Raw genomic sequence first — 57671 nt, forward strand, 5'->3', positions numbered from 1 at the left:
AGGCCACCCGCGACGTCTCCTCCGTCCGGGCGACGTACTTCACCTGCGCCGCGCGGGTGGACGACACCCTGTCCCTGCTCACCCCGGAACAGCAGCCCCTGACCGTCAAGCAGCTCAAGGAGGCGGTCGAGGAGACGGGTGCCGGGACGGTGTACCCGGGACCGGAGGAGTACCGCTCCGCCGTCCGTTCACTGCTCTATCCCCGCCTGGACCAGGCCCGGTACGACTCGCTGATCACCGCGCTGCTCCAACTGCGCACTCCGAAGCTGTCCGAACGCCTCGACCCCGGCCTGCTGTCGTCCCTGCTCTCCAGCGCCCTTCCGCCGTTGGGCCGCGGCGAGCTCGCCGACATCGCGGGCGGCTTCGAGCGGCTGGACCGCCATCGCGAGGAGCTGCGGAAGCTGGACGGGGAGGTCCGCGCGGCCAAGGCCCTCGCCGACCGCCAACGCGTCTACGCCGCCCGGGTAGTGCGCGGCGCGGCGGCGGGTCTCATCTCGGCGACCACCGACATGGACCGGTGCGCCCGTGAGGCGGGCGAGGCCGACCGCCGGGCCGAGCAGGCTCAGGAACAGCTCGCCCGGTCGGGGGCGCGGGAGGAGGAGCTGAACGAGACGTACGAGACCGTGTCCGCCGAGCTCCAAGGGCTCAAGGACAGCGCGGCCTACCAGGCGGGCGCGGGGATCGAACACCTCCGCGAGCGCGTCGACGCGGCCGGGGAGGAGGCCGTCGCGCGTGCGGCCGAGGCGACACGGCACGTGGAGGCGGCGGCCCGGCTGGCGGAGGAGACGCGATCCCTGTCGGAGGTCGCGGCGCGAGGGCGGCGGGCCGTGGGCACCGCGCGCGCGGACGCCGTACGGGCCGCCGAGCGGGCCGACACCGCGGGTCTGCTCCGGGAGGGAGCCGAGGCACTGGACGCGGAGGGTCCGGAGGCGGTGGGCCGGGTCCGCGACCTGTTGCGCGCCGCCGTCGAGCACCGGGGATTCCAGATCGACGAGGTGCTCGCGGCACTGAGTGTGTACCACGAGCGGCTCAGGCGCCGGGAGGAGCTGGAGACGGACCTGGGTGAGCTGGCCGAGGAACTCGTCGAGGCCGAACAGTTGGGCGAACGCGCCGCGCGCGCCCACCGGGACGCCCTGGAGGAGTTCGCCGAAGCCCTGACCGTCTGGGCGCGCGGGTGCGTGGAACTGCCCGTGGACGCTCCGGAGGAGCTGGTCGGCTCGATCGCCCCGGACAGCGGCGCCGGTCCGCGCACGTTGGTCGCCACGGCACGGCAGCGCGCCGGCGAGACCCTCGCGGCCCTCCGGGAGGCCGCGGTGCAGCGCGCCGAGCGAGCGGGGACGGTGCGCGCGGAGATCGCCGGACGGATCAGGGAGCTGGAGTCGGCGGACGAGGTCGCGCCCCCGGCTCCCCGAACCCGGGCGGCCGACCGGTCGGGACGCCCGGGCGCTCCGCTGTGGCGGCTCGTGGCCTTCGCCGACGGGGTTCCCGCGAACGCGCAGGCCGGTGTGGAGGCGGCGTTGGAGGCGTCCGGGCTGTTGGACGCCTGGGTGATGCCCGACGGAACCGTGCCCGCCGACGTGGTGGGCGACACCCTTCTCGGGGGAGCCGGGCTCAGGGGAGCCGGGCTCAGGGACACGGGGCTGAGGGGGGCCGTGCTCAGGGACACCGTGAGCGCCGCGATCGCCCGACCGGTGCCCGGCCCCAGTCTCCTGGACGTCCTCACCGTCGAGGAGGACGCCCCCGTGCCCGCCGACCGCGTCCGGTCGCTGCTGGCCGGGATCGCCTACACGGCCCCGGAGTCGTCGGAGGCCCGTGCCGGGAACTCGGGCTCGGCGGACACCCGCGCCGCGGCGGCGGGCCCGGCGAGCGCCCGTTCCACGACCGCGGGTTCGCTGGACGACCGTTCCCGGGGAGCGGGCTCGGCGCACTCCCCGGCGACCTCCGACCGCCATTCGGAACCGCCGGTCCGGGTCGGCGCGGACGGGCGCTGGCGGTTGGGTCCCCTGCACGGGCACTGGTCCAAGGCCGAGCCCGCGCACATCGGCTCCCTGGCCAGGGAGCGGGCCCGGGCACGCGCCATCGCGGAGCTCACCGAGCGGCGGGAGGCGCTCGACCGCGAGTGCGCCGAGGCCGAAGCGGAACGGGAGGTCCTGGACGGACGGCGTCGACGGCTCGACGCGGAGACGGCCGCGATGCCCGCCGACACCGGGACGCGCGCGTCGGCTCAGGATGTGCGTTCGGCGCAGGAGCGGATCGCGGACCGCCGCGGCGGCCTCGACCGGCGGCGGCGTCGGCTGGCCGACCACGAGCCCCGGTTGTCCGCCGCCGAACAGGACCTGAACGCAATCGCGGCCCGGCACCGGCTGCCCGCCGACCGGGATGCCCTGGACGGGTCCCGTGCCGCGCTGAGGTCGCTGGGCAAGGCCGTGGAGACCTGGCTCGACGGGCAGGCGTCCCAGTTCGGGACGGAGCACGAGCTGCGCCGCGTCCAGGAACTCTCCGGACGGACGCGGGAGGAGGCGGCACGTGCTGAGCGGGCGGCGGACGAGGCCGAGGCGACCAGGAGGGGTCTGACGTCCCGCCTGGCCGCGCTGGACGCCACGGTGGGCGTCGAGCACCGGCGGGTCCAGGAACGGGTCACCGCGTGCGAGCGGCGGTTGACCGACACGCGCCGGGAACTGACCGGCGTGCGTGCCCGGCAACTCGCCCTGCAACACGAGCACGGCGAGCTGCTGGGCGAGGTCCGCACCCTGCGGGACAGGAGCACGGAGGCCGTCGCCGCGCGCGACACCGCCGCCGACCGGTTCCGCGCGCTGTGGGGGACTCCGCTGCACGAGGACTCGGGGCTGGCGGTGAGCCTGCCCGACGAGCCGACGGTGCGCGGCACCCTGGAGGCGGCCCGTACGGTGGCGGCCACCTCGGACAAGGCCGACCACGCCCCCGAGCGGATCAGCGCCGCCCGTGCCAGGGTCGCCGAGGCCGTGCACGGAGCCCGCGACGTCCTCGCCAGGCGCACCTATCTGGAACTGCTGCCCGACGGCGAGGTCCAGCAGGTCAGTGCGCTCCTGGACGGAGTCCGGGTGGGTGCGCGCGGCCTGCACGCCAGGCTGGCCGAGGAACAGCGGGTGCGCTCGTCCGACCTCACGGAGGAGGAGCGGGCGCTGTTCGACCGGGTGCTGACCGGTGACACGCGGCGGCACCTGGCCGACCGGTTGCGCAGGGCCACCGGACTCGTGGCGTCGATGAACGAGCGGCTGGCCCGGGTGCGCACCGCCTCGCGGATCGCCGTCCGGCTGAGGTGGGAGGTGGCTCCGGACGCCCCGACCGGCACCCAGAACGCACGTGACCTGCTGGTTCGCGACCCTCGGCAGCTCAGCGACGCCGAACGCGATGTGCTCCACGTGTTCTTCCGGGAGCGGATCGACGACGCGCGGTCGGAGGACTCGGCGGCCAGCTGGGAGGAGCACCTGAGCCAGGTCCTGGACTACACGTCCTGGCACCGGTTCGTCGTCGAGCTGGACAAGGACGACGGTGCGGGCTGGAAGCCGCTGACGCGGCGCGCCCACGGGCAGCTGTCGGGCGGGGAGAAGGCGATCGCGCTGCATCTGCCGCTGTTCGCGGCGGTGGCCGCCCACTACGCGACCGATCCCGGTGCGCCCCGCTTCATCCTCCTGGACGAGGTGTTCGTCGGCGTGGACACCGCGAACCGGGGCCAGATCTTCGCCCTGCTGGTCGACCTGGGCCTGGACCTGGTCCTGACCAGCGACCACGAGTGGTGCACCTACGCCGAACTCGACGGCATCGCCATCCACCAGCTCATCCCCGCCGAGCCGGACGAGGAGGACGACGCGGTGACCACCGCGCGGTGGGTGTGGACGGGGACCGCGCTGGAGGAGTCCGAGACGGAGGGGACCGGGGCGGAGAGTTCCGAGGAAGAGGAGCTCGAGGGGGAGGCGGTCGGGTGAGCGGCACCGAGGTGCCCGCCCATCTGGGCGAGGAAGCTCTGCTCCCGTTGTGGCGGGAGGTGCACCACCGGTTGTCCTCGGGCACGGCGGTCCGTTCGGTCACCGTGCGGGATCTGGACGAGGCGGCCCGGGAGGCGCTCGCCGACCTCCTGGGGTTGGCGGCCTATCCCGGTTCACGCGCGACCGTGCGTCTGGACCGGCTGGACGCGGCCCTGGCGCCGATGGACCTGGACGCCCGCACGGTCGTGGAGGCGGTCGTCGGTCCGATCGACGACCGTGCCGGCGCTCGGGTGCTCGCCGCGGACGATCGCGAGCGGCTGTGGTCGTGGTTGGCGGGACACGCGGTGATCGCCGACCAGCCCGCACTGCTGCGCTGGGTCGACCAGCTGCGCGCGGACGGCGTGCCCCGGGCGGGAACGGCCGCGCTCCGGCGGCGGCTGGAGCACGCCCTGGACATCCTGGCGGCTCTACCGCTGGCGGACGGGCGCCCGCTCCCAGCGCTGGCCGCCGACACGACCGGGGACCCGCACGCGTTGGACGGAACGAAAGCGCTGCCGGGGTTGGTGCTGAGGGCGTTGGCGGTGCTGCGCGACGCCCCGGCGCCCGCCAACGCGCAGGACCGGCGGGCCCTGTGGGGTGCGTTCGGGGTCGACTGCGACGCCCATTCCACGTCCGTCCTGGTCCTGGGGCTGCGCCCGGAGGGGGACGGCCCTTTGGCGACCGCCCTGCGGGTGTGGGCGAACGCGGGTCGGGCCACCCCGGTGACCCTGGACCAGTTGTCCGCGGCGGAGGAGCTGGTCCAACCCGCTCCCGTGGTGCATGTGGTGGAGAACCCCTCGATCCTGGCTCTCGCTCAGCGGCGGCTCGGTGCGGCCTGTCCACCGCTGGTGTGCGTGTCCGGGTGGCCGGGCAGCGCGGCCGTCACGCTCCTGCGGCGGCTGGCCGAAGGAGGGCACGGTGACCGGGAGCCGTCCGCCGACGGCGGTGGAGGGCGAGGGGTGGGGACCGTCCTGCGCTACCACGGAGACTTCGATGGGGAGGGTCTGCGGATCGCCGCGCACGTCATGGCCCGGACCGGGGCGCTTCCCTGGCGGATGGGCACCGGCGACTACCTGGCGGCGCTCGACCGCGCCGACGGGGGTCCTCCCCCTGGCCGCGTCACCCCGGTCCCATGGGACGCGGAGCTGGCTGAGGCCATCGCCTCACGCGGTGTCGCCGTACACGAGGAGAGGGTGGCCGAGGTCCTTATGGCAGACCTGCGGGACGCGTCCGGGGTCTGAGGGCCCGTATGGCGGACAGCGGGTCTTCCGTGTCCGAGCCGGGGTCCCACCTTCGCGGTGGACGACCCCGCGGCGAACGGTGGACGACCCCGCGGCGGAACGTCACGCTCCCGGTTGTGGGCGTCCCCCTGTGGCTGGGCGAATGGGGAAGGGTTCCCCAACCCCCTGCGAGTGAGCCAGCGGGGAGGGTTTCCCCACCCCCCTGTGGCTCAGCGGGCCAGGCGTGTGCCCGCGAACCCCCTGCGGTGACCCGGGTGGTCGGGTGTCCCCAGCCCCCTGCGGTGACCGGTGTGTGGACCTGTGTGGGGCTTGGGGCCGGTGTTCCCTGAACCGTCCACCCCCCGCTCCTGGGGCCGGGGGTGTCATCACTTCGGAATCACGCCCCCAGGCGGTGACCGCCTTCTGCATATCTGTGGACCGTCCGGGGTGACCCTAGGTGAGGGACCTCGCCCTCCGGAACGAATTCGCTCCGCGAACACGCCCTCCGGACGAGCCACACCCCCACCGGTGACCGGAGCAGGAAAACACCACACCCAACCCCCAGTGGACCCGAGAACCAGTCGACGCAACCCCCCTTCGGTGACCCGGAGCGCGCATGGTTTCCGTCCAACCCCCCGCGGTGCACCTCACCGCGACGATCGGCGCTCAGCCGAACGGGAGCAGCCCCCACACGAGGGCGAGCAGATCGACCACGCCCACGCCCGAGCGCGCGCCCGCCTCCAGACCGACGACCAGCGCGACCACCAGCAGGAGGACCGGCACCCACGTGCGCCGACGTCTGGGCGGCTCGGCGGCGGGCTCGTCCCGGTCGGTGTCGAGCCAGGACCGGTCCAGGCGGGCGACGTCCCGGCGCAGGTCCTGTACCTCGGCGTGGTAGCGGTCGCGTTCCCCGCGGACCCTCTGGAGCTCGGCGCGTTCGGCCCGGACGGCGGCGCGCGCGTCGACGACGTCCACGCGGGCGGCCTCGGGACCGCGCCGGGTGTGCCAGCGTTCCAGGCGGGCCAGAGGGAGGTCGGCGTACTGGGTCGGCCAGTTGTCGCCGGGGTCCGCGTCGACGGCGACCTCGTCCGGGTCCAGCGCGGTCTCGGTGGCGTAGTCGGGGGCCAGGCCCAGGGGCGGGGCCTCCTCGGGGGCGGAGGTGGTCGCACGCGGTTCCCGGTCGGCCAGCGGCCAGAGCGGCGGGGACGCCGGTTCGGCCAGGTCGTCGATCTCCGGCGCCTCCACCTCGGGGAGGTCCGGCAGATCGAGGGGTTCCGGGAGGTCTGCGGGTTCCGCGGGGTCGAAGGGTTGTGCGGAGTCGGCGGGTTCGGGGATGTTGGCGGACTCCACGGGGTCGGCGGGTTCCCACCGGGCGCCGGACTCCGGGGGGTCCGCGAGACGGAGATCGGCCGGTGGTTCGTACTCGGGGGGCAGCCATTCGGGTTCGGGCACGTCGTCCAGGTCCGGGAGGTCGTCGTCGGTCCCGGTCGCCGCTGAGGGCCCTGCGAAGTCCCCCCGGACCAGCCCGTCCGTCGGTCCCGGACGATCCGCGTCGTCCGTCGGCCCCGGCTCCGCGGGCAGGGCTCGCGCCTTCGGGTCGAGCCAGTCGCACAGCAGGTCGCGGCGGTCGGCGAAGGTGGGCGCGTCCGGCACGCCGCGTTCGCGCAGGTGGTCGGCGAGCACGTCGCCGCCCTCGTCGCGCAGCATCGTCACGAGGGACTCGGCCACCGCGAGGTACTCGGGTGCGGGCGGGTGGAGGAAGGGCGACCCGGCGCCGCCGGTGGGCGGGCCGAACGCCACGTGCTGGCCGTCGCCCGTGCCCAGGACCGGGTCGTAGGTGGAGAAGGACCAGCTCCACCCGGCGGCGGGGATGGCCCTGGGCGGGGTGAGCACGTCGCGCAGGATGCGGTGCACACCCCACAGGAAGCGGAGTTGGACCGCCTGCCACAGGTCGGCGCGCCGGGGGTCCAGGGCGATGTGGACCGGCAGGTCGGGGCGGGCGAGCGCGGCGGCCACGGCGCCGATGAGGACCGGTTCGCCGGAGACGGCGGCCTCCGCGGCGTGGCGGTCGCGGGTGCGCACGGCCCCGGGTGCGGCGGTGCGATCCCAGGGCTCGGGGGTCGGCAGGGCGTCCATGGTCGTCCACCCGGGTCTGGGCGGGCGGGTGGCGGCGGGCCTGGTGTGCGGGTTCTCGTGCAGCGACAGCACCCGGGGGAACGTCAGTCCGTGTGCCGGACCGACGATCGCCCAGGCGTGCGCGTCGCGGACCTCGCCGGGCCACCGGTAGACGAGGGCGGCCCGCCCGTCGGGGTAGGCGCGGGCCCAGAGGGTCTCGGGGTGGTCGGCGGGGTCCATGTCCGGCAGCGCCGCGCGGAAGTCGGCGGTGAGCGCCGGGAGCAGCCGGTCGCGCCACGAACGCAACGCGGGCTGATCGTCCTCGGCGAAGGACGAGGCGGCCGGGCCCGGACCGATCCTGCCGAGGAGGGTCGGTTCGGCCCAGGCGAAGTGGATCTGGTGGTAGGTGTCGTCGGGCAACTCGCCCCTCCCACGGGTGCGCGGACCGAGGCGGCGCGGCCGCCCGCCGCCTCTACGGAAGGTATCCCGTCACCCGTCGGTGAAAACAGCCTGTTCGCCCTATTGCGCGGTGCCGTGCCGTTCTCCCTGGTCGGCGTTGGCGAGGCGCTCCCACTGGTCCCTGGTCAGGGTCAGGTCGGTGGCCTCGATCGCCTCGTCGAGCTGGGCCAGGGTGCTCACGCCGACCAGGGGCACGACCGCCGGATCGCTGTCCATGAGCCAGGCGAGGACGACCTGGTTGCGCGTGGCGCCGGTCTCCGCGGCCACCTCGCCGAGCACGGCCGTGCGGGCGGCCGTCCCAGGGTGGTCGTAGGCGCGTTCGAGCTCCCTGTCCGGGCGGGTGTAGGCGCCCCACAGCAGGGTCGTGTAGGCCACCAGCGTGTACGGTCGCCCCTCGGCCGCCTCGGCACGGACGAAGTCCAGCAGTTCCGGGGTGGCGTGGACGTGGCCGGCCGCGGTCAGCGGCACGTCCAGGCGGGGCTGGAGGTAGCTGTACCGGTACTGGAGCAGCCGGGGGCGGGGCCAGTCGCGGGACTCGGCGACGGCGCGGGCCCGCTCCAGACGCCAGGTGCGGTGGTTGCTCAGGCCGAGTTCGCCGACGGCGCCCCCGGCGACGAGGTCGGCGAAGGCGCCCATGGTCTCCTCCATGGGCACCGACCGGTCCTCGATGTGCGCGTACAGGGCGTCGAGCCGGTCCACGCCCAGGCGCTCGCGGCTGCGTTCGGCGGAGGCGGCGACGGCCTTGGCGGACAGGCCCTCCGCCGTCTCCAGGCCGGTGCCGGGGACGGTCGGCATGGCGCCGAGCTTGGTCGCGACGAACACCTCGTCGGTGACTCCGCGCTCACGGCGCCAGCGCCCGAGGAAGGTCTCGCTCTCGTGGCCCTCGAAGCCCTCGACCCAGAACTGGTAGTTGTTCGAGGTGTCCACGAAGGTCCCGCCGGCCTCGACGAACCGGTCGAGCAGGGCGGAGGCGGTGGCGTCGTCGGTCTGGCTGCCGAACTTCATCGCGCCCAGGCACAGGGCGCTCACGCGGCGGTCGCCGATGGTGGTGTGGCGCATCAGGAGGTCTCCTCGACCGGTCGGGGGGCGTGGTCGGCGAGGACGCCGACGTAGTAGTCGATCTTGTGCTGGATGGCGGCCTGGTTGGCGCGCAGCTCGGCGATGCGCTGGTCCAGCCGGTCCTGGTGGCGTTGGAGGACGTCCAGCCGGTCGTGGACGGTGTGGTCGCCCGCCTGGACGAGCTCGGCGAACTCGCGCAGCCGGGCGATGGGCATGTCGGTGTCGCGCAGGCAGCGGATCAGGCCGAGGAGTTCGACGTCGTCGGCACGGTAGCGCCGGTGACCGCTGGGGGCGCGGTCGACCCGCCGCAGCAGTCCCTCCCGTTCGTAGTAGCGGAGGGTGTCGAGTGTGAGGTCGAACCTTTCGGCGACCTCACCGGGTGTGAAGTAGTCCCTCATGGGAACGAGCATGGGGCCTGGAGTGCGCTCCAGGTCAAGTGGATTGCGCGAACGGGCTCAGGAACCGCCCCGGATCGCGCCGACGACGGCTCCGGTGAGGTCGTCGGTGATCTCCTCCTCGCTGACCTCGGGGTGCTCCAACCACCACTCGCCCGCGGCCTGGACCATGCCCACGACGGCGTGCGCGACGATCTGGGCGTGCGCGAGGCCGGTGAGGCGGCCCTCGCTGACCAGCTGCTCGGCGAGCTCCTCCCCCAGGCGGCGGACCATGAGGCCCAGGTCGCCGCGGGTCCGGGGGTCCTCGGCGGTGGCCCGGTCCATGAGGAAGCGGTAGAGGTTGAGGTTCTGCGAGATCATCGACAGGTAGGCGCCGACCGTGGCACGGGCGCGGACCTCGAGGTCGGTGTGCTCGTGCAGCTCGGCGCGGATGCGTTCGATGAGCGGGTCGACGTGGCGCTGGGCGAGGGCCCGGTAGAGGCCGCCCTTGTCCCCGAAGTGGCGGTAGAGGATCGGCTTGCTGATCCCGGCCTCGGCGGCGATGGCGAGCATGGGGGCGTCGGGGCCGTCGCGCTGGATCACGCGGTCGGCGGCGTCGAGGATGGCGCGGCGCCGTTCGGGGTCGCGTCCGCCCCGTCCCCGGCCGCCTCGGCCGCGTCCACGGGTGGGCGCCTCCGACTCGGGGGTGTCGGAGGCGTCGGTCGTGTTGGTCACGGCGGTGCGCCGCGTGAAGTCGATCGCCACAAGGGTTCACCGTAGCGCTTCGGCTGGTGAAGCGGAGATCAGGTACGGATCGCGATCCAGGTCGCGTGGGCTTGGGCGAGGAGTTCGCCGCCGGCGTCGTAGACGGCGCTGCCGGTGTGCGTCTTGCGGCCGTCGACGGATTCCAGGTACCCCATCACCACGTACGTGCGCCCCACGCGCGGCGCGCGGTCGACGCGGGCGGTGAAGCGGCCGAGGACGCTGGGGCGGCCGACGACGTCGCTGGACCACCCGCCGGGGCAGTCGAGGGCCGCCCAGGTCTGGGGCAGGGTGACGGCGCCGGAGTCGTCGCCGAGGTCGGCGGTCGGGGTCCAGGTGCAGGCGACGGTGTTGCCCTGGCCGTCGGGGCCGGTGGCCGGGCGCACGGATCCGGCGAAGAGACGGAGGCCGTCGCCCTCGGGGCGGGCGGTGCCGCAGCTGTAGCAGCGGGGGAAGGGGTGTTCGGCCAGGCCGGGGTAGCGGTTCTCGGCGTCCTGGGCTTCGGCGGGGGTCACCGGGCCGCCGGGGACGGCGGGGCGGTCGGGGAGTTCGGCGGTCTGGGCCTCGGCCACGAGATGCGCCTTGTCGGCGCGTTCGGGATCGGTGAGGCGCAGGCCGGTGGCGGGGTCGCCCTCCACGGTGAGCGGCCGGTCCAGGGGCGGCGGCGTGCGGAGGGTGACGGTGACCGCGGGCCCGCCCTCGGCGGTGAGGCGGGTGGCGAGCAGGCCCGAGGTGTAGCCGCCGTTGCCCGATCCGTCCGGTCCGTTGAACCGCGCGGGGACGGTGAGAGTGGGGGCGCCGTTGCCCGGAGTGTCGTTCATGTCCTCAGCGTAGGAGAGGTGCTCTCCCGGGTTCGTGCCGACCGGCCGGTCGGGCGCGTCTCGGGGCTCCGCGACACGAGGGCGCGCAGCAGACGCACGTACGGGCTCCAGCGGGCCGGGGCGCGGACGGTGCCGGTGAGTGCGCGCTCGGCCCGGTCGAGGCAGTCCTCCAGAAGGGCGTCGTGGAACCAGCGGAAGGCCAGGGGCCAGGCGAGGTGGGCGGGACCGTGGAGGCTCATGGTGAGGAGGTGGCTCAGCACCGCCCCTCCGGAACCGTCGGGTCGGACGGTGAACTCGTGGAACCCGTCGAACCCGCGCGGCGCCTCGAACCGGAAGCGCACCAGGCGCCCGGGGACGTACTCCTCCACCGTGTAGCGGACGGGCCCGTGACCGCCCCTCGCTCCGGGGGCCAGCGGGCCGTCCAGGCGCATCGCGGGCCAGTCGTCGCTCGGCCAGAGGGGGTCGTCCGGCGAGGACAGCGCGTCCATCAGGGCTCCCACGCGCTCGGGAGCGACCGGCAGACGCCGTTCGTGAAGGTTGCGGACAGCCATGCGCACTCCTTTTAGAGAGGTCTCTCTAAAAAAGGATAGGGCATAGGGTCCGACCATGGGAAGGCCCGCACGCTTCAGTACCGACGACCTGGTGACGGCCGCCGCCGCGCTGGCCGCCGAGGGCGGACCGGCCGCGGTGACGATGGCGGCGGTGGCGCGCGCCGCGGGAGCGCCCAGCGGATCGCTGTACCACCGCTTCCCCAACCGACCCGCCCTCCTGGCCGCCGTGTGGCTGCACGCCCTGGAGTCCTTCCAGGACGGGTGCCGCGCCGCGCTGTCCGCGCCGCACCCCCTGACCGCCGCGGTGGACACCGCCCGGTACGTGCTGGAGTGGAGCGGGTCCCACCCGGACCTGGCCCGCATCCTGCTGTACCGGTCCGCCGACTTCGACGAGGCGGCGTGGCCCGGGACCGACCGCGCGCGCCTGGGCTCGGCCAACGCCGAGGTCGGGGAGCTCCTCACCGCGGTGGCGCGGGGGCTGCGCGAGCCCGGCGAGCCGGAGGACCGCGCGGTGGAGCGGGTCGCCCTGGCCGTGGTGGAACTGCCCCTGGCCCTGGTCCGCCGCCACGTGGGGAGCGGCCGGGGCATCCCCGGGGACGCGGCGCGGCTGGCGGCCGACGCGGCGGAGCGCCTCCTCGCCCCCCGCCCCGCCACCGGCTGAGCCGGGGCACGGAACCCTCCCCGCGCGTCGCCCACCCGGCGGTCGGATCGCCGCTGACGCGTTCCCGCGGGGGCGGCTACCCTCGTGTCCGACCACCCCGTGGTCGCGGTCCGGCCCCCGGGGGTCAGCGCGACGCGGCACGAACCCGGGAGCCCCGCGCATGGACGACACCGCCGACACCCGCGGGTGGGCCGACACGACCGCCCGCATCGTCTCCGAGGCGCTGGCGCCCGCGGTCATCGTCACGGCGGTCATCGCGTCGGTCGCGTGGGACTCGACCGCGACGGCGTGGCAGGCGGTCGTGTGGTCGGTCGTCTTCGTCCTGTTCGCCGCCGTGATCCCGATGGGCTTCGTGGTCGCGGGCGTACGCGCCGGCCGGTGGGCCGACCACCACGTCCCCGACCGCGCGCACCGCCGGTGGCCCATGGTCGTGGCGGCGGCGTCGGTGGGCGTCGGCACCGCCCTGGTCCTCACGCTCGGCGGTCCGACCGACCTGGTCGCCCTGGGCGCGACCATGGGCGCCGTGCTGGTGCTGGTGTGGGTGATCACCGACCGGTGGTCCTGGAAGGTGTCGGGTCACACCCTGACGGCGGCGGTCGGCGCCACCACGGCGACGGCTCTGGGCGGATGGGCCGGGGCCGCGGTCGCCTGGCCGCTCGCGCTCCTGGTCGGCTGGTCCAGGGTGCGGCTGCGGTCTCACACCGCCGCGCAGGCCGGGGTCGGCGCCCTGCTGGGCGCCGCGGCCATGGTCGTGTTCTTCCTGCTGCGCTGACCGCCCGACCGCCCGCGGGCACCGGATGCCGGCCCGCACGGAGATCGCCGTCGCCGCGCTCGCCCGCTCTCCGCTTGCGTGACCGGTTCGATGCCCAGCAGACTTCATCGAGTCGACCTGACGTCCAGGCGCGTGGAGGAGGTGGCGGGTGCCGCAGCTGGATCCGGACCTGACGTGGCTCAAGCCGGGACAGGTCGCCGAGCGGGCCGGGGTCGCCGTGTCCGCGCTGCACTACTACGAGAGCCTCGGGCTCATCCGCAGCCGCCGCACGGCCGGGAACCGGCGCGAGTACCGTCGTGACACGTTGCGGATCATCGCGTTCATCCGCACGGCCCAGCGCCTGGGCGTCTCGCTCGACCGGATCAAGGAGGCGCTGGACCAGCTGCCGCGGGAGGGACTGCCCGCCAAGCGGGACTGGGCCCGGATCTCGCGCCAGTGGTACGACGAACTCAGCGGGCGCATCGAGGAGATGACCGCGCTGCGGGACCGGTTCTCCTCCTGTATCGGATGCGGATGCCTGTCGCTGACGGCGTGCCCCTACTCGAACCCGGACGACGTCCTGGGCCTGGAGGGGACGGGCGCGCGCCGCTTCCCCTGAGCGTCAGGGGCCTCCGCGCCGGGACGGGCAGAACGGCCGGTGACCGGCCGGGGCCAGCACGGCGAACACGGACAGCGGCCAGACCGCACCCGCCACCAGGAGGGACAGCCCCCAGGTCGCGGGGGTCACGACGGGCAGGTTGTCCACGATCCCGGTGAAGAACGCGTGGTTGTCGCGGCACGGCGCGCACTCGGGGCCGGGGTCGGGGCCCAGCGTGCGTTCGGCCTCGAGGTGGAAGAGCAGCGCGGTCACGGCGCCGGCGGCGAGATAGACGCACAGGAACATCACGTGGGGGCCTCCGGGCCACGCTACCGCGTTCTGGACGGGGGTCCGGAGCGGGGATCGGGACGGTCGGCGGAACCTCCGTCCGGTGGCGTGGCGAAGGGCGCCGCCCGGCGCTGTGCCGGAGTCGGCGCCCCCTCGGACGCGTCGTGCCTCGTGGCTGGGAACTTCCTCGGCGGTCGACCGTCTATCCGCGGATCTGCTGCTCGGTGATCTCGTGCCCCGTGCCGCCCGAGCCGATCTGTTCCTGCGTCAGCTCCTGCGTGTTGTCGAGGTCGTTGATGTTGGTGTTGTCCACGTCCAGGTGGTTGTGGATGTGGATGTTGATCACCGGGCGGGTGTCCGGGTGCGGACGGCCTCCGCCGCCGCCCCCGCCGCCGCAGCCGGATCTGGGGTAGTACCCGGGGCTCGCACTCGACGAGGTGCAGAACTGGCCCGCGCCATGCGGCCCCGCACCGCTTCCCGCCGCGTCGAAGTGCGTGTCGGCCAGGGCGATCGCCGCCGGGCCGAGGGCCAGGGCCGGGGCCGCGACCCCGGTGGCGAGAAGGCGGGTGATGGCTTTCCTCATACGTGTCTCCCTCTTCGGAGACGGAGTGGCTTCGGACGGCCCACCCCGTCACGATGGACTCTGACCTGGACAAGGGAGGGGCCCGCCCGGATGTCGAGCGGGCCCCCTGGGTGACCCGGTGACCGTTGCCCGTGGACGTCACGGACCTAACCGGACCACTCGCCCCTGCGAGCGGCGTATGCCCTAGTCATCGTCGCCGTTGTCGTCGCCGTTGTCGCCGCCGTTGTCACCGCCGGGTCGTCCGAGGTCGATCCCGGTCTGCTCCTGGCCCTGACCCTGCTCCTGCTCCTGCTCGACCTCCTGCTCCTGCTCCTGGTCGGCGCTGGCGGCCGCGCCGGAGCTGGCGTCCTGGTGCTGATCGGAGCTGGCGGTCGCGTCCTGGCCCTCCTGCTCCTGAACCTGAACCTGGAGCTGGTCCTGCTCCTGTTCCTGCTCCTGCTCCTGCTCCTGGCCCTGCTCCTGCTCCTGCTCCACCTCCTGGTCCTGGTGCTGGCCCTGCACGTTGGTGAGCTCGTTGACGTTGACGTTCGTGCTCGTCACCTCGTTGTCGACCTCGATGACCCCGTGCTTCTTGACGACGTCCTTGATCGAGACCGAGTGCTTCTTCTTCGGGGGGTGGTAGTCATAGTCGGCCAACGCGACGGACGGCGCGGTCAGAGCCACGGCCGGAGCAACGAAACCAGCGATGAGGACGCGCTTGATGGTCATCTGCATGTGGATTACCCCTTTCGGCAACGGGGCGGAATATCCGCACCCGATCCATTGGCCCGCACCCGCTTCATCCGCCTATTGGCCTCAGACGGTTGTTCGTGGCGCCCCGTCGCACACAGGGCTGCCCTAGGCACGGACCAGCGCCTTCTGATGGCAGCCTCCACCTCAGCGCACGCCGACCGGACACGCAAGGCATCTGTTACACCACCGACAGTATTGGCTGAACAACGCCATGGCATGGGAATTCATCGAATGAAAGGCGACATGGAACAAGCCGGGAGCAGGGCGCGCCGCATTGACGGCAAAGGTGTCGGAAAGCCGCACCGGCCGGGGAATGGAAAACCTGGGGAATCCCCCGGTGTTCACCAAGCGGCGGCCCGATCCGCGACCATGTGCGGGGTATGCTGACCCGTCGGGGAAACACGTGGGAACCCCCGGAGGCCCCATTCCCCCGGGGTTCCCGCGGCGGGGCCTCAGCGAATGGGCAGGCCCGTGATCGACCGGCCGATGATGAGCTTCTGGATCTCGCTCGCGCCCTCGAAGATGGTGAAGATGGTCGCGTCGCGGTGCCAGCGCTCCACCGGGTACTCGCGGGTGTAGCCGTTCCCGCCCAGGATGCGCACGGCGTTCTGGGTGACGAACACGGCCGTCTCGCTGGCGTACAGCTTGCTCATGGAGCCCTGGGCTCGGTCGAAGTCCTTGTCGTTGCGGGCCATCCACGCGGCGCGCCACACCAACAGGCGCGCGGCGTCGATCCGGGTGGCCATCTCGGCCAGGAGGAAGGCCACGCCCTGGTTGTCACCGATCGGACGCCCGAACTGCTCGCGCTGCGTCGAGTACTCCAGCGCGTACTCGTACGCGGCCCGGGCGCAGCCGACCGCCATCGCCCCGACGGTCGGACGCGAGGCCTCGAAGGTCTTCATCGCGGCCTGTCCCTTGGAGCGCCGCCCCTCGCGGGCGCGGGCGAGGCGCTCGTCGAGCTTGTCCTTGCCCCCGAGCAGGCACGATCCCGGGACCCGCACGTCCTCCAGGACGACCTCGGCCGTGTGCGAGGCCCGGATGCCGTGCTTGGCGAACTTCTGCCCCTGGCTCAGCCCCGGCGTCCCGGGCGGCACGATGAACGTCGCCTGCCCCCGGGAGCCGAACTCGGGCTCCACCGAGGCGACGACCACGTGGATGTCCGCGATGCCGCCGTTGGTGGCCCACGTCTTGGTCCCGTTGAGGACCCACTCGTCCTTGGCCTGGTCGTAGACCGCCCGTGTGCGGATCGCCGACACGTCGCTGCCCGCGTCGGGCTCGGAGGAGCAGAAGGCGGCGAGCTTGACGTCGTCGGCCGTGCCGAACATCTGCGGCGTCCACTCCAGGAGCTGCTCCTGGGTGCCGTTGGCGGCCACGGACACCGCGGCCAGGCCGGTGCCGGTGATCGCCAGGGCGATGCCCGGGTCACCCCAGTACAGCTCCTCGAAGGCGACGGGGATGCCCAGGCCGCTCGGCTCCAGCCACTGGTTCGCGAAGAAGTCGAGGGAGTACAGGCCGATCTTGGCGGCCTCCTGGATGATCGGCCAGGGCGTCTCCTCCCGCTCGTCCCACGCGGCGGCGGCGGGGCGGACGACGTCGGCGGCGAACCCGTGCGTCCAGTCCCGGACGTCGCGGACGTCCTCGCTCAGTTCCAGGCTGAAGGCGGGCGCGGTGGCCTCACTCATGCGCGTGCATCCTTCTGTGGTCCCTCCCGGAGGAGGGTCGGCCGTTATGTGTTACCAACGGTAACAGCCATCGCCGTCCGGGCACAATCGCCGCGCCGACTCCCTCCACGAGACGTTCCACGACCCGACGGTGCCCGCGGAGTCCATCGCGGCGGGCGATCCCGCCCGGTTCGACTGACCCGGACGAGGCTCAGGCGGCGGAGCACCCGGCGCCGGGCCCGACCGGAGCCGCACGCGAGCGGGGGGGGGGGGGGGGGCCCCCCCCCCCCCCCCCCCCCCCCCCCCCCCCCCCCCCCCCCGTCCCGGCCGCTCAGTCGCGGCCGTGCTTCTCCAGGAAGGTGTAGACGTCGTGCTCGTCCACGCCCGGGAACGTCCCCGAGGGCAGGGCGGACAGCACGTGGGAGTGGGCGCGCGCCGAGGGCCAGACGTTGCCCTCCCAGCGGGCGGCCAGGTCGGCGGGCGGCCGGACGCAGCACTCCCCCGTCGGGCAGTTGGACTGCGTGCGGTTGGTGGTCTCGCGGCCGCGGAACCAGCGCGACTCCTTGTAGGGCACGCCGAGCGTGATCGCGAAGTTGCGCTCCCGGCTGGGGTCGACGTGTGCCACGCACCAGTGCGTGCCGTTGGGCTTGTCGGTGTACTGGTAGTAGATCGAGTAGCGGTCCGGCGAGGCGAAGACCTGCCGCCCCGACCACTGGCGGCACATGCGCTGGCCCTCGATCGCGCCGGTGTCGTCGGTGGGGAAGACCAGGCCGTCGTTCTCGTAGGCCTTGTAGATGATGCCGGTCTCGTCGTTGCGGATGAAGTGGCAGACCAGGTCCAGGTGGCGGTGGGCCAGGTTGGTGAACCGGTGCGCGGCCATCTCGTAGGAGACGGAGTAGACGTCGCGCAGGTCCTCCACCGACAGGTCGCGGGCCTGTTTGGCCTCCTGGAGGTAGGAGACGGCGGTGGACTCGGGGATGAGGACCGCCGCCGCGAAGTAGTTGGCCTCGACGCGCTGGCGCAGGAAGTCGCCGAAGTCCTTCGGCTGCTGGTGGCCCAGGATCACGTGGCCCAGCGTCTGGAGCAGGATCGTCCGGGGGCTGTGCATGCCCAGGGTCGTCTCGCGCTTGAGGTAGATGCGGCGGTTGACGTGGTCGGTGAGGGAGCGCACCGAGCGGGGCAGGTCCTGCACGTATCTGAGGGTGAAGCCGTGGTGGGTGGCGATCGCCAGGATCTGGCCCTGGGAGAGGGCGCCCGCGGTGTAGTTCACGGCGGCGAGGGTCTCGGCGGCCGCCTTCTCGATGTGCTCGAAGTAGTTGCCGCGCTCGCGCATCTGGCGGCGCAGGTCCGCGTTGGCCCGGCGCGCCTCCTCGGGGGTGGCGGTCGGCTTGGCGCTGCGCCGCTTGAGCTCGTCGTACAGGCCCACGATGTGTTCGAGCACGTCGTTGGGGACCCGCTTGCCGACCTTCAGGTGCGGAAGGTTGAGCCCCTGGTAGAGGGAGTCGCGCTGGGCCTCCTCGACCGCGATCTCCAACTGCGCGCGGCGGCTCGGGGGCTGCTTGGACAGGAGCTCCTCGACCGAGACGTTGAGGGCGGAGGCGAGGGACGTGAGGAGCGAGAGCTTGGGCTCGCGCTTGCCGTTCTCCAGCAACGAGAGCTGCGAGGGAGCCCGGCCGACGCGTTCTCCCAGGTCGGAGAGGGTCATTCCACGCGCGCGGCGAAGATGACGGAGTCGCTGGCCGAACGTGACGAGATCTAGGTCACCTGTCAAAGACGGTATTTCTTCAGCACCAAAGTACGCCATGCGTTCATGGTACGGAAAGAATCAAGCTTCTTCGCACAGATCTAGGTGGAAAACCCGTTGATCTTGCCCAAGAATCATAGTTACCGGCGGGGAACTTACCGCCCAGGGCTCACCCCCGGCCCTGGCCCGGACCTCCCTCGACCGGTGCGAACACCTTGGGGACTACACGTAAGGCGGGATCGAACATGGGCACGAGCGCTCGACGTCAGGAAGCCAGCGCCGCACTCCAGCGCGACTGGGAGACCAACCCCCGGTGGGCCGGTATCGAGCGCACCTACTCCGCCGACGACGTGGTCAAGCTGCGTGGCTCGGTCACCGAGGAGCACACCCTGGCCCGCCGCGGCGCCGAGCGCCTCTGGGACCTGCTGCACACCGAGGACTACGTCAACAGCCTCGGCGCCCTCACCGGCAACCAGGCGGTCCAGCAGGTCCGCGCCGGCCTGAAGGCCATCTACCTCTCCGGCTGGCAGGTCGCGGCCGACGCCAACCTGTCGGGCCACACCTACCCCGACCAGAGCCTCTACCCGGCCAACTCCGTCCCGGCCGTCGTCCGGCGGATCAACAACGCGCTCCTGCGCGCCGACCAGATCACCTGGGCCGAGGGCGACGACAGCGCCCCCGAGTGGCTGGCCCCGATCGTCGCGGACGCCGAGGCGGGCTTCGGCGGCGTCCTCAACGCCTACGAGCTGATGAAGGCCATGATCGCCGCCGGCGCGTCGGGCGTGCACTGGGAGGACCAGCTGGCCTCCGAGAAGAAGTGCGGCCACCTGGGCGGCAAGGTCCTCATCCCGACCGGCCAGCACGTCAAGACCCTGAACTCCGCCCGTCTGGCCGCCGACGTCGCGGGCGTCCCGAGCCTGGTCATCGCCCGGACCGACGCCCAGGCCGCGACCCTGATCACCAGCGACATCGACGAGCGCGACCTCCCCTTCATCACGGGCGAGCGCACCGCCGAGGGCTTCTACCGCTTCCGCAACGGCGTCGAGGCCTGCGTGGCCCGCGGTCTGGCCTACGCCCCGCACTCCGACCTGCTGTGGATGGAGACCGCCACCCCGGACCTGGAGGTCGCCCGCCAGTTCGCCGAGCGCATCAAGTCCGAGTACCCGGACCAGATGCTCGCCTACAACTGCTCGCCGTCCTTCAACTGGAAGCGGCACCTGGACGACGCGACCATCGCGAAGTTCCAGCGCGAGCTGGGCCACATGGGCTACAAGTTCCAGTTCATCACGCTGGCGGGCTTCCACTCCCTGAACTACTCGATGTTCAACCTGGCCAAGGGCTACGCCCAGAACGGCATGACGTCGTACGTCGAGCTCCAGGAGGCCGAGTTCGCCGCCGAGGCGCAGGGCTACACCGCCACCCGCCACCAGCGCGAGGTCGGCACCGGCTACTTCGACTCGATCAGCACGACCATCGCCCCCGAGGCCAGCACCACGGCTCTCACCGGCTCCACCGAGGAAGACCAGTTCTCAGCGGCTCACTGACGCTGGTCTTCGTTCCCCGGACGGTCGTCCCTCCCCGCTTTCGTGGCTGGGGCGGGGCGGGACGACCGTCCCCCCGGCCGTCGGCCCGCGCGCGGTCCGTGTCACACGCGCGCGGCCGGCGGCCCACCCGTCTCCCGCCACCGCCCAGGGGCAGCCCCGCGGAAGGGCGGGACACCCTCGACCGACGCCTCCGGCGCGGTACCTCCCCGTGTTCGGCGGGCGTCCGCCGGTCCGGCCGCTCGCGACGGGCGGCGTCCACGGCACACGCCCTAGAGTCGACACCGTGACTGACGAGACCCGCCACCCCGCCGCACCGACCTCGGACGACGCGCCCGCGGCCGCCGCCGACACCGCCCTCCCCTCCCCGCGCCTGCTGCGCTGGGAGGTCCTGTGCGTCCTGGCCCTGTCCCTGGGCGCGGCCGCGGTGTCGGCGACCATCTCCTTCGCCGGCGTGCTGACCGCGCCGGAGTCCCTGGCGGAGCAGACCGCGACGCTGGTGCGTCCCCGCGCCGACCAGCGGCCGTGGCTGGACCTGACCTACCAGCTCTACGCCGTGGTGTTCGCGCTCGCGCCCGTCCTGCTCGTCGTCCACCTCCTGCACCGCACCGGCGAGAACGCCCGCACGGTGGGCTTCGACGTCCGCCGCCCCGGATCCGACCTGCTGCGCGGCGCCGCGCTCGCCGCCCTGATCGGCTCGGGCGGGCTGGCGGTGTACGTGGTGTCCTGGCGGCTCGGCCTGACGGTCACCATCGACCCGAGCACCCTCGACGGCAACTGGTGGGACACCCTGGTCCTGGTGCTCCAGGCGGCCAAGAACGGCGTGCTGGAGGAGGTGATCGTGGTCGGGTACCTGCTGCACCGGCTGGGCCAGCTCGGCTGGTCGCCGTGGCGGGCGATCCTGCTCAGCTCGGTCCTGCGCGCCTTCTACCACCTCTACCAGGGCGTGGGCATGTTCTTCGGCAACCTGGTGATGGGCGCGGTCTTCGGCTGGTTCTACCACCGGTACGGGCGGGTGATGCCCCTGGTGGTGGCGCACACGGTCATCGACGTGGTCGCCTTCGTCGGCTCGGTGCACCTCATCGGACGGCTCGACTGGCTCCCCGTCTAGGCGGCGGCTCGGGCCCGCGCCCAGGCCCCCGTGCGCCCGCCTCAGTCGCGCGAGCGGGCGGCGATGGCGTCCTCCAGGTAGCGGGGACGGCCCAGCAGCAGGCCCACGACCGCGTTCACCGCGACCAGGGCCAGCACCAGGAGCAAGGGGGCGCGCCAGCCGTCGGACAGTTCGTGCAGCAGCCCGAAGAGGAAGGGTCCGGCCCCCGCCATGAGGTATCCCAGGCTCTGGCTGGACGCCGACATCGCGGCGGTGCCCTCGCCGGTGCGGGTGCGCAGCGCGAAGACGGTCAGGGCGTAGACGAAGCTGCCCATGCCCACACCGATGAAGGTCGTCCAGATCCACACCCCGGACATGGGGGCGAACCACATGCCGCCGATCCCGACGACGTAGGCGAGGGCGAAGACGCCGACGAAGGGGCGCTGGTCGCGCACGCGGGTGAGCAGCGTGGGCAGGACCAGGGACATCGGGATGCCCAGGGTGGTCAGGTAGGACAGGGCCAGTCCGGCGGTCTGGGCGTCCATGCCCTGGTCGCGGAGCATCTGCGCGAACCAGCCGAACATGATGTAGGCGATCGAGGACTGCGTCCCGAAGTACAGCACGCTCTGCCACCCGATGGCGGTGCCCAGGACGTCCCGCACGCCCAGGACCCGGCCCCCGCGGCCGCCGCGCCGGCCGTTGCGCAGGACCAGGAGCCACGGCAGGAGGGCCACGACGCCGAACGCGGCGAAGGAGCCCAGGGCGATCCGCCAGTCCCCCGTGGCCCGCTCCAGCGGCACGGTGGCGGCCGCCGCGACCGCGGTCCCCACCGCCAGCGCGGTGGTGTAGACCGTCGTCATCAGACCGACCCGGTCGGGGAAGTGGTACTTGACGAGAGCGGGAAGGATGACATTGCCTATCGCGCCACCGGCCAACGCGACGACGCTCAGCGCAAGGAACAGCCGGGGCTCGCCGACGACGGCGCGCGCGGTGAGGCCGACCACGAGTGCCACCAGCGCGTACACCATGAGGTGGTGGTCGCCCAGGCGGCGCGCGAGGGTCGGGGCGAGTCCGCCGAACAGCGCGAAGCACAGCACGGGCAGCGTGGTGAGCACGCCCGCGCCCACGGCGGTCATGCCCAGGCCCGCGGTGACCTCGTCGAGCACGGGGCCGACGCTGGTGATCGCGGTGCGCAGGTTGAGCGCGGCCAGCCCGATACCGGCCGCGACCAGCAGGGGAACCGTCCACTGGGGACGCGAAGGAGCGGTCTCCCGTGTCGGGTGACCGCTCGTCGAGGTCGTCGGGGGAGCTGGTGCGGCGCTCATGCGAACTGCCTCACAGATTCATAGGATGACCCAATGTACTTCATGAGGATAACGCATTGCCGATCGCCGACGATTCCTCGCCGCAACTGGTCTAAGCTCCCGCGTAACCGATCCGAACACGCACACTCGCCCTGTCATCCGGCGACCCGCCCCTAGGAGGTAACGCGTGCCCCTCGCCTCGACCCGCCGGACCGGTCTCGTGGACCAGGTCATCAGTCAGTTACGAGCGCAGATCGACTCGGGTGAATGGGGCGTCGGCGACCGCATCCCCACCGAGTCCGAGCTCTCCGAACAGCTCGAGGTCGGCCGCAACACCGTCCGCGAGGCCGTCCGCGCCCTCGCCCACGCGGGCCTGCTGGAGATCCGCCAGGGCGCGGGGACCTTCGTGCGCGCCTCCAGCGAACTGGGCGGGGCCCTGCGCCGCCGTCTGGAGCGCTCCCGGCTGCGCGAGAACCTGGAGGTCCGCCGCGCACTGGAGGTCGAGGCCGCGCGCCTGGCCGCGCTGCGCCACACCGACGAGGACATGGCCGACATCGACCGCGCCATGGACCTGCGTGAGGAGGCCTGGCGGGCCCGCGACATGAGCGCGTTCGTCGAGGCGGACTTCACACTGCACCGGGCGGTGGTGAACGCCACACACAACACCCTGCTCATCGACCTGTACGACGACATCGCGCAGGTGGTCTACGCGAGCATCGCGCACACCGCCTACGAACAGAACGACGAGGCCACGGGGCAGCCGTCCTCGGCCTCCGAGGGCATCGACCACTCCAAACTGGTCGAGGCCGTGCGCGCCGCCGACGCGACCGCGGCCGCCCGCGAGGCGACCTGCTACATCGACGAGCTGCTCTCCCTCACCGAGGAGTGAGACCGCGCCGGTCTCCACCCACGAGGTCCCCAGGGCGTCCTCTCACCGCGTCCGCCGCACGGGGTCACGGCCCGGGTCGGTTCGCTCCCCCGCCGACCGGACCCGGGCCCTCACCCGGCGCCGCGGGACCGCCGCGCACCTGACGCCGCCGCCACGCCGCACAGCCGAAGCCGTGGGGCCGCCTCGCTCCCCGGGACCGTGGGCGACACGCCCCGCCGCGGCCTCCGCCGGGCCCTACTCTCCGCCGTAGACGTCGCCCGCGACCCGTCGCGGCGCCGCGACTCCCGGCCGCGCCGCCGGACGGCCCTCCGCGCCGCGCACGGCCTGGTCGAGACGGGTCGCGCGGGACCGCGCGCGTCCGACGCCGCGCTGCGCGCCGTGGTCGGTCGCGCCGTCCCAGCCCGCGACCCGCGAGGGGTCCAGGCCGAGGAGGTCCAGGGTGCTCTCGCCCGCGTGCACGGCCTCGACGAGCGCGCGGTCGCGCGTGATGCCGCTGACGGTGTCCGCGATGATCGTGCTCACCTGGCCGCGCGGCAGGCACACGACGCCGTCGTCGTCGGCGACGATCCAGTCGCCCCGGCGCACCGGCAGGGGACCGGGGCCGCCGGCGGCCGACATGCTGATCTGCTGGCCGACCGCGCCGCCGGCCTCGTGACCGGCCTCGCGCACGGCGACGCCCGCGCCGAAGACGGGCAGTTCGCTGTGGGCGATGGCGGCGATGTCGCGCACACAGCCGTCCAGGACGATGCCGACGACACCGCGCGTGCGCGCCGCCACGGCGATGATCTCGTCGACGTACCCGTACTCCGGTTCGCCCGCCACGTCCACGACCAGTGCCGACCCCGTCGGGGCCTGGGCCACGGCCACGTGGATGGCCAGGTTGTCCCCCGGGACGCAGCGGACCGGGAAGGCGGTCGCGGCGAACGCGGCCCCCGGCCAGACAGAGAACAGGTGGGTACCGAACGGCCGTGCGCCGTTCCTGGCCAGCGCCGCCGTGCCCACCGCCGTCAACGTCCTCGCAAGCGCCACGTCAGCCTCCCACTACACCCGCGCCTGGTGCGGTCGGCTCGGGCCGACCCGTCTCTATACTCACGGGTAACTTAAGCGTGACGCAAGACATACGCCCCGGAAACACGTAAAAATGTTACCGGCGGTTACATTCGGGCCCGCGCCGGACGCGCGGACCCGCGCAGACGCCCCCGGACACGCACCGGCCGGGCGCGTCCGGGCGTCAGACCGCCACCCATCCCGCCGGCCGCTCGCCGCCGCGGCGCTCCTTGCGCACCGACAGGTGGTCCCACGTCTCCACGTGGGCGACCCCCGGAGCGACGCGGACCGCCTCCAGGGACTCCACCAGGTGGTGGCGGTCGGGAGCGGTGAGCGTCCCCACGACGTCGTAGCGCCCGAAGCCGCTGGCCAGGAAGGACACCCGGGGCATGTTGGCCAGCGCGGCCCCGACCGTCTCGGCGGCCCCCCGGCACCGCAGACCGAAGCCGAGTTGTTCGTTGGCGCCCACCGCCGACGGCTCCACGATCGCCGTGACGTGGACGACGCCCGAGTTGAGCAGACGCACCACACGCGAACGGGCCGCCGCCTGGGACAGCCCCACCTGGCGGGCCAGGTCCGCGTACGAGGCCCGGCCGTCCCGGAGCAGCTGGCGCACCAGCCGCCAGTCCAGGGCGTCCAGCTCCACGTCCCGCAGCTCCCGCACGCTGCTGTGCGCGTCCTTGAACACGGCGCTGGCGCGGAACACCTCGGCCCCCTCCACCCCCGGCAGCGCGCGCAACTCGGCCAACTCCTTGGTCAGCGCGCCGTCGTCGGCCACCCGCACCTGCGCCACGGCGGGGAAGCGCCCCGCCGAGTGCGCGGCGAAGGTCACGGCCTCACGCTCGTCCAGGGCCTCCATGAGCGGGCCCACCGGCCCGCTGACCCTGAAGGACACGTGGCCGAGGACTTCCATGCCGACGACCCCGGCGTGCAGAACGCCCACGATCCTGATCGCCCCTGACTGCACGAGCTGACGGACTCGGGCACGCACGGCCGTCCGGGACAGGCCGACCCCGTCGGCCAGTGCTTGGAACGTCGCTCTGCCGTCCCCCTGCAACGCGCGCATCAGCGCCGCGTCAACCGCATCGAGCACGATGGTGCCTTTCATTCCCATGACGCCGTCCTTCCCCCGGACAGCGCCCCCTCCTGCGGCCAGATCATCGCAGCTGTCGCGCCTGTTCACTACTGATCACGAAAGAAATCGGCTGTTTCACCCCTTTGATCGGCCCAAAAGCGCCGCCCAACCCCCCAGCGGCGACCTACCCGCCACATAACAGACTTGTATAGAACATCCCGCTTGAGGCGACCGCCGCGCACACAAGTCCGGCAAAGCGCCACACTGAACTGACGGGCGCGAACCGTGCGTGCGAGGGGTGCCCCCTCACGGCAGCGGGAACAGCCCGTACAACCGGTCCGAAGGCGCGAACACGGCCGGAACCGGAACGCGCCCTCGGATCGTCTACGTGACGGAGGCGTCCGGGTCGACCCCCGGGCGCCGCGAGCGCGCCCACCGCCCGGGGACCGTGGCGGGCGCGACCGAACGGGGGCGGCGGAGCCGCCCCTCGGCTGGAGAGGAATCGCCGGTGGCAGCCGAAGAAGACCAGCGGGAAGAGGCGCCCGCGCGACCGGGCACGGGGCGTGCGCTGCTGTGGACCGTCGCGTCGCTGCCCCTGCCGGGCGTCGCCCACCTGCGGATGGGGCTCCGGCGAGCGGGCGCTGTGATCCTGGGGGTGTACCTGCTCGGCGTCGTCGCCGTCGCGGGCTGGGCGGTGTGGATCGCCGCCCACGACACCAGCGCGGTGGCCGTCCTGGCGAGCCTGGCCGTGCAGAACAGCTGGCTCACGGGGGCCATGGTCGCGGTGTTCGTCGTGACGGTGCTGTGGCTGGCGATCATCGTGCACTCCTGGGTGATCACCCGCCCCGAGAACGCCCCGGTCGGACGGCGCCTGCTCAGCGGCGCCGTCGTCGCCGTCCTGTGCCTGACGGTCGCGCTGCCCTCGGCCCTGGCCCTGCACGGCGGGTACACCACGCAGCGGACGCTGTCCGCGGTCTTCGGGGCTCCCCAGCCCGGCGACGAACCGCACGACGCCGCCGACCCGTGGAACGGCGCGGAGCGGATCAACGTCCTGCTCCTGGGCGCCGACGCGGCGGAGAACCGGTACGGCGCGCGCACCGACTCGATGATGGTCGCCAGCGTGGACACCGAGACCGGTGACACCGTGCTCATCGGCCTGCCCCGCAACCTGGAGAACGCCCAGTTCCCGCCGGACAGCGCGCTGGCGGAGCGCTATCCCGCGCCGTACGGCTTCGACAACCTGCTCAACGAGGTCTACCAGACGGTCGCCGAGGAGCCGGACGTCCTGGCGATCAACCCGACCGTGGCCGACCCGTCCGCGGACACCCTCAAGACCGTGATCGGGTACAACGTCGGCCTGGACATCAGGTACTACGCGATGGTCGACATGATGGGCTTCCGCGACCTCATCGACGCGGTCGGCGGCATCGAGGTCCTCATCGAGGAACCGATCCCCTACGGCGTGCACGGAGGCGTCCTGGAGCCGGGGCTGCGCCGCCTCGACGGCCACGAGGCGCTGTGGTACGGGCGTTCCCGGGTCAACTCCGACGACTACGGACGGATGGGCCGCCAGGGCTGCCTGATCAAGTACGTGGCCGAGCAGATCGACCCCGCGACCATCCTCACCAGCTACCGGCGGCTGGCGGGGGCGACCGAGCGCACGCTGAGCACGGACATCCCCCAAGCGAAGGTCCCCGCGTTCATCGAACTGGCCGACAGGATCGCCGGCACCGGCTCGATGAGCACCCTCCAGCTGTCCCCGCCCCAGGTGAACACGGCCAACCCGGACTGGGAGGCCGTGCGGGCCCTGGTCGCGGACGCCATCGGCGGGCAGGACGCCGGGGGCGACGCACTCCCCGTCGACCCCTCCCCCTCGGCCTCCCCGTCGGGCGAGGACGCCCTGGTGGAGGACACCGCGCCGGAGGACGGGCGCACCGAGTGGCAGGAGTACACCGGGTTGAACGAGCCCTCCCCCGCCGACCCCGGTCGCCAGGTCGGGACCGACGCCAGCGACCTCGACGCCCTCTGCCCCTGACCCTCCCCGGCCGACGCGCGACGCGCGGCCTCCTTGGCCGGTTCCGGCCAAGGAGGCCGTTCGCGTTCGACCGATGTGTCCGGTAACGGCGCAGGTGGGCGATGGTCACGCCAGCCCATCACCGCTCCGGCCGGGTCCAGCGGACGGCACAGTTCACGGAATGAGTCGGCAACGATGGAAATGCGCGCGACGCCTTCGGGGTTGACCGACTACTGGTGTGTCCGCGCCGGGTCCGGGTCCGGGCCCGGCTCGATCGTGGAGGGGTGGGGGGATGGCGGGTGAGACGCGGCCGAACGGCCGCCGCGGCGGTCTGATCCTCGCCGTGGCGATCCTGGTGGCGCTCAGCGCCGTGGTCGTCATGACCACGCGCTGGGTGCTGGAGCGGACCGGCGGTCAGGGCGTCTCGGCGCCGTGGGGGGCGGAGTGCTCCGCGTGGGTGGGCGAGGAGCGGTTCCCGCTGGACCGGGACCAGGCACGACGCGCGACCACCGCGGCGGCGGTCGCCGTCCAGGGGGAGGACGCCCCTGTCGAGGCGCCGGACACCGGTGACATTCCCGAGCCCGTGATGACCGTGCTGGAGGAGGGGCCGGAGGGAACTCCGGGACCCTCGCTGACCTGCCGTTCCACCAACGACCCGAGCCTGGAGGTCCAGGAGGGGCTGGAGGCGTCGGGACTCACCGCGCGGGCCGAGAGCCTCAGGGTCGGCATGGAGGGCGTCTTCACCGGTCTGAGCCTGGGCGGGTACTTCCCCGGCGGCTTCGACACCGGGCACGGAGACGACTCCGCGCACTACGAGGGCCGGGCGATCGACGTCTTCTACCGACCGGTCAGCGAGGACAACCGGCGCGCGGGATGGGTCATGGCGCACTGGCTGATCGCGCACGCGCCGGACTACGACGTGGCCGTGATCATCTTCGACGACCGCATCTGGAGCACCTACTACCCGTCGCTGGGCTGGCGCGACTACGAGACCGACTCCGACAACGAGATCCTGCGGCACCTGGACCACGTCCACGTCGACGTGCAGCGGGGGGAGGAACCCGCGGACGCGGACTGAGCGGACAGCGGACCGGGCCGGCGTACGGGGAACCGGCGGCTGATCGCGGGGCGGACACGGACCGCGTGTCGAACCGGGCCGGGAGCGCGCCGAGGGGCCCGGACGGCGTGCCCGGGACCCCGGCGGGGCGCTCCGCTCAGTCGTCCAGGCGGAACCCGACCTTGAGACCGACCTGGTAGTGCGCGACGACGCCGTCCTCGATGTGCCCGCGGATCTCGGTGACCTCGAACCAGTCGAGCCCCCGGAGTGTGTTCGCGGCGCGGTCGATGCCGTTGCGGATGGCCTGGTCGACCCCCTGCGGCGAGGTTCCGACGATCTCCGTGACGCGGTAGGTGTGGTGGGACATGAGCGACCCCCTGCGCTGTCCGTTGTCCGGTCGCGTGGACGCGACCCCCCGTGTCCCTGCCTCCCCGTGTTCCCCGACCGCCACACCGGACGCCTCCGCCGCACGGGCGAGTGCGGGGCCGGTCGTCGCTTCTTCCTTGACCCTTTCCGGGCGTGTCGCGCACCGGCGCACAGCACGCGGTTGACCCGCCCGAACCGCCGTTCCCGCGCACGAGGAACCGTATCCTGGGCAAACTGCCAGATTAGTCCTGACCTGGGACTTAAGACCTTCGATCCGCGGGACTCTCCCGAGACAACGTCGTAACTCACTCTTGACGTACCCCGGGGGGCCTCGGTGTACATTGGTTTCTAGCGCTTCGGTCCCCCGTCGAAGCGCGCGGCGATGTTTCGAGCCCCCGTCGGAACATCGTGAGCGACGCCGGGTGGTTTGCCCCCGTAACCACCCGGCGTCGCCCTTTTCTCCCCTCCGCCGGCACCGGTCCGCGCCGACATCGGCGGGAACGACCGATCGTGACCGTGGCTTGACCATTCGAGCCGTGAAATTCCCTGGGGGTCAGAATTGGGTAATCCGGCCGTGGAGCCCCGTTGTTCCCGCCGTGACTGCCACGCGGACGCCGCCTGGGCGCTGCTGTGGAACAACCCCGCACTGCACACCCCGGACCGCCGCAAGGTGTGGACCGCCTGCGACGAGCACCGCGCGTACCTGTCGGACTTCCTCGACGTCCGGGGCTTCCTGCGCGAGGTCGTGCCCATGGACGAGTACCGGGAGCGCTGACCGCTCCGGGCGCCGGTTCGGTGGGGGCGCGCCGACACGCGCCCCCACCCGGAGTTCACTCGACCGCGACCCGCCAGGCCTCGTGCCGTACCGCGTCGTCACCGATCTCCCCGGCCAGGGTCAACAGCTCGGGCCAGGGCTCGGCCCACGCCGTGGTACGACCCATCCGTCCGACCAGCTCCACGTACAGCAGGCCGATCGACGTCCGGGCGCGTCCCTCCTCCCCGACCGCCGTCGCGTGCATCGTGCGCAGCACGGTCTCCAACGACTCCGGGGCCACGTCCGGGTCGGCGCCGTGGCCGACCACGGTCGTGACGAGACTCCGCACGTCCGGGTCCCGCCTACGGGGAGCCGCCGCCAGGAACCGCGCGGCGAGCGACAGACGCGAAGCCAACCACGACGCGGACGGGGCCCCGTCCGGGCGGCGGACAGCGCTCCGGATCGCGGACTCCACGAGTCGGGCGGCCAGGTGAGCGCACTCGGGGCGCTCGGCCAGCGCGGACAGCACGGCGTCCACCTGCCCGGCGACCAGCGTGTCGTCCTCGCCGGACGTGTGGCGGAGCCGGACCAGCAGCGACACGATCGCAGCCAGCCGGTGGTAGGCGCCGTCCGCACGGGGACGGGTGATCGCCGGGACCCCGTGCTCCGGCCCGGGAACCGCCGCGAGCAGCCGGGCGGCGACCTCGGCGAGGCGGTCCCGCCCCTGCCCCCGCCGCGTCATCTCGGCGAACGCGCCCACCGTGTGCTGCCAGGGTCGGTCCAGGTCGCACACCGCCGCCACGATCGCGTCGAGCGCGTCCTCCCGCCACAGCGCCCACCGGTTCGCCGCCCGGAGCGACCGCGGACGGCGACGCCCCGACGCGGGGAGCGAAGCGACCACCGCCGCCGCCCCGGCGCGCAGGCCCCGAGGGCACGTGAGGGGGTCGACGCCGAGCACGGCGGCCTGGGTCTCCTCGTCGGTGAAGCCGGGAGCGTGCTCGGTCAGGGCGGTCAGCGCGGACGGATGGCCGCAGGCGCGCATGAGAGCGCCCGCGACCGCCGCGCGCACGTCCCGGTGCTGCCGCTCGGCGCCGAGCGAGCGCACGAGCACGTCGACCGCGCCCGGCGGGCGGTGGTGTTCGAGCAGGCGGGCCGCGGTCCTGCGAACGCTCACCCTGGCCGAACCCTCCAGCGTTGCGATGAGCACCGGTCCCAGGCGCGACGGCGCCACGCGCACGGCGCACCGCGACAGCGCTGGTCCGACCGCCCTGGACTGGGGTCCGCCGCTGTGGGCCAGGATCGTCTGCAGCGCGCGTTCGGGCTCGCCGCCGCCGCCGAGCGCGCTGAGGGCGGCCTCGCGCACCACGATGTCGTCACCGGCCAGGAAGCGGGCGAGCAGGTCGACGGCACCGGGGAGACGGCCGAGCTGGGAGATGGCGGCTTCCCGGTCGTCGGGGGTGTACCCGGGGTCGGCCGCGACGTGCGCCAGGCGGTCGGCGATCCACGCGCGTGCCGCCTCGGGCCAGTTCCGGGCCAGGGTTCCGGTCACCTCGGGCACCCATGCTCGGCCGTCGGGTAGCTGGGGCGGTCCCACGTGGTCAAGGCGACGGACGATCCTCATGGGACTCACCGTGCGGACCAGGGTCCGCCACACGACGGGAACGGCCACGGCCTCGGAGTCGCGGCAGAAGAGCTCGAAGGCGCGGGAGCCGCGCCCGGACAGGTACAACCGGGCGGTCCGCTCCGCGTCGTCGGAAGCGGGGTCCCCGAGGAACACGCCGACCAGGCGGTGGCGGAACCCGTCGCCCAGGTGGCCGGCCCTGCCGCCCAGCTCGTCCGCCAGACGGGCCGCGACCGCGTTGTCGCCCCGACCGCGCGCCGCGTCCAGGTACGGGACGAGCCGCCGGTACAGGTCGTGCTCGCAGCCCGGCGGCAGGACCTGGTCGAGGTGGGGCTCCGGTCGGGTTCCGGGCGGCCGGGTCCTGTTCGGGCGCGACCACCAGGGCCTCCCCCGCCTCGGTCGGCCCGGTTCGCCGAACCCGTCGGCGCCGAACGCCTCGGCGAGCTGGGCGTACACCTCCACGCCCCACCGCCGGACGGCGCCGTCCGGCGAGGTGTCCGGGTGACGCAGCATCCGCGCGGCCAGGTCGCGCAGCGCCCGTCGGGTGTCCCTGGAGGTGTCGCGGGCCGTCACGGTCTGGTCGAGGAGGCCGTCGAGGACGCCCGTGCCGGGCGCTCCCGCACCGCCGTGCCGGGGCTCCCCTCGGACGGCCCCTCCCTGCCCTGACCCGGTGTCGGCCGGGGTACCGGCGTCCACGAGCCCTGCCGCCCGCGCCAGGGACAGGGGACGCACCCCGCACAGCGCCCGAAGCAGCTCCCGGCGTACGGTGTCGCGATCGGCACGCAGCCGCGCGACGCGGTCGGCGAGCACGCCGCGCAGCAGGTCGGTGTCGCAGGTCCTGGCCGTGGCGGCCACGAGCGCGGCCAGGCCCCTGGCCCGCCGACCGGCGTCGCCGGAGGACGCCGCCCGCGACAGGGGACCGACCGCCTCGTCGTAGGGCAGGAACCCGATGACGTCCAGGTCCGCGTTCGGATCCGCGTGCCGGGGCTGGCTGGACTGGACCTCCCTGATCCGTTCCACCAGTTCGCGCGCCTCGGCTTCCGCACGCTCCGGTGGGAGCAGGTCGAGGTGGAGCACGGCTCCCCCGCCGGTCCGCGCGGGGCGGGTCCCCACGAAGCGCTCCAGGTACGGGCGCCGCACCGACAGGGGCATCGCCCGCAGGACGCGTCCGGCCGTGTCCGGGTCGTAGGCCATGGTTCTGGTGAGGCTCCGGATGCTCCGGCTCCCGTCGGGCAGTGCCGGATAGCGGGCCGGGTAGTACCGGTGGTCACCTCGGGCGTGCAGCGCCCGGCTGGCGTGCGGGACGCCGAAGGACGGCCCGAGCGGCCGCAGCAGTTCCGCGACGGCCTCGGGACGGATCGGGTCCAGGGCGCGCAGGGCCTGTCGCCAGTCGCGGGTCAGGGCCTCGCGGGGGGCGACGTCGGACAGCATGCCCAGGAGGGCGTCCGGGTGTCGGCGGGCCAGCCGTCGCCAGGAGCGCACGGCGTGGGCGAGGTCGGGCAGGCGCCGCGCGACCGCCGCCGTCGGGCAGGCCGGGAGCACAGCGGCGGCGTCGGCGTCACCGTACTCGTGTCCGACCCGGTCGAGCACCCGCTCGGCGAGCGCGGTGCGGCGTCCGTCGTAGAGGGTGCGGTACAGGGCGCGGCGCAGGCCGGTGGGGGCGTCCTCCACCACGGGAAGGACCGCCTCGTCGGGTACCGGGACGGTGCGGACCGCGCGCAGGGCGGCGCGGCGCAGTGCGTGGTCGGGACCGGCGAGGTAGCGGGCGACCGTGGCGGTGTCGCGCGCGGCGATGGCCATGTGCAGGGCGATTCGCGCGTGACCGTCGGCGTCGAGTCGCCGGAGGACCACGGAGAGGTGGGAGGTGCCCGCGTGGTCGCGGGCGTAGAGCGCCAGACGTCGCATGCGGACGTCTGGGGCGAGGTGGTCGAGCGACTGGAGGAGCTGGGTGGCCGACGCGTGCGTCGGCTGGGCGGGGCTCAACGGCCCGGGCGGAGACCGCCCTTCCTGATCGTCATGGCGGACATCATGGACCACGGGCACGGCGTTCCGCAACCGCGGCGGTCCGGTGGGCGGCAAGGCGCGGGGATGTGCGCACGCACGTCGCCGACGGACGGCTCGCCGCCTTCGGGCGTGCCCGGATTCTCCGAGAAGACGGGGTGGGTCTCCGGCGCTCAGGGCTCGGTCGGGGCGTCCCGTTCGAGGTCGCGGCGGGCGCGGGCGAGGTCCTCGGGGGTGTCGCAGTCGAACTCCGCGCCGTCGTCGGCGAGCGCGACCGGGCGCGGGTCCAGCGGGCCGAGAAGGCGGTGCAGGGACCGGCCCCGGTAGTCGGCGAGCGCCGCGCGGACGGCGTCGGTGCGCCACACCCCCGTCAGCCACTGCTCACGGCCTCCCGCGTCCACGTACACGGCTCCCTCGGCCCTCGCGTCGAGTGCCTCGGCGAGCTCGGCCAGGTGGGCGGCGGTCAGGCGCGGCAGGTCCGCGGCGAGCAGCGCGAACCGGGGCGCGCGCACGTGCGCCAGCCCGGCGCGCAGGGCGGGCACGGGTCCGGCCCCGGGCGGGTCCTCGCGGACGTAGAGCGCGGGCGGGCTCTCCCGGGGCGGACCGACCACGATGACGCGGGCGTCCGCGTCGTGGGCGCGGACCGCGTCGACGACCCGCTCCAGCAGTGTGCGCCCCGCGACGCTCAGGCCGGGCTTGTCGGCGCCGCCCATGCGCTGGGCGGCGCCTCCGGCGAGGACGACCGCGTCGATTCCCCCTGACGGTGTGCTGCTCACCCTCCCAGGATGGACCACGCCGCCCGACCGGCGCCGGTCAGCCCTTGACGCACACCACCTGGCGCAGGCGGTGGACCACCTCGACCAGGTCGGTCTGGGCCTCGATCACCGACTCCAGGTCCTTGTAGGCGGCGGGGATCTCGTCCACGACGCCGAGGTCCTTGCGGCACTCCACGCCCCTGGTCTGCTCCACCAGGTCCGCCGCGGTGAACGTCTTGCGCGCCTTGTTGCGGCTCATGCGGCGGCCCGCCCCGTGCGAGGCGGAGTTGAACGACTCCGGGTTGCCCAGACCGCGCACGATGTACGTGCCGGTCGCCATGCTGCCGGGGATGATCCCGAGGTCGCCCCTGCCCGCGCGGATGGCGCCCTTGCGGGTGACGAGCACGTCCACGCCGTCGTAGGTCTCCTCCGCCACGTAGTTGTGGTGGCAGGAGATCCACTGCCCGAACCGGGTGCCGGGGATCTGGTCGGCCAGTGTCGCGCACGCCAGGCCCATCATGACGTCGCGGTTGCGCCGCGCGTAGTCCTGGGCCCAGAACAGGTCGCGGCGGTAGGCGGCCATCTCGGGGGTGCCGGCGAGGAACACCGCCAGGTCGCGGTCGACCAGTCCCTGGTTGTGCGAGAGCGACCGCGCCGTGCCGATGTGGTGGTCGGCCAGTTCCTTGCCGATGTTGCGCGACCCGGAGTGCAGGACGAGCCAGACCGTGCCGTCGTCGTCGAGGCACACCTCCAGGAAGTGGTTGCCGCCGCCGAGCGTGCCCATCTGGCGGCGGGCCCGGGTCAGCCGCGGGTGCACGGACTCGGCGAGGCCGTCGAAGCCCGCCCAGAAGCTGTCCCAGTCCGCACTGCGCAGGCCGGGCACGGTCGTGGGGTCGACGGGCTCGTCGTGCGCGTGGAACCCGACGGGGATCGCCGCCTCCAGGGCGGAGCGCAGGCGGCCGAGGTCGTCGGGCAGCCGTTCCGCGGTCAGGTCCGTGCGCACGGCGGTCATGCCGCAGCCGATGTCGACGCCGACGGCCGCGGGGCTCACGGCGTCGCGCATCGCGATGACGGAGCCGACCGTGGCGCCCTTGCCGTAGTGCACGTCCGGCATGACGGCGAGGCCGTGCACCCACGGCATCCGGGTGACGTTGCGCAGCTGGTCCATGGCCTGGGGCTCGACCTGGTCCGGGTCCGCCCACATGCGGATGGGTACGCGTTCGCCGGAAACCTCGGTGTAGGGCATGACAGGCCACCTCCCTTTCCCGACCGGGCCTGTGCGGGGCGAACACGCGTTCGCCGTGGTACATCAAGCCAGAGCCGGGAACGGGCGGCAACCGGTTTTCCGGCGGCGGAGGGCTCACCCCTTGACGACGCCCAGCGGCACGAGCCGGGCCACCTTGCGGCACAAGCCCGCCCCGACACTGGCGTCCACCACGTCGTCGACGTCCTTGTAGGCGGACGGCGCCTCCTCGGCCAGTCCCTTCCACGACGTGCCGCGCACCGCGATCCCGTGCGCCTCCAGATCGTCCCTGAGCGGCCTGCCCCGCACCGTGCGCACGGCCTCGTGGCGGCTCATCACCCGGCCCGCGCCGTGGCAGGTGGAGTGGAACGCCTGCCCGCCCGGGACTCCGGCCAGGACGTAGGAGGCGGTGCCCATCGTGCCGGGGATGAGCGTGGGCTGTCCCACGTCGGCCAGTTCGGCCGGCAGGTCGGGGTGGCCGGGCGGCCACGCCCGGGTGGCGCCCTTGCGGTGCACGCACAGCCGGCGCCGCCGCCCGCCGACGACGTGGGTCTCCACCATCGCGAGGTTGTGGGACACGTCGTAGACGAGGTCGAGCCGGCAGCCGGCGTGGGCGTCGAAGGCCCGGCGGGCGGCCTCTCCGAGCAGTTGCCGGTTGACCCGCGCGAAATTGGTCGCCGCCGCCATCGCCCCGAGGTAGGCGCGCCCCTCCTCCGACTCGACCGGCACGCAGGCGAGCTGGCGGTCCGGCACCGCGATGCCGTAGCGCTCCATCGCCTCCTCCATCGCGCGCACCTGGTCGGAGCAGACCTGGTGGCCGAGCCCGCGCGATCCGGTGTGGACCATGACGCAGACCTGGCGCCGCCGAAGCCCGAACGCCTCCGCGGCCCGCGCGTCGTAGACCTCGTCGACCGCCTGGACCTCGAGGAAGTGGTTGCCCGAGCCGAGACTGCCGACCTGCCCGAGCCCGCGCTCGACCGCCCGGTGGCCGATCCCGCCCGGGTCGGCGTCCGCCATCCGGCCTCCGTCCTCGCACCGCAGCAGGTCCCGCCGCACGCCGTGCCCCTTGTCCACCGCGTGGCAGGCCCCGCCTTCGAGGACCTCGCGGAGCTGCGCGGCGTCGGACATCGGCCACACGCTGCCGCGCTTCATGCCGCGTGGGACGGCGTGGTCGAGCGCGTCCATGACCGCGCCGCGCCGCGGCGCGAACGCGTCCCGGTCGAGGTCGGCGGCGAGGAGCCGGACGCCGCAGGAGATGTCGAACCCCACCCCGCCCGGTGAGACCACCCCCGCCTCCGCCACGTCGGTGGCGGCGACGCCTCCGATGGGGAAGCCGTAGCCCCAGTGCAGGTCCGGCATCGCGTAGGAGGCGACGACGATGCCCGGCAGGGTCGCCACGTTCGCCACCTGGTGCAGTGACTCGTCGGCCGCGGGATCGGGCAGCAGCCGCCGCGACGCGAACACGATGCCCGGTACCCGCATCCCTCCCTCGCGTTCGACACGGAACCGGTACGGGGTCTCTTCGGTGATGCGCATGGCGCGCTCCCGGGTGCGTCGGAGGGCCCGCGGTGTGCGGTCGGGCCCGCTCCCAGCCGGATGTCAGACGTCGACGGTCACGGAGCACCACCATCCCTCCGGGCCGCGCTCGCAGCGCAGCTGGTGCAGGGAGACGGCCTTGGGGACCGCGCCCACGGCCTCGACCGTGTCGGCGTCGGCCATCGCGAACCGCACCCGGAGACCGGTCGGCGTGGCCCGCGCCTCGGTCGCGGACGGGAGCAGCCCCCTGGTCTCCAGGAGGTAGACGGCCTCGTCGATCACGGCGGCGAGGAGGTCGGCGTCGGTCGCGCCCTGCAGGTCGCGTTCGACGGTCGTCGTCGCGGGCGGCGGCTCGGCGCCGACGACGCTCTCCACCACCGCGGCCACGGCGTGCGCGACGCACTCCTCGCGGGTGGGCGCCCACGCCTCGACCCGCAGATCCGCCGTGTGCGCGGTGGTTCGGTGACCGGCGTCCGTTCTCGGCATGGCCACGGCTTCCTGGTCCGGTGCGGTCGTGCTCCTCCCTTCCACTGTCGTGCCCGCTCGGACCGGGTGCCTACCGGGTGGTCAGCCGCCGATCGCCGACATCGGGCGCGCCGGCTGGAGGAAGGAGGGGTCGTTGATGCCGTGGCCGGGGAGCTTGGCGGCCACGGCCGCCGTCCAGCGCTCGGCGATCTCCTCGTCGGTCGCGCCGCCGCGCAGCAGGGCCCTCAGGTCGGACTCCTCGCGGGCGAAGAGGCAGTTGCGGATCTGGCCGTCGGCGGTCAGTCGCACGCGGTCGCACGCCCCGCAGAACGGCCGGGTGACGGAGCCGATCACGCCGACGGTGGCCGGCTCCCCGTCGGGGAAGCGGGCGCCGCGCACGTGGAAGAGTTCGGCGGGGGCGCTGCCGCGGGTTTCGGCGTCGGCGGCCTCCAGGGAGAAGTCGGCCTCCAGGCGCGCGAGGATCTCGTCGGCGGTGACCATGGTGTCACGGCGCCAGCCGTGCTGGGCGTCCAGCGGCATCTGCTCGATGAACCGCAGCTCGTAGCCGTGCTCGATGCAGTACCGCAGGAGGTCGGGCGCCTCGTCGTCGTTGACGTCGCGCATGAGGACCGCGTTGACCTTGACGGGGGTGAGCCCGGCCTCGGCCGCCCCGGCCATGCCGTCCAGGACGTCCTGGAGGCGGCGCCTGCGGGCGAGCTTCTCGAAGCGGTCGTGGCGCAGGGTGTCGAGGGAGACGTTGACGCGGTCGAGCCCGGCCTCGGCCAGGGCGGGGGCCATGCGGGCCAAGCCGATGCCGTTGGTGGTCAGGGCGGTCTGCGGGCGGGGGGTGAGCGCGGTGGTCCCGGCGACCAGTCCGGGCAGGCCGCGGCGGAGCAGGGGTTCGCCGCCGGTGAAGCGGACCTCGGTGATGCCGAGGCGGGTGGTGCCGACGCGGATGAGCCGCAGCACCTCGTCGTCGGTGAGCAGTTCGGGCTTGGGCAGCCATTCCAGGCCTTCGGGCGGCATGCAGTAGCTGCATCTGAGGTTGCAGCGGTCGGTGAGCGACACCCGGAGATCGGTCGCCACTCGCCCGTAGGAGTCCTCCAGCACGCGCGTCACCCTCTCCAGTCTGTGTTGCCGGACGGGTGGTACGCGGATGCTCCCGTCCGAGGGGTACCCAGAGGTAAGCGTAGAAGATCACCTTTCTTGTGGAGTAGATAACATCGCCCTATATGCCGTATTTCGTTCCTGCCTACGAACGACTGCCGTCCCGCCTGGGACGCGGCTACGAACCGACGCGCGGATCGTTACGCGGCTGATGCACGACCGGGCCGGGGCCGACCCCGGCTTCCCTCCCGTCACGGGCGTCGATATCCGCCCCCTCCGCATGCGCGCCGCGGCCGCGCCCCCATAGGGTGTCCCTCCCAGAGATCGTCGCAGACGAGGAGGCGAAACGCCGTGATCACCACACGCGAGTGGGCCCTGGCCGGCGGACCCGACGGGTCGGGGAAGCTGGCGGCACGGGCGTGGGCGCCCGCCGAGGGCGAACCGACCTGGCTGGCGGTGCTGGTGCACGGCTACGGCGAGCACCTCGGACGCTACGAGAACGTGGCCGCGGACCTGGTCGAGGCGGGCGCGGTGGTGTACGGAGCCGACCACCGGGGGCACGGCCGCTCCTCGGGCGAGCGCGTGCTCATCGACGACTTCGCCGGGGTGGTGGAGGACGTGCACCGCGTCGTCACCCAGGCGCGCACGGCCTACCGCTCCCTTCCCCTGGTCCTCATCGGTCACTCGATGGGCGGCCTGGTCGCCGCCCGGTACGCCCAGACCCACCCCGAGGCGCCGCGCGCGCTGGTCGTGTCGTCCCCGGTGCTCGGCCGCTGGGAGGTCCTGGAGGCGCTCAGCGCGCTGGAGGAGATCCCGGACATCCCCATCGACCCGGACACGCTGTCGAGGGACCCCGGCGTGGGCGCCGCCTACGCCGCCGACGACCTGGTCTGGCACGGCCCGTTCAAGCGGCCCACGATCGAGGCGATGCTCACCGAGCTCGACCGGATCCGCGAGGCGGGCTGCGTGGGGACGATGCCGCTGCTGTGGCTGCACGGTTCCGACGACGCCCTGGTGCCGCTCGCCGGGAGCAGGGCGGGCGTCGACACCCTCGCGGGCTCGGACGTGACCGTCCGCATCTTCCCCGAGGCCCGGCACGAGCTGTTCAACGAGACCAACCGCGACGAGGCGCTGGCCGAGGTGATCCGGTTCGCCCACCGGTTCGTGCCCGACCCCCGGGGATGATCCCCGCGGGGCGTGACGCCCGCCCCAGGGGTGCTCAGACGAAGAGCTGGCCGCGCGGCTGGACGGGGTGGGCGAGCGTCTCGGCGTAGGCGGCGGCCAACCGGTCCACCGCGTCCGCCAGCACGTCCGGCGGCTGGGTGTAGGCCAGGCGCACGTACCGCTCCAGGGTGCCGTCCACGCCGAACACCGGCCCGGCCGCCGGGTGCACCCCGTGCCGGGTCGCCGCGGTGGCGAGCGCGCCAGCGACCGGGTGCGGCAGGGTCGCCCACAGCACCAGTCCGCCTCCGGGCACGCTGGGCCGCCAGTCGGGCAGGCGTTCGCGCAGCGCGCGCACCAGGGCGTCCCGGTTGCGCCGGAGCTGGCGGCTGCGTTCGGCGCGCACCCGCATCACGTCCGCCAGCAGGTGGGTGACGGTGAGCTGGTCGAGCACCGCCCCGGCCAGGTCGAAACGCTGGCGGGCCGACATCAGCCGGGCCACCATCGGCGGCGTGGTCCGGATCCAGCCCACGCGCAGCCCGCCCCACAACAGCTTGGCCACCGAGCCGATGGTCAGCACCCGGCCGTCGGTGTCGTGGACTGCCACCGGCGCGGGCAGGTCGCCCGAGTCGATGGCCAGTTCGGCGACGGACTCGTCGATGACCAGGTGGGTGCCCGCCCGGCGCGCCTCGCGGACCAGGACGGCGCGCTCGTCGTCGTCCATCAGCGCCCCCGTGGGGTTCTGGAAGTCCGGGATGAGGTAGGCCAGCCCCGGCTTCCACTGGCGGAAGGCGTCGGCCAGGTACTCCATGTCCCACCCCTGCGGGGTCACCCCGACCGTCCGGATCCGGGCGCCCGTCCGGCGGGCGGCGTCCACCGCGTGCGGATAGGTCGGCGACTCGACGAGGACCTCGTCGCCGGGCTGGAGCAGCAGGTCCAGGGCCAGTGCGATGCCCTGCTGGGCGCCGTTGGTCACGAAGATCTGCTCGGGGGTGGTGGGCAGGCCGCGTTCGACGTAGCGGCGGGCGATCGCGTGGCGCAGTTCGGGCAGGCCGTAGGGGTAGTAGCCGAGGCCGCCCACGTGCGCGGCGAGCTGTTCGGCGGCCTGGAAGGAGGCGGCGCGCAGCCCCTCCACCGCGGGCGGGGCGGCCACCCCGAGGTCGATGTGCTCGGCGACGGGGGTGAACGGCGCCAGCTCGCCGGTGCCGGTGTCGGGGAGGACGGTCCAGCTGCCCGCGCCCTGGCGGCTGTCCAGGAAGCGGTTGTCGCGCAGCCAGGCGTAGGCGGCGGTGACGGTGTTGCGGCTGACGCCGAGCGACGCGGCCAGGTCGCGCTCGGCGGGCAGACGGGTGTTGGTGGGGACGCGGCCGTCCAGGATCAGACCGCTCACGGCCCGGGCGATGGCCAGGTAGAAGGGGCGCTCGACCGGCGCCTCCCCGATGAGGCGGGCCAGGAGGCGGCCGTTGATCCGCCGGCTGCCGCCTCCGGTCGGGCCGCGATCGGCCCCACGGTGGCCGCCCTGCTTCGCCATGCCGTCCTCCCCCCTGCCCGAGTTTCGGGCCAGTTGTTCTGATTGGCGCTTCAGAATGAGCGCCACCTCCGCCACGATACCGATGTGGCACCGTTTGCGGCCCCATCGAACGAGCCCACGCGTTCCCCCCCCACGAGAAGACGGAGATCCCTGTTGTCCGACCGCCCCTACTCCCCTGACCAGGCGCCCACCCCCGTGAGGACGCGGGACCGGCTGGCCCGGCTCGTGCCCCGGCCGCGGGCGCGACGGCTGGCACAGCTGTACCTGGGACTGGCCCTGTACGGGCTCAGCGGCGCGCTGCTGGTGCGGGCGGAGCTGGGCGCCATGCCCTGGGACGTCCTGCACCAGGGTTTGGCGCTGCGGACCGGGCTGTCGATCGGCACATGGAGCGTGATCGTCGGAGCCGCGCTGATGCTCCTGTGGATCCCCCTGCGGCAGCGGCCGGGCCTGGGCACGTTGAGCAACGTGGTCGTGGTCGGCACGACCGTGGACCTGTTCCTGTGGCTGCTCCCCTCCCCCGGGCCGCTGGCCCTGCGGGTGGCGACGCTGCTGCTGGGGGTACTGGTGTGCGCGGTGGCCACCGGGTGCTACATCGGCGCCCGGCTCGGACCGGGCCCGCGCGACGGCCTGATGACCGGACTGGCCGAGCGGGGGTGGTCGGTGCGGCTCGCCCGCACGGTGATCGAGGTGGTCGTCGTGATCACCGGCACCCTGCTCGGCGGGACGCTGGGGGTGGGCACGATCGTCTACGCCCTGGCCATCGGCCCGCTCGCCCAGGTCTTCCTGCCGATGATGCGGGTACCGGATGAACGGCCGGCAATCCAGTCGCCACCTCACCGTTGGCCCGGCCGTCACCAGTGATTGATCACCGCGTCATAACTTCTGGAACGTGAAACTCCACATTTCGCCATATAACTCCGCGCGTGTTCAGATGCACGTGCACTCGCGGGTAGCGCGCATCCCTTGAAGAGTGGAAGATGGTGACCGCGGTGAACGACAAGGAGCGGGTGTCGGCCGGTTCCCTCGGTCCGCCTCTTTAGCCTGCCCTCACCTGGGCACATAACCGGGTATACGGGTGGCGACAGACGGTCCGGGGAGGTGAGCCGATGTCCCGAACGGCGCCCTTTCCCAGCCCCGGGCCACGACCGGTGCGGGGACGGGCGGTGGATCCCCCGACGGGGCGCGTACACGGGCGTGCGCGGCGCGACCGCGAAGGCGCGGCGCACCCCGTCCCCACACGGGTTCTCGCGCCCACCGCACAGACCAAGACGACGCGTTGGGGGTGAGCCGCGTGCCCGGCTGGATTGAGGACTACGCACTGATCGGCGACATGCAGACCGCCGCTCTTGTCGGTCGGGACGGCTCTATCGACTGGGCGTGTCTGCCGGACTTCGATTCCTCCGCCTGTTTCGCCGCCCTTCTCGGCGACGACCAGAACGGCAGTTGGGCGCTCCGGCCCGCCGACGGCGAACCCAACGCCACCCGGCGCAGGTATCGGGGAGAAACGCTGATCCTGGAGTCGGAATGGGACACCGACACCGGAAGCGTGCGGGTCATCGACTTCATGCCGCCGCGCGGCGGAGCACCCCACATCGTGCGCATCGTCGAGGGGATCAGCGGGTCCGTCCAGATGGAGACCACCATGCGGATCCGGTTCGACTACGGCCACGTCGTGCCGTGGATGCACCGCGCCGGAACCGAACTGGTCGCCATCGCCGGACCCGACGCGATCTGGCTGAGCGCCCCCGTCGCCCTCCAGGGCCACAACTTCACGCACGACGCCTCCTTCACCGTGACGGCGGGCCAGCGCGTGCCGTTCGTCATGACCTGGCACCCCTCGCAGGTGGAGGAGTCCGACCACCTGGACGCGGAGAAGGCCCTGTCACGGACCGCGCGGTTCTGGGAGAAGTGGGTCGACCAGTGCTCCTACGACGGTCCCTACCGCGAGGCGGTCGTGCGGTCCCTCATCGTGCTCAAGGCGCTGACCTACCAGCCGACCGGCGGGATCGTGGCCGCCCCCACGACCTCCCTGCCCGAGGAGATCGGCGGGGTCCGCAACTGGGACTACCGCTACTGCTGGCTGCGGGACGCCACCATCACGCTGGAGGCGCTGATCCGCTCCGGGTACAAGGACGAGGCGCTCGCCTGGCGTGAGTGGCTGGTCCGGGCCGTGGCGGGCGAACCGCAGCTGATGCAGATCATGTACGGCATCCGCGGGGAGCGGCGGCTCACCGAGTGGGAGGCCGACTGGCTGCCGGGGTACGAGGCGTCGCGTCCGGTGCGGATCGGCAACGCGGCGGTCGGTCAGTACCAGCTCGACGTGTACGGCGAGGTCATGGACGTGCTGCACCTGGCCCGCCGGTCCAACATCCGCGGCGGCGAGTACCTGTGGGGGCTCCAGCGCTCGCTGGTCAACTACCTCGAGTGGTGCTGGGACGAACCCGACGAGGGGCTGTGGGAGGTGCGCGGGCCGCGCCAGCACTTCGTGCACTCCAAGGTCATGGCGTGGGTGGCCGCCGACCGGGCGGTGCGCAGCATCGAGGAGTTCGGCAAGGAGGGCCCGATCGAGCGGTGGCGGGCCCTGCGCGACACCATCCACGCCGAGGTGTGCGAGTACGGCTACGACCCCCACCGCAACACCTTCACCCAGTACTACGGCAGCAAGGAGCTGGACGCGGCGCTGCTGCTCATCCCCGAGGTGGGCTTCCTGCCCTACGACGACCCGCGCGTCGTCGGCACCATCGAGGCGATCCGCAAGGACCTCATGGTCGACGGGTTCGTGCTGCGCTACCGCACCGACCTGGAGACGTCCGCCGACAAACTGCCCGGCGACGAGGGCGCCTTCCTGGCGTGCAGCTTCTGGATGGCCAACGCCCTGCTGTCGATCGGACGCCAGGACGAGGCCAAGGAGCTGTTCGAGCGGCTGCTGTCGCTGCGCAACGACCTGGGACTGCTCGCCGAGGAGTACGACCCGCACACCGGGCGGCAGGTGGGCAACTTCCCGCAGGCGTTCAGCCACGTGCCCCTGGTGACCACCGCGCTCAACCTGGCCGACCGCCAGGGCGGCTGGCGCGCGGAGTAGCCGCCGCGCCGCCGCGGAACCCGGGTCCTCCGGTCGGCCCGACCCGGGATCCGCGACCGGGACGGGCCGGTCCAGAGCACCGGCCCGGAACCCCCGTGGCCGCCGTCGTCGGACGGCCCGTCCACGGCCACGGGGGCGGGTCACGTCACCGGAGCCCGGTCCGGGCCCGGTGTCGTCGGCGCGCCGGGGTCACCACAGCACGGGCAGCCGTTCGGGCAGCCGCTTGATGAACCCGGGCCGCCAGGCCAACTGGTCGGCGGGCACGGCCATCCTCAGGCGGGGCAGCCGGGCGACCAGCGCCGTCAGGGCGGCCTCGGCGTGGGCGCGCCCCAGCGCCGACGCCGGGCAGTAGTGCCGCCCGCCGCCGAAGGCCAGGTGCGGGTTGGTCGGACGGTCGATGTCGATCACCTCGGGGCGGTCGAACACCGCAGGGTCGTGGTTGGCGCCCTCGACCAGGACCAACACGAGCTCGCCCGCGCGGACGAGGGTGTCGCCGAGCCGGACGTCCTCGGTGGCGATGCGGGGCAGGGCGTCGCCGATCGAGAGGTTGTACCGCATGAACTCGTCGACGGCCCTGGGCACGTCCTCGGGGTTCTCGTGCAGCCGCCGGACCAGCTCGGGGCGCTCGGCGAGGGCGAGGATCGCGTGCAGGAGGAAGGCCGAGGTGCTGACCGCGCCCGCGCCGAACAGTGACACGGCGACCGTGGCCAGCAGCTCGTCGTCGGCCTCCCCGGCGTCGCGCAGTTCCGCGAACCGGCCGAGCAGCCCGTGCCCGGGACCGGAGCGCAGTCGGTCCAGCATGTAGCCGTGGTCCTTGTCCCAGTTGGCCCCCGCGCCCTCGAAGGGGGCCGGGCTGGTCACGAACGCCACGTCGATGCCCCGCATCAGCCGCCGCCAGTCGCCGACGGGCACGCCGATGATCTTGCAGTGCAGGGCGGCGGAGAACGGGTCGGTGAACCCGTCGCGCAGGTCGGCGGGCGGGCCCTGCCCGACGAGTCCGTTGATCAGCGCGTGCGCCTCGGCGAGCATCCACTCGGCCAGCGTCTCCGTGGGACGCAGCGCCTTCATGACCGCGCCGCGCAGACCGGCGCTGTTGATGTTGCCCATGTTGTTGACGACCTCGGGCGGGATGGTCAGCGCGTACTGCCGCGGCGCCCCGGGCCGGGAGGTCTCCCTGAGGCTGAAGCGCTCGTCCTCCAGAACGGCGGTGGCCAGCGCGTGGGTGCTCACGAGCCACGCCGGGTCCCCGGTCATGGTGCGGACCCGGGCGACGGGCCGGTGCTCGCGCAGCCACGAGCACTCCACGGGTACGGTGCGCCCGTCGCGGGACAGGGGGAAGGTCAGGTCGATGGTCATCAGTGGACGTCCTTGTCGGGCAGGGGCCGGACGGTGGCGTAGGCCTGGGTGTCGGCGGCGCGCAGGCCGCCGGTCCGGCCGAAGAGGAGGGGGGCCAGGGGCATTTCGACGTGGTAGCAGCTCACGGAGGACCCGACGCCGAGAATGGCGGGGGTGTCCACGAAGAACGGGATCTCGCGCGCCAGATAGCGCATTCCCGCCGCCATCTGCGCGTCGGTGGGACCCTGCTCCCCGGAACGGGGACGGAGGAACCGGCGGATCGTGTTCTCGCAGACCCCGGTGAATTCCGGATCGGTCCGCATCGCCCGTTCCGCGTCGGCGCGGAGGGAGCGGTAGGCGGAATCGCCCTCGAACTCCGACAGCGGCGTGCACCGCGCGTCGGAACCGGAGAGCTCGATCCCCTGGAGGATGCGCCTGCGCAGGGCGCGGATGTCCTTGGCGGCGCGGCGGCGCGCCCGTTCCGGGGCGTACCCGAGCGCGGCGAACATCGTGTCGACCTCCCGGTCGGCGTAGACGACGTCGACCGAGTCGAAGCGTCGCCGCGCCCACGTGAGGAGCGCGGCGACGCGCTCACGGGTGAAATACCCGTTTCCCGGACTCGCCCCGACGAGGAGGTGTTCTCCTTTGTCGTAGACGGCCGAGCAGTTGACGGTGAGCGGAATGGCCTCGAATTCGGCCACGCTGATAGTGGGGACGGAAGATACCATGGTGGCGCCTCCTGTTTCGCGCGTTTTCGGCCAGCGGTCACAACGGCGAGGCAACACGACGCCGCGGACGCGGGCGTGGGCGCGGGGCGACGTGGTCAGGGGCGACGGCCGCTCCGTGGTGGCGGACGAACCGTGCTGGGGTGGATCACCGGGCAGGAGGACGCGGGGTTCCCGTGTCCGGGCGCCGTCGGGCGAGGTGGCTGGAACGCGGCGACGGCGCGGTGAGGGCTCGCGCGGTGAGATCGGGGAGAGTGGTCACGGGCGGACGCTGACGTCGGCCCGCGCGGCTTCCCTAGACTGAGGAGGGCGACCCGCGCCGGGAGGTCGGGCGGCGCCGGGTCGGCTGTGGATCCGCGGGTTCGGGGACGTGCAGCCCCAGGCGGCGGACGCGCACGTGTCGATTCACCTCGTCCTGTCGCTAGTCCCAGTGGAGCCCCGTGCTCCCGGTGTGGCGACAGCGACTCCAAGTTATCGCCCGCGCCGGACCGTGAGCGCCTCGTGGCCGGATGTGGTCATCCGCCTCCCGGGGCTTGACCGCGTGGCGGGGCCGCCTCCACGCCCGGGCCGCGGATCGTCCGAAGCGGCCGTGGTTGTCGCCGTCTGCCGCTAGTGTTCTGGCCATGCCGAGCAGGGATCTGAACGAAATCATGGACAGCGGTTGGGCGAAGGCCCTGGAGCCGGTCGCCCCGCAGATCGCCGCGATGGGCGACTTCCTGCGCCAGGAGGTCGCGGAGGGCCGGACGTACCTGCCCGCCGGAGAGCACGTCCTGCGCGCCTTCCAGCAGCCGTTCGACGACGTGCGCGTGCTCATCGTGGGCCAGGACCCCTACCCCACCCCGGGCAACCCGGTGGGGCTGAGCTTCTCCGTGGCGCCGGACGTGCGCCTGCCAGCGAGCCTGCGCAACATCTACAAGGAGATGCAGGAGGACATCGGCACGCCCGTGCCCTCCAACGGCGACCTCACCCCGTGGACCGAGCAGGGCGTGCTGCTGCTCAACAGGGTGCTGACGGTCGCGCCGGGCAAGGCCGGGTCGCACCGCGGCAAGGGCTGGGAGGCCGTGACCGAACAGGCCATCCGGGCGCTGGCCGAGCGCGGCAAGCCGCTGGTGGCCATCCTGTGGGGCCGGGACGCGCGCAACCTGCGCCCGATGATGCCGGGTGTGCCGTGCGTGGAGTCCGCCCATCCGAGCCCGTTGTCGGCGCGCAGCGGCTTCTTCGGTTCCAAGCCCTTCAGCCGGACCAACGCCATGCTCCAGGAACAGGGCGCGGAGCCGGTGAACTGGCAGCTGCCCTAGGACGTCACACAGTCACCGAGAACGAGAACGCCCGACCCTCGACCCCCCATTGACCTGCGGACCCGGCGCCCGACACGGCGCCGGGTCCGGTCATGTCCCCCTCAGCGAGAGAGGCGGTGCCCCCTTGGCCCGACAGCTCACCTACGCCGACGCCCTGCGCATCCTGGGCGAGAACGACTCACAGGTCCTCGACCTGGCGGAGAAACTGGCCGACGGGGGTCTGGGGCTCCTGGGGGTGCCGGACCTCTTCGGCCTGCGCGGCGAGCTGGTGAGCCGGGGCCGCCAGGCCGTCGAGGGCATCGGCGACAAGATCCGGGGGCGCAGCCGGATGTCGCGCACCGAGCGGATCGAGGCCGCGCACCAGATCCTGGTCGTCGTGGCGTTCTTCGAGGCGGTGGAGGAGTCGCTGGAGGAGCTGGACGCCCCCTTCGCCCTCGCCGACCTGAAGCTGACCAGGGCCGAACAGGCCGAGCTGATGGACCGGGTGCTCGCCCACACCGGGTCCGCCCCGGCCCTGTCCCTGGGATCCGGCTGGGCTCCCCGCTTCTTCCAGGACTTCCTGCTCCGGGACTTCACCACCGCGCTGACCGCGCTCACCGCCGCCGAGGACGACGGCGCCTCCGCGGCGGACGAGGTCGTCGACGGACTGCGCGGGCTCGTCCCCGAACGCGCCGCCGAACGGTACGCGGAGTCCTACCGGCGACTGGCCGCCGACGTCCCCGAGTTCGGGATGTGGGCGCACCTGCACGAGCACGACCGCACGCGCGGCGCCCTCGGCGCGGGGCTGGGCGACCTGCGGCGGCGGTTGGAGGAGATCAGCTCCCACCGCGACGTCGACGCGCGGCGCCGGGAGCTGGCCGCCGGGTACCGGGCGGTGCTGCGCCAGCCCGTGCTCCGGTCCGACGACGCTCCTCCGGGTCTCGTGCTGCCCGCGCTGGAGGACGCCTACATCGCCCCGCGCGGACGCGCCGCCCATGCGGTGCACTCCGGTTCCCCCTCCAGCGAGGAGTGGTGGGCGCGGCTGCCGGTGCTCGACGACCTCCAGCCGGTCATCGCCGCCCACCTCGTCCACCCGCTCGCCACCGAGGCCCCCACGGTCATCCTCGGCCACCCCGGCGCGGGCAAGTCCAAGTTCACCGAGATGCTGGCGGCGCGCCTGCCCGCCGCCGACTTCCTCCCGGTGCGGGTGGAGCTGCGCGCGGTCCAGCCCAACGCCCCCATCCACGTGCAGATCGAGGACGGTCTGGCCGCCGCGCTGCACACCCGGGTGTCCTGGCGGGAGTTGGCCGACTCCGCCGACGGCGCGCTGCCGGTCGTGATCCTCGACGGCTTCGACGAGCTCCTCCAGGCGACCGGCGTCGACCGCTCCGACTACCTGGAGCGGGTCCAGGAGTTCCAGCAGCGGCAGGAGGCGCTGGGCCAGCCGGTGGCGGTCATCGTCACCAGCCGCACCGTGGTGGCCGACCGCGCCCGTTTCCCCGACGGCACGATGGTGATGCGCCTGGAGCCGTTCGACGACGCGCGCATCGCCCGCATGGTGGAGGTGTGGAACCGCGCCAACGCCCGCTCCCTCACCGCATCCGGAGTGGAACCGCTCACCCCGCGGGCCCTGGTCCGGTACCGGGAGTTGGCCGAACAGCCGCTGCTGCTGTTGATGCTGCTCATCTACGACGCCGAGGGCAACGCGCTCCGGCACGCCTCGGAGACCCTGTCCGACGCGGAGCTGTACGACCGCCTGCTGCGGATGTTCGCCCGCCGTGAGGTGACCAAGCACCGCTCCGGCCTGGGCCGGGCGGACTTCGAGGAGGCCGTGGAGGACGAACTCCGGCGTCTGGAGGTCGCCGCGCTGGCGATGTTCACCCGCCGCAGGCAGAGCGTGAGCGCCGACGAACTCGACCAGGACCTCGCCGTGCTCATGCCGGACGCGGTCGTCTCCCCCGCGGACGCCGACCTGCACGGGGGGATCGACCCGGCCGCCCGGGTGCTGGGGCGGTTCTTCTTCGTCCACGAGTCGCGGGCCAGGGCCTCGGACGGACCGTCGAGCGTGTTCGAGTTCCTGCACTCCACCTTCGGCGAGTACCTCGTGGCGCGCGCGGTGGTGGACGCGTTGGACGAGGCGGCCGACGCGCGGTCGCGCGCCTCCCGCCGCCGGGGCCGGGCCGTGCGCACCGACGACGGCGAGCTGTACGCGCTGTCGTCCTTCGCCAGCTACGGGGGGCGCGACCGGGTCGTCGACTTCCTGCGGGACCTGCTCGAACGCCGCCTGTCCGAGGACCCGAGGCTGCGCGAGGAGTACGGGAGACTCCTCGTCGAACTGTTCCAGGAGGCCCGGTTCCCGGCCCCCAACCGGTCCTACCCCGGGTACGAGCCCGTGCGGCTGCCCCTGGTCCTTCGCGAGGCCAACTACACCAGCAACCTGGTGATCCTGCTGTGCCTCGTGCGCGAGGACCCCGTGGACGCCCGCGAGCTGTTCCCCGACGCCGCCGAACCCGACCAGGCCCTCCTGGGCAGGACCACCTCGTGGCGGACCCTGCCCGGCTCGGAGTGGTTCAGCATCCTGTCGACCCTGCGGGTGCGTCACCTCCAGGGGTGGCACGACGAGGGTGAGACCACCGTGATCGGCCTGGAGGACGGCTCACCCGTCGACGTGGGCGAGTGCATCGGCTTCGAAGTCCGGGCCAGGTCCCGCCCCGAGTTCGTGCCCAGCATGACCGACCCCTACGGCATCACCGCGCCCTTCGACTCGGTCACGTCACGGCTGCTCCGATCGGTGGCGATGCGGGTCAACGGGACGGCGGCGCGGTTCACGCTCGGACTGCTGCCCTACCTGCGCCACGTCTCGACCGACCTGGGCACCTGGTTCCTGGACGAGGACGGCGACAGGGCGTGGAGCCACCTCCACGAGGTCCTGCGGCTGCGGATGGAGCCGATCACCCACGCCCCGCGGGAACGTCTGGAGGCCTACCGGCGCCTCCTGTCGACCCGGTCGCTCGGACGGATCGAACTCCTGGTGCTCCGCCAGGCGACGGAGGACCTGGCGTTCCTCGCCCCGGACACCGAGTTCCGGGAGGACCTGCTCGGTGTCCTGCGGGGGTACCTCGGGGCCGTGGAGTCCGTCGTGCACGGGGGCGCGCTCCGGACGGACACGGTCGCCGCCGTCCTGGAGGCCCTCGGCGGGCACGTCTCCCCGGGCTGGGTGAACGACGTCCTGGGCCTCGTCGAGCAGGCCCAGGGCTCGGAGCCGGACGCCGTGCGGGGCGTCCGGGGTCCTGCGGTGGACGCCGACGGGAAGGACCGGAACACGACCGGAGGACAGGCCTATGACGCGGCGCCGCTGGCCACCGGGAAGAAGCGCGGGCCGAAGCACGTCACCCGGCACACCGACGATCAGTCCGGCTCCAGGGGCGCCGGGCGCACTCCGGCCCCCGAGCAGCTGCCCCCCGGCGGCAGCGACGGCCCGGGCTCGGACGTCCGCCGACCGGTGCCCGCGCCCGAGAGCGGCGTCAACTCCGGGCGGCCTCCGTCACCCGGCGCACGAGGGCGGGGATGACCGTACCGATCGGGTCGCGCAGGACCGCGCTGGCGAAGTCGTCGTAGGGGGTCGGCTCGGCGTTGACCACGACCAGGCTCGCCCGGGCCATCATCGCCACGTCGCACAGACCGGCGGCGGGGTGCACGGTCAGCGAGGTGCCCACCGCCAGGAACACGCCGCACTCCCGGGCGGCCCGGGCCGCCCGCTCGATGACGTCGGCGTTCAGCCGCTGTCCGAAGGAGATCGTGTCCGACTTCTGGATGCCGCCGCACTGCGGGCACCGGGGGTCGGACTCCTCGTCGAGCCGAGCCAGGACCTCCGGGCTCGGGGTGCGCAGTCCGCAGGACGTGCACACCACCCACAGCATGGTCCCGTGCACCTCGATCACCCGGTCGGCGGGCAGCCCACCGCGCTGGTGCAGCCCGTCGATGTTCTGGGTGACGAGCGCTCGGAGCCGTCCGGTGGCGTCGAGGTCGGCGAACGCCCGGTGCGCGGCGTTGGGCTCGGCCGTCCACACGCGGTGGTCCCGACGCCGCAGCCACACCTGCCGGCGCACGTCGGCGTCGCCCATGTAGGTGTCGAAGTCGGCCATGGCCTCGGCGGCGGGGTCCTTGGTCCACAGCCCGTTCGGTCCCCGGTAGTCGGGGATGCCGGAGTCGGTGGACACGCCCGCGCCGGTGAGCACGGTGACGCGCCCGGCCGAGGCGAGCAGGTCTGCGGCGCGCTCGAAGCCCTCGGGGTCGGCGAGCGGCGCGGGATCCGTGGTCGTGGAGGCCATGCCCCATTGTTGCAGCGGCTTTGACGCTTCTTGCCTCCGGAGTTGCCTTCGGAGCGCGCGCGGGTCGCACGGACCCCGTACCCTCGGGGAACCTGTGGGACGCGGAGGCGAAATACCCCGCCGATGCACACGAGACGGGCGAAGGGTGCCAAAATCGACACAGTCATGAAGCAGTCGTCCTACATCCTCGTGGTCAACCGGACCACGGTGCGGCGCCCCGTCTTCGTCCTGGGCGCCCCCCACTCCGGGGTCCCCGGCGTCGCCCGCGCCCTCTCCCGCGCCCCGGGGTTCCACGTCGTCGCCGGCGCCTCCGGCGTGCTCAACGCCGTCTACGCCGTCGCCCGCCGCCCCTCCCTCGCCCAGGAGAAGGTGTCGGGGACGGCGAGCCTGCTGCGCGAGGCCTACGCCGAGGCCTGGCAGCTCACCCCCCTGACGTGCCCCCGCTGCCCCGGTCCGTACGCGCGCGTCCCGGCCAACGCCTCCGCCGAACCGTGCGAGCACAGCGCCGACGCCCAGCGCTACGGCGACGCCAGCCCCGACCTGCTGTTCTGCGCGGAGGCCCTGTACGCGGCCTTTCCCGACGCCCTGTTCGTACAGGTCATCAGGGACGGCAGGGACGTGGTCGCGGGCATGCTCGACGACGAACGCGCCCTGTCCTGGCTCAAGCCCGGGCTCATGTCGATCGACCACGAGTTCCCCAACCACTTCTTCGGGTTGGAGGAGGAGCCGGACCTGGAGGCCTTCCGGAACGGTTCCGACGCCGCCAAGTGCGCGATGCGCTGGCGGGGTGCCGTGCGCATGCACGCGCGGCTGCGCCGGGAGATCGGCGCCGACCAGCTCCTGACCGTGCGGTACGAGGACGTCCGGGGCGGGGAGATCGCGACCGCGCGCCGCCTGCGCGAGTTCACCGGGGCGCGCGTGTCCGCCACCGAGCTGATGGACGAGCGGGACTGGGCAGCGGGCCGGTGGCGCGACCGGCTCTCCCGCGAGGACTACGGGGACGTGAGCGCGGTCGCCGCCGTCGAGCTCTCGCGCCTCGGCTACCAGTAGGCTCCGACGGCCCTAGGGGGCCGCGACCGCGGCCGGGGCCGCGGGGACGTCGTCGGTGACGCCGTGCGCGGCCATGAGGGTCTCGGCGGCGGCGCGCGCGGTCAGGGCGGCCCGCGACTCCCCCAGGACGCTGCGCGCCACGACCGCCCCCTCGTGCAGCATCGCGAGGGAGTGGGCCAGGACCTCGGGGTCGGCCGCGCCCGCCTCGGTGACGAACCCCGCCAGCAGGCCCCTCAGCCAGCGCTTCTGCCCCTCGGCCACGGACCTGCCCGGGTGCTCGGGGTCGGACAGTTCGGTGTAGGCGTTGACCATGGCGCAGCCGCGCGGGTTCTCCTCGCCCATCCACGCGTGCAGGGCGTCGAAGGTGGCGACCACCCGCGCCCGGGGCGTCGCGGCCCGCTCCAGGTGGTCGGTGAGGTAGGCGCGCCAGCGGTCGTCCCGGGTGCGGAGATAGGCCACGACGAGGTCCCGCTTGGAGCCGAAGCGGTCGTAGATGGTCTTCTTGGTGACGCCGGCCCGATCGGCGACCAGCTCCATGCCGACCGTGTTGATGCCCCGCGCGTAGAACAGCTCGCTCGCGACCTCCAGGATCCTGCGGGCCGCGGGCGTGAGCGGTCGGGTCGCGGGGGCGGTGGCGGTCATGGGCGTGTTCCTCCGGCTCCGTGGTGTCGATGACGCTGGACCGGGAGTATACCCACCGGTGTGGTTACACGGCCGGATCCGGCGCTACGCCCGCTCGGGCACCCCGGTGACGAACGGGGTCGCCACCAGGCTGTCCTCGACCTCCTCGACCAGTTCCCGCGCCTCCGCCGCCTCCAGCAGCTCGGAGTCGCCGGCGTGGGGGATCACGGCCGTGCAGACGAGTTCCACGAGGGCCTCGGCCTCCAGCAGCTCGGTCACGCCCACCACCGCCATCGGCGGGTAGTAGCGGCCCATGTGGCGGCGGTAGACCGACCCCAGGGTCGCCAGGTTGACCCGGTAGGCGGACACGGCCGTGGTGTACACGCACATGGTGACCACGTGCACGGGCTCGGCCCCGGCCGCACGCAGGGCCTCGACCATGTTGGCGAGCGCGTGGTCGAACTGCTGCACCACCGTGTCGCCGACGATCCCCCCGTCGGGACGCCGGGCGGTCTGCCCGCCCACGTGGACGGTGCGGCCGGGAGTGACCACGAGGGCGTGGGAGTAGCCCACGGGTTCGGCCAGAGACAGCGGATTGACGAGTTGGTGCGGTGTCCGGTCCATCGGCGTTCCCTCATCGTTCACGTGGCGCCCGCCGCGGCCGGTCCGGCACCGGCGCTCCCTCTGGGGGGACACCGCCGGACGTGCGGCTACGATGAGCGCATGTCGATCACTTTCCTGCTGTCCGTCGTCGCCCTCGTCGCCGCGCTGACGCTGTTCGCCGCGATCTTCGTCGCGGGCGCCGTCTACGTCGCCCGAATCCGCCGCAGGGGCCCCGAGGCCGTGCTGACCGGAGCGCGCAGGCGCCGCGAGCTGCGCGGGTCCTAGCGGGGCCGGGCGACCGCGTCCGGGGCGGGGCGCCTACTCGCCGTCGAACTCGTCGGGGTCGGGGCCGAACCTGCTGCCCGCGTCGAGCCCGGTGACGCGGTCCATGTCCGCCTCGGAGAGCTCGAAGTCGAAGATCCGGAAGTTGGAGCGGATCCGCTCGGGGGTCACCGACTTGGGGATGACCACGTTCCCGAGCTGGATGTGCCAGCGCAGCAGCACCTGGGCCGGGGTGCGCTGGAGCTGTTCGGCGATCGCGACCACCGTCGGGTGGTCGAGGAGCTTGCCCTGGCCCAGGGGGCTCCACGCCTCGGTGATGATGTTGTGCTTGGCGTCGAACTCGCGCATCGGCCGCTGGATGAGCAGCGGGTGCAGTTCGATCTGGTTGACCATGGGCGTGATGCCGCCCTCCTCCATGACGCGTTCCAGGTGCGACGCCTGGAAGTTGCACACGCCGATGGCGCGGACCCGGCCGTCGGCGTAGAGCCGCTCCAGCGCCTTCCACGTCGGCACGTACAGGTCCCGTTGGGGCAGCGGCCAGTGGATGAGGTAGAGGTCCAGCGTCTCCAGGCGCATGCGCTCCAGGGTCGCGTCGAACGCCCGCAGGGTGTGGTCGTAGCCCTGGTCGGGGTTGGCCAGCTTGGAGGTGACGAACACGTCCTCGCGGTCGAGTTCCGACCGGCTCAGCGCCTCGCCCACCCCCCGTTCGTTGCCGTAGGCGGCGGCCGTGTCGATGCTGCGGTACCCCGCCTCCAGAGCGGTCGTCACGGCGTCGACGACCGCGTCGTCGGACACCTGCCACACACCGAAACCCAACTGCGGCATGCGCACGCCGTTACCCAGAGTAACGTCGGGAACCGTCATCTCGCCTCATCCCCCGTCGGGCCGACCCGTCCTCGTCTCCACCACCGGCACCCCCGTGCCGTGGGGCGTGTGCGGCGGACACGCCCTGGTCGCATACTGCCACGTCGGCGCGGATCACCGCCCGAAGCCGCCCCGCTGCCGCACGGGCTTTTTACCGACGGCCCCGCCGCCGACCGCTACGCTGGTCGGTCCCGGAGGGGAGGTGGGCCGATGGGCCGCGAGCAGCGCGCCCGTGTCAGCGCCGAGCTGTCCAGGGACCGCGCGGCCCTGGTCGACCGGATCGTCGCCGAGGTGTACGCGGAGGTGCCCGCCTACCGGGGACTGCACGGATCCCAGCTCGCGGAGGTCCGCGCGATCGCCGGGTGGCTGGTGGCCCGCTCGCTGGAACTGTGGGCGGACGGGTGCGTGCGCCTGCCGCCGGAGGACCTGGAGCGGCTGCGGGAGATCGGCCGAGCGCGGGCGGCGGACGGACGCTCGATCGGGGCCGTGGTCCGGGCGCACCGGGTCGGGTCCGCCGCCGCGGTCCGCCTGGTGTCCGAGCAGGCCGGGGACCGGGTCACGGCGACCGACGTGTTCGCTCTGAGCGAACTGTGGCTGACCTCCCTCGACCAGATCTCCGAGCACCTGGCGGCGGGGCACGCCGAGGCGGCCCGCCACCTGGACGCCGACGTCGAGCGGGCGCGCCGGGCGTTCCTCGACGACCTGCTGATCGGCCGCCAGGCCTCACTCGGCGCGATCCGCGACCGGGCCCGCACCCTCGGCCTCGCGCCTCCCGACCCCGGCGTCCTGGTGGTGGCCGACCCCGGTCCGGGCGAGGAGCACCCGCCCCGGGGCGGCGCGGTGTCGGCGGCGATGGACCTCGTCGAGGCGGTCGGCCGCCCCGACGCGCTGGCGACCACGCGGTCGGGACGAGCGGTGCTGCTGGTCCCGGCCGGGGCCGCCGCGCGGGCGGCCGGGGTGCTGGAAGACCGCCCCTGGCGCGCCTGCGTATTGGAGCCGCGCGCGCTCACCGACATGTCGGCCGCCTACCGCCTGGCCGACGGGGCCGTCGAGACCGCTCCCCCGCACGCGTTCGGAGGCGGGCCGCTCGGGGAGGCCGACGCGTGCGTCCTGGCCCTGCTCAACGGCGGTCCGACCACGCCGGAGACGGTCCGGCGCACGGTTCTGGGGCCGCTGCTGGCGGACGGCCGCGCCCACCTGCTGGAGACGCTGCGCGCCTACTTCCGCGCCGGTGCCGCGACGACGGCGGCCGACGCCCTGCACGTGCACCCCCAGACGCTGCGGTACCGGCTGCGCCGGGTACGCGAGCTGACGGGTCACGACCCCCACCGGCCCTGGCCCCGGTTCGTCCTGGAGACCGCCTGCGCCATCGCGCGGTGAGGACGGTTCGCCCGCCGCGGACTCCGGGTAGGACCGCTGGGATCCCCGTTCGGCACGAAAGGCAGGGCATGTCCGCCTCCCCACCCCCTCTCCCGCACGGTCCGGCCTTCGAGGCGGACCCCCACCCCGCCTACCGGTGGTTGCGCGAGCACTCCCCCGTGCACCGGATCGATCTGCCCGGCGGGGCCTGGGCGTGGCTGGTCACCCGCCACGAGGACGTCCGCGCGGTCCTGGCCGACCCCGACATGCTCAAGGACCCGGCCCGGGGCAACGAGGTGTGGCGCAGGTCCGGGATGGGCCTGCCCTTCGACCACCGGCCCAGCCTGGTGCGCAGCATGGTCAACGCGGACGGCGCCGACCACGCGCGCCTGCGCGGGGTGACCGCGGGCGCCTTCACCCCGCGCCGGGTGCGGACCCTGGTGGAGAGCGCCGAGCGCGTCACCGCCGACCTGCTCGACCGGATCACCGCCGTCCCCGATCCCGACCTGGTGCGGGACCTGGCCTACCCGCTGCCGATCGCGATCATCTGCGACATCCTCGGGGTCCCGCCCGAGGACAGGGCCGAGTTCCACCGCCGCGCCGCGGTGATCGACGCCTCCGCCCCGGAGGAGATCGCGGCGATCGGCGCCACCACGGACTGGTTCGACGACTACCTCGGCCATCTGGTCGACGTGCGCCTCGCCACCCCCTCGGACGACCTGCTCGGGGACCTGGTGGAGGCGCACCGCGAGGGCCGGCTCACCCGCGACGAGGTCACCTCCACCGCCTTCCTGCTGCTGGTCGCGGGGCACGAGACCACCGTCGCGCTGATCGGCAACCTGCTCCTGTCCCTGCTGCGGAACCCGGAGCACCTGGAGCGGCTGCGGCGGGACCGCGACCTGGTCGCTCCGGCCGTCGAGGAGGCGCTGCGGCTGGAGAGCCCCCTCCAGAACGCGACCTGGCGCTTCCCCCGGACCGCGACCGCCCTCGGCGGGGTCGGGCTCGCGGCGGGCGAACCCGTACTGGTGTCGCTGCTGTCGGCGGGCCGCGACCCCGAGCGCTACGACGACCCGGACGTGTTCGACCCCGGGCGCGGCGCGTCGCACCTGGCCTTCGGGCACGGCGCCCACTACTGCGTCGGCGCCCGGCTCGCCAGGATGGAGGCACGCGTGGCGGTCGAGGCGGTCCTGGACCGGCTGCCC

Annotated in this window: 48 protein-coding genes (2 of these 48 running past the window's edge); 20 read left to right on the forward strand and 28 right to left on the reverse strand. The window is 73.4% G+C overall.

The features are described from left to right. Together ACIBFB_RS11325 and ACIBFB_RS11330 are read left to right on the forward strand one after the other, a co-directional pair. A protein-coding gene (locus ACIBFB_RS11325; protein WP_397228844.1) for a TIGR02680 family protein crosses the window boundary here: on the forward strand, window positions 1-3965 show its 3' portion. Its footprint begins 355 nt before the window's first position; the window shows 3965 of its 4320 coding nt (coding positions 356-4320); the start codon falls outside the window, past its left edge; its stop codon occupies window positions 3963-3965. Beyond that, entirely contained in the window at window positions 3962-5245 is a 1284-nt protein-coding gene (locus ACIBFB_RS11330) for a TIGR02679 domain-containing protein (RefSeq protein WP_397228846.1), read from the forward strand. The genes ACIBFB_RS11325 and ACIBFB_RS11330 overlap by 4 nt, the downstream gene beginning before the upstream one ends. Before the next feature lie 645 nt (window positions 5246-5890). Here ACIBFB_RS11330 and ACIBFB_RS11335 read toward each other — a convergent pair. The 6 genes from ACIBFB_RS11335 to ACIBFB_RS11360 all read right to left on the reverse strand — a co-directional run bounded on the left by ACIBFB_RS11335 (window position 5891) and on the right by ACIBFB_RS11360 (window position 11365). After that, entirely contained in the window at window positions 5891-7759 is a 1869-nt protein-coding gene (locus tag ACIBFB_RS11335) for a hypothetical protein (RefSeq protein WP_397228848.1), read from the reverse strand. 99 nt (window positions 7760-7858) lie between these two features. Next, entirely contained in the window at window positions 7859-8857 is a 999-nt protein-coding gene (locus ACIBFB_RS11340) for an aldo/keto reductase (RefSeq protein WP_397228850.1), read from the reverse strand. After that, window positions 8857-9255, reverse strand: coding sequence for a MerR family transcriptional regulator (locus ACIBFB_RS11345; RefSeq protein ID WP_397228852.1), 399 nt, complete (start codon window positions 9253-9255; stop codon window positions 8857-8859). The genes ACIBFB_RS11340 and ACIBFB_RS11345 overlap by 1 nt, the downstream gene beginning before the upstream one ends. A 57-nt stretch (window positions 9256-9312) precedes the next feature. Beyond that, window positions 9313-9996, reverse strand: coding sequence for a TetR/AcrR family transcriptional regulator (locus ACIBFB_RS11350; protein WP_397228854.1), 684 nt, complete (start codon window positions 9994-9996; stop codon window positions 9313-9315). 38 nt (window positions 9997-10034) lie between these two features. After that, complete coding sequence (locus ACIBFB_RS11355) at window positions 10035-10814, reverse strand: hypothetical protein (RefSeq protein WP_397228856.1); 780 nt, start codon at window positions 10812-10814, stop codon at window positions 10035-10037. Continuing rightward, the gene (locus ACIBFB_RS11360) at window positions 10811-11365 is read right to left on the reverse strand and encodes an SRPBCC family protein (RefSeq protein ID WP_397228858.1); all 555 of its coding nucleotides are present in this window, start codon (window positions 11363-11365) and stop codon (window positions 10811-10813) included. Before ACIBFB_RS11360 ends, ACIBFB_RS11355 begins: the two co-directional genes overlap by 4 nt. Before the next feature lie 55 nt (window positions 11366-11420). On the opposite strand from ACIBFB_RS11360, the gene ACIBFB_RS11365 reads away from it, so the two are divergent. The 3 genes from ACIBFB_RS11365 to soxR all read left to right on the forward strand — a co-directional run bounded on the left by ACIBFB_RS11365 (window position 11421) and on the right by soxR (window position 13396). Further along, a complete protein-coding gene (locus ACIBFB_RS11365) occupies window positions 11421-12026 on the forward strand; it encodes a TetR/AcrR family transcriptional regulator (protein ID WP_397228860.1) in 606 nt (201 codons plus the stop codon). Window positions 12027-12186: 160 nt separating this feature from the next. Then, the gene (locus ACIBFB_RS11370; protein ID WP_397228862.1) at window positions 12187-12798 is read left to right on the forward strand and encodes a hypothetical protein; all 612 of its coding nucleotides are present in this window, start codon (window positions 12187-12189) and stop codon (window positions 12796-12798) included. A 148-nt stretch (window positions 12799-12946) separates the two neighbouring features. Then, window positions 12947-13396 carry a redox-sensitive transcriptional activator SoxR gene (soxR, locus tag ACIBFB_RS11375; protein ID WP_397228864.1) on the forward strand — a complete coding sequence of 150 codons (450 nt, stop codon included), beginning with the start codon at window positions 12947-12949 and terminating at the stop codon, window positions 13394-13396. Window positions 13397-13399: 3 nt separating this feature from the next. On the opposite strand, the gene ACIBFB_RS11380 is transcribed toward soxR, so the two are convergent. The 5 genes from ACIBFB_RS11380 to ACIBFB_RS11400 all read right to left on the reverse strand — a co-directional run bounded on the left by ACIBFB_RS11380 (window position 13400) and on the right by ACIBFB_RS11400 (window position 18410). Continuing rightward, on the reverse strand, window positions 13400-13684 hold the full coding sequence (locus ACIBFB_RS11380; protein WP_397228866.1) for a hypothetical protein: 285 nt from the start codon (window positions 13682-13684) through the stop codon (window positions 13400-13402). Between the two features lie 181 nt (window positions 13685-13865). Next, a complete protein-coding gene (locus ACIBFB_RS11385) occupies window positions 13866-14246 on the reverse strand; it encodes a hypothetical protein (RefSeq protein ID WP_397228868.1) in 381 nt (126 codons plus the stop codon). Between the two features lie 183 nt (window positions 14247-14429). Further along, window positions 14430-14960: a hypothetical protein gene (locus ACIBFB_RS11390; protein ID WP_397228870.1), complete on the reverse strand. Its 531-nt coding sequence runs from the start codon at window positions 14958-14960 to the stop codon at window positions 14430-14432. 470 nt (window positions 14961-15430) lie between these two features. Then, window positions 15431-16660 carry an acyl-CoA dehydrogenase family protein gene (locus ACIBFB_RS11395; protein ID WP_397228872.1) on the reverse strand — a complete coding sequence of 410 codons (1230 nt, stop codon included), beginning with the start codon at window positions 16658-16660 and terminating at the stop codon, window positions 15431-15433. 310 nt (window positions 16661-16970) lie between these two features. Further along, window positions 16971-18410 carry a helix-turn-helix domain-containing protein gene (locus tag ACIBFB_RS11400; RefSeq protein ID WP_397228874.1) on the reverse strand — a complete coding sequence of 480 codons (1440 nt, stop codon included), beginning with the start codon at window positions 18408-18410 and terminating at the stop codon, window positions 16971-16973. Between the two features lie 218 nt (window positions 18411-18628). Between ACIBFB_RS11400 and aceA the strand changes: the two genes are divergently transcribed. Further along, window positions 18629-19927, forward strand: coding sequence for an isocitrate lyase (gene aceA / locus ACIBFB_RS11405; RefSeq protein ID WP_397228876.1), 1299 nt, complete (start codon window positions 18629-18631; stop codon window positions 19925-19927). 283 nt (window positions 19928-20210) lie between these two features. Next, window positions 20211-21035 (forward strand): CPBP family intramembrane glutamic endopeptidase, encoded by an 825-nt coding sequence (locus ACIBFB_RS11410; protein ID WP_397228878.1) that lies wholly within the window; start codon window positions 20211-20213, stop codon window positions 21033-21035. Window positions 21036-21076: 41 nt separating this feature from the next. On the opposite strand, the gene ACIBFB_RS11415 is transcribed toward ACIBFB_RS11410, so the two are convergent. Further along, a complete protein-coding gene (locus ACIBFB_RS11415; RefSeq protein WP_397228880.1) occupies window positions 21077-22339 on the reverse strand; it encodes a CynX/NimT family MFS transporter in 1263 nt (420 codons plus the stop codon). A gap of 166 nt (window positions 22340-22505) precedes the next feature. On the opposite strand from ACIBFB_RS11415, the gene ACIBFB_RS11420 reads away from it, so the two are divergent. Beyond that, the gene (locus tag ACIBFB_RS11420) at window positions 22506-23207 is read left to right on the forward strand and encodes a FadR/GntR family transcriptional regulator (RefSeq protein ID WP_397228882.1); all 702 of its coding nucleotides are present in this window, start codon (window positions 22506-22508) and stop codon (window positions 23205-23207) included. A 234-nt stretch (window positions 23208-23441) separates the two neighbouring features. Here the strand turns inward: ACIBFB_RS11420 and ACIBFB_RS11425 are convergent, their stop codons facing one another. Then, window positions 23442-24209: an RraA family protein gene (locus tag ACIBFB_RS11425; RefSeq protein WP_397229259.1), complete on the reverse strand. Its 768-nt coding sequence runs from the start codon at window positions 24207-24209 to the stop codon at window positions 23442-23444. Window positions 24210-24438: 229 nt separating this feature from the next. Next, the gene (locus ACIBFB_RS11430; RefSeq protein ID WP_397229261.1) at window positions 24439-25347 is read right to left on the reverse strand and encodes an Lrp/AsnC family transcriptional regulator; all 909 of its coding nucleotides are present in this window, start codon (window positions 25345-25347) and stop codon (window positions 24439-24441) included. Between the two features lie 490 nt (window positions 25348-25837). On the opposite strand from ACIBFB_RS11430, the gene ACIBFB_RS11435 reads away from it, so the two are divergent. Together ACIBFB_RS11435 and ACIBFB_RS11440 are read left to right on the forward strand one after the other, a co-directional pair. Further along, window positions 25838-27364, forward strand: coding sequence for an LCP family protein (locus tag ACIBFB_RS11435; RefSeq protein WP_397228884.1), 1527 nt, complete (start codon window positions 25838-25840; stop codon window positions 27362-27364). Window positions 27365-27635: 271 nt separating this feature from the next. Beyond that, on the forward strand, window positions 27636-28421 hold the full coding sequence (locus ACIBFB_RS11440) for a hypothetical protein (protein ID WP_397228886.1): 786 nt from the start codon (window positions 27636-27638) through the stop codon (window positions 28419-28421). Window positions 28422-28557: 136 nt separating this feature from the next. Here ACIBFB_RS11440 and ACIBFB_RS11445 read toward each other — a convergent pair whose 3' ends face one another. Beyond that, window positions 28558-28767 (reverse strand): dodecin, encoded by a 210-nt coding sequence (locus ACIBFB_RS11445; protein WP_397228888.1) that lies wholly within the window; start codon window positions 28765-28767, stop codon window positions 28558-28560. A gap of 573 nt (window positions 28768-29340) precedes the next feature. Here ACIBFB_RS11445 and ACIBFB_RS11450 point away from each other — a divergent pair. Then, window positions 29341-29541 carry a hypothetical protein gene (locus ACIBFB_RS11450; RefSeq protein WP_397228890.1) on the forward strand — a complete coding sequence of 67 codons (201 nt, stop codon included), beginning with the start codon at window positions 29341-29343 and terminating at the stop codon, window positions 29539-29541. A 55-nt stretch (window positions 29542-29596) separates the two neighbouring features. Here ACIBFB_RS11450 and ACIBFB_RS11455 read toward each other — a convergent pair whose 3' ends face one another. From ACIBFB_RS11455 to moaA, 6 genes are all read right to left on the reverse strand, one after another. After that, window positions 29597-33124: a HEAT repeat domain-containing protein gene (locus ACIBFB_RS11455; RefSeq protein WP_397228892.1), complete on the reverse strand. Its 3528-nt coding sequence runs from the start codon at window positions 33122-33124 to the stop codon at window positions 29597-29599. A 191-nt stretch (window positions 33125-33315) separates the two neighbouring features. Further along, window positions 33316-33918 carry a molybdenum cofactor guanylyltransferase gene (locus ACIBFB_RS11460; RefSeq protein WP_397228894.1) on the reverse strand — a complete coding sequence of 201 codons (603 nt, stop codon included), beginning with the start codon at window positions 33916-33918 and terminating at the stop codon, window positions 33316-33318. Window positions 33919-33955: 37 nt separating this feature from the next. Beyond that, complete coding sequence (locus ACIBFB_RS11465) at window positions 33956-35143, reverse strand: RtcB family protein (RefSeq protein WP_397228896.1); 1188 nt, start codon at window positions 35141-35143, stop codon at window positions 33956-33958. Window positions 35144-35257: 114 nt separating this feature from the next. Further along, the gene (locus tag ACIBFB_RS11470; protein WP_397228898.1) at window positions 35258-36676 is read right to left on the reverse strand and encodes an RtcB family protein; all 1419 of its coding nucleotides are present in this window, start codon (window positions 36674-36676) and stop codon (window positions 35258-35260) included. Window positions 36677-36739: 63 nt separating this feature from the next. Continuing rightward, complete coding sequence (locus ACIBFB_RS11475) at window positions 36740-37162, reverse strand: archease (protein WP_397228900.1); 423 nt, start codon at window positions 37160-37162, stop codon at window positions 36740-36742. Window positions 37163-37243: 81 nt separating this feature from the next. Further along, a complete protein-coding gene (gene moaA / locus ACIBFB_RS11480) occupies window positions 37244-38251 on the reverse strand; it encodes a GTP 3',8-cyclase MoaA (protein ID WP_397229263.1) in 1008 nt (335 codons plus the stop codon). 348 nt (window positions 38252-38599) lie between these two features. Between moaA and ACIBFB_RS11485 the strand changes: the two genes are divergently transcribed. Continuing rightward, window positions 38600-39433: a lysophospholipase gene (locus ACIBFB_RS11485; protein ID WP_397228902.1), complete on the forward strand. Its 834-nt coding sequence runs from the start codon at window positions 38600-38602 to the stop codon at window positions 39431-39433. Window positions 39434-39467: 34 nt separating this feature from the next. Here the strand turns inward: ACIBFB_RS11485 and ACIBFB_RS11490 are convergent, their stop codons facing one another. Further along, entirely contained in the window at window positions 39468-40940 is a 1473-nt protein-coding gene (locus ACIBFB_RS11490; RefSeq protein WP_397228904.1) for a PLP-dependent aminotransferase family protein, read from the reverse strand. 195 nt (window positions 40941-41135) lie between these two features. Between ACIBFB_RS11490 and ACIBFB_RS11495 the strand changes: the two genes are divergently transcribed. Next, the gene (locus ACIBFB_RS11495; RefSeq protein ID WP_397229265.1) at window positions 41136-41801 is read left to right on the forward strand and encodes a YitT family protein; all 666 of its coding nucleotides are present in this window, start codon (window positions 41136-41138) and stop codon (window positions 41799-41801) included. Between the two features lie 415 nt (window positions 41802-42216). Further along, window positions 42217-44022: a glycoside hydrolase family 15 protein gene (locus ACIBFB_RS11500; protein WP_397228906.1), complete on the forward strand. Its 1806-nt coding sequence runs from the start codon at window positions 42217-42219 to the stop codon at window positions 44020-44022. Between the two features lie 189 nt (window positions 44023-44211). On the opposite strand, the gene ACIBFB_RS11505 is transcribed toward ACIBFB_RS11500, so the two are convergent. Next, window positions 44212-45378: a cytochrome P450 gene (locus ACIBFB_RS11505; RefSeq protein ID WP_397228908.1), complete on the reverse strand. Its 1167-nt coding sequence runs from the start codon at window positions 45376-45378 to the stop codon at window positions 44212-44214. Beyond that, complete coding sequence (locus tag ACIBFB_RS11510) at window positions 45378-46085, reverse strand: tRNA-dependent cyclodipeptide synthase (protein WP_397228910.1); 708 nt, start codon at window positions 46083-46085, stop codon at window positions 45378-45380. Before ACIBFB_RS11510 ends, ACIBFB_RS11505 begins: the two co-directional genes overlap by 1 nt. A 620-nt stretch (window positions 46086-46705) precedes the next feature. Between ACIBFB_RS11510 and ACIBFB_RS11515 the strand changes: the two genes are divergently transcribed. Next, the gene (locus tag ACIBFB_RS11515; protein WP_397228912.1) at window positions 46706-47380 is read left to right on the forward strand and encodes a uracil-DNA glycosylase; all 675 of its coding nucleotides are present in this window, start codon (window positions 46706-46708) and stop codon (window positions 47378-47380) included. Between the two features lie 124 nt (window positions 47381-47504). Beyond that, window positions 47505-50930 carry an NACHT domain-containing protein gene (locus tag ACIBFB_RS11520; RefSeq protein WP_397228914.1) on the forward strand — a complete coding sequence of 1142 codons (3426 nt, stop codon included), beginning with the start codon at window positions 47505-47507 and terminating at the stop codon, window positions 50928-50930. On the opposite strand, the gene ACIBFB_RS11525 is transcribed toward ACIBFB_RS11520, so the two are convergent. Beyond that, window positions 50884-51690 carry an SIR2 family NAD-dependent protein deacylase gene (locus tag ACIBFB_RS11525; protein ID WP_397228916.1) on the reverse strand — a complete coding sequence of 269 codons (807 nt, stop codon included), beginning with the start codon at window positions 51688-51690 and terminating at the stop codon, window positions 50884-50886. The two genes, ACIBFB_RS11520 and ACIBFB_RS11525, sit on opposite strands and share 47 nt — an antisense overlap. A gap of 165 nt (window positions 51691-51855) precedes the next feature. On the opposite strand from ACIBFB_RS11525, the gene ACIBFB_RS11530 reads away from it, so the two are divergent. Further along, window positions 51856-52740 carry a sulfotransferase family protein gene (locus ACIBFB_RS11530; RefSeq protein ID WP_397228918.1) on the forward strand — a complete coding sequence of 295 codons (885 nt, stop codon included), beginning with the start codon at window positions 51856-51858 and terminating at the stop codon, window positions 52738-52740. A 12-nt stretch (window positions 52741-52752) separates the two neighbouring features. On the opposite strand, the gene ACIBFB_RS11535 is transcribed toward ACIBFB_RS11530, so the two are convergent. After that, a complete protein-coding gene (locus tag ACIBFB_RS11535; protein WP_397228920.1) occupies window positions 52753-53382 on the reverse strand; it encodes a TetR/AcrR family transcriptional regulator in 630 nt (209 codons plus the stop codon). Window positions 53383-53466: 84 nt separating this feature from the next. Then, window positions 53467-53985, reverse strand: coding sequence for a RidA family protein (locus tag ACIBFB_RS11540; protein ID WP_397228922.1), 519 nt, complete (start codon window positions 53983-53985; stop codon window positions 53467-53469). A 99-nt stretch (window positions 53986-54084) separates the two neighbouring features. On the opposite strand from ACIBFB_RS11540, the gene ACIBFB_RS11545 reads away from it, so the two are divergent. Next, on the forward strand, window positions 54085-54249 hold the full coding sequence (locus tag ACIBFB_RS11545) for a hypothetical protein (RefSeq protein ID WP_397228924.1): 165 nt from the start codon (window positions 54085-54087) through the stop codon (window positions 54247-54249). Window positions 54250-54282: 33 nt separating this feature from the next. Here ACIBFB_RS11545 and ACIBFB_RS11550 read toward each other — a convergent pair whose 3' ends face one another. Continuing rightward, window positions 54283-55110, reverse strand: a complete 828-nt coding sequence (locus ACIBFB_RS11550) for an aldo/keto reductase (RefSeq protein ID WP_397228926.1) — start codon at window positions 55108-55110, stop codon at window positions 54283-54285. A gap of 210 nt (window positions 55111-55320) precedes the next feature. Here ACIBFB_RS11550 and ACIBFB_RS11555 point away from each other — a divergent pair, with 210 nt between their 5' ends. Beyond that, entirely contained in the window at window positions 55321-56490 is a 1170-nt protein-coding gene (locus tag ACIBFB_RS11555; protein ID WP_397228928.1) for a PucR family transcriptional regulator, read from the forward strand. A 68-nt stretch (window positions 56491-56558) separates the two neighbouring features. Continuing rightward, a protein-coding gene (locus ACIBFB_RS11560) for a cytochrome P450 (protein ID WP_397228930.1) crosses the window boundary here: on the forward strand, window positions 56559-57671 show its 5' portion. Its footprint extends 99 nt past the window's final position; 1113 of the gene's 1212 nt are visible here — the first part of the coding sequence; it begins with the start codon at window positions 56559-56561; the stop codon falls past the right edge of the window.

The sequence above is a fragment of the Nocardiopsis sp. NPDC050513 genome (assembly GCF_044457925.1).
In the GTDB taxonomy this organism is placed as follows: domain Bacteria; phylum Actinomycetota; class Actinomycetes; order Streptosporangiales; family Streptosporangiaceae; genus Nocardiopsis.

What these genes read in the sequence shown, in the direction of transcription:
- ACIBFB_RS11340 (WP_397228850.1), bottom strand. Translation starts at nt 8,857, where the DNA reads ATGCGCCACACCACCATCGGCGACCGCCGCGTGAGCGCCCTGTGCCTG.
- ACIBFB_RS11345 (WP_397228852.1), bottom strand. Translation starts at nt 9,255, where the DNA reads ATGAGGGACTACTTCACACCCGGTGAGGTCGCCGAAAGGTTCGACCTC.
- ACIBFB_RS11355 (WP_397228856.1), bottom strand. Translation starts at nt 10,814, where the DNA reads ATGAACGACACTCCGGGCAACGGCGCCCCCACTCTCACCGTCCCCGCG.
- ACIBFB_RS11360 (WP_397228858.1), bottom strand. Translation starts at nt 11,365, where the DNA reads ATGGCTGTCCGCAACCTTCACGAACGGCGTCTGCCGGTCGCTCCCGAG.
- ACIBFB_RS11365 (WP_397228860.1), top strand. Translation starts at nt 11,421, where the DNA reads ATGGGAAGGCCCGCACGCTTCAGTACCGACGACCTGGTGACGGCCGCC.
- ACIBFB_RS11370 (WP_397228862.1), top strand. Translation starts at nt 12,187, where the DNA reads ATGGACGACACCGCCGACACCCGCGGGTGGGCCGACACGACCGCCCGC.
- ACIBFB_RS11385 (WP_397228868.1), bottom strand. Translation starts at nt 14,246, where the DNA reads ATGAGGAAAGCCATCACCCGCCTTCTCGCCACCGGGGTCGCGGCCCCG.
- ACIBFB_RS11390 (WP_397228870.1), bottom strand. Translation starts at nt 14,960, where the DNA reads ATGCAGATGACCATCAAGCGCGTCCTCATCGCTGGTTTCGTTGCTCCG.
- ACIBFB_RS11395 (WP_397228872.1), bottom strand. Translation starts at nt 16,660, where the DNA reads ATGAGTGAGGCCACCGCGCCCGCCTTCAGCCTGGAACTGAGCGAGGAC.
- aceA (WP_397228876.1), top strand. Translation starts at nt 18,629, where the DNA reads ATGGGCACGAGCGCTCGACGTCAGGAAGCCAGCGCCGCACTCCAGCGC.
- ACIBFB_RS11415 (WP_397228880.1), bottom strand. Translation starts at nt 22,339, where the DNA reads ATGAGCGCCGCACCAGCTCCCCCGACGACCTCGACGAGCGGTCACCCG.
- ACIBFB_RS11440 (WP_397228886.1), top strand. Translation starts at nt 27,636, where the DNA reads ATGGCGGGTGAGACGCGGCCGAACGGCCGCCGCGGCGGTCTGATCCTC.
- ACIBFB_RS11445 (WP_397228888.1), bottom strand. Translation starts at nt 28,767, where the DNA reads ATGTCCCACCACACCTACCGCGTCACGGAGATCGTCGGAACCTCGCCG.
- ACIBFB_RS11465 (WP_397228896.1), bottom strand. Translation starts at nt 35,143, where the DNA reads ATGCCCTACACCGAGGTTTCCGGCGAACGCGTACCCATCCGCATGTGG.
- ACIBFB_RS11470 (WP_397228898.1), bottom strand. Translation starts at nt 36,676, where the DNA reads ATGCGCATCACCGAAGAGACCCCGTACCGGTTCCGTGTCGAACGCGAG.
- ACIBFB_RS11475 (WP_397228900.1), bottom strand. Translation starts at nt 37,162, where the DNA reads ATGCCGAGAACGGACGCCGGTCACCGAACCACCGCGCACACGGCGGAT.
- ACIBFB_RS11490 (WP_397228904.1), bottom strand. Translation starts at nt 40,940, where the DNA reads ATGGCGAAGCAGGGCGGCCACCGTGGGGCCGATCGCGGCCCGACCGGA.
- ACIBFB_RS11505 (WP_397228908.1), bottom strand. Translation starts at nt 45,378, where the DNA reads ATGACCATCGACCTGACCTTCCCCCTGTCCCGCGACGGGCGCACCGTA.
- ACIBFB_RS11510 (WP_397228910.1), bottom strand. Translation starts at nt 46,085, where the DNA reads ATGGTATCTTCCGTCCCCACTATCAGCGTGGCCGAATTCGAGGCCATT.
- ACIBFB_RS11515 (WP_397228912.1), top strand. Translation starts at nt 46,706, where the DNA reads ATGCCGAGCAGGGATCTGAACGAAATCATGGACAGCGGTTGGGCGAAG.
- ACIBFB_RS11525 (WP_397228916.1), bottom strand. Translation starts at nt 51,690, where the DNA reads ATGGCCTCCACGACCACGGATCCCGCGCCGCTCGCCGACCCCGAGGGC.
- ACIBFB_RS11530 (WP_397228918.1), top strand. Translation starts at nt 51,856, where the DNA reads ATGAAGCAGTCGTCCTACATCCTCGTGGTCAACCGGACCACGGTGCGG.
- ACIBFB_RS11535 (WP_397228920.1), bottom strand. Translation starts at nt 53,382, where the DNA reads ATGACCGCCACCGCCCCCGCGACCCGACCGCTCACGCCCGCGGCCCGC.
- ACIBFB_RS11540 (WP_397228922.1), bottom strand. Translation starts at nt 53,985, where the DNA reads ATGGACCGGACACCGCACCAACTCGTCAATCCGCTGTCTCTGGCCGAA.
- ACIBFB_RS11545 (WP_397228924.1), top strand. Translation starts at nt 54,085, where the DNA reads ATGTCGATCACTTTCCTGCTGTCCGTCGTCGCCCTCGTCGCCGCGCTG.
- ACIBFB_RS11550 (WP_397228926.1), bottom strand. Translation starts at nt 55,110, where the DNA reads ATGACGGTTCCCGACGTTACTCTGGGTAACGGCGTGCGCATGCCGCAG.
- ACIBFB_RS11555 (WP_397228928.1), top strand. Translation starts at nt 55,321, where the DNA reads ATGGGCCGCGAGCAGCGCGCCCGTGTCAGCGCCGAGCTGTCCAGGGAC.